Raw genomic sequence first — 56,592 nt, 5'->3', positions numbered from 1 at the left:
TCCACCCGTCCGGCGACGGAATCGTCACGGGCGGCGACGACGGCAAGGTTGTCTGGAGCCGCCGCGACGAGGACCCGGTGATCCTGGCTACGGCCAAAAATCAGTGGATCGACGCCATCGACGCCTCGCCCGCCTCGGGCCTGATCGCCTTCTCCTTCGGCCGCACCCTGTCGGTGATCGATCCCAACGATATCGGCTTCCGCCGCGACTTCCAGCACGAGCGCACCGTCTCCGGCGTGGCCTTCGAGCCCAAAGGCCGGCGCATCGCGACCTCGACCTATGGCGGGGCGGCGCTGTGGTATGCGCGGATCGAGAAACAACAACCCGTAAGACTGGCCTGGGCTGGATCGCACACCGGCGTCGCCTTCTCGCCCGACGGCGCCTTCGTCGTCACCACCATGCAGGACAACCAGATGCACGGCTGGCGCATCAAGGACGCCAAGAACCTGCGCATGGGCGGCTATCCGGGCAAGGTCCGGTCGATGGCCTTCCTGGCCAATGGTCAGCTGATGGCGACCTCCGGCGCACAGGGCGCGGTCCTGTGGCCCTTCATCGGATCGAACGGGCCTATGGGCCGCGAGGCGACGGAGATCGGTTATGACGACACCACCCTGGTCAATCTGGTCTCGGCCCGCGCCGACCAGGGGCTGCTGGCCGCCGGCCTGACCAACGGGCGGGTGTGGGTCGCGCATCCGGCCGCCCAGGGGCTGAACTTCGTCAAGGCGGAGAAGGGCCCGGCCATCGTCGCCCTGTCGCTCAGCCCCGCGGTTGATAAGGTCGCCTGGGCCGACGAGGACGGCGCCGCCGGCGTGATCATTCTCTGATGGCGAAGGGTCGCAAGAGCTGGCGTCGGGTCCTGCTGACCGCCCTTCTGGTTCTGGCTCTGATCCCGGTCGCCGGCGTGCTGATCGTCGCCGTCGCGCCGCCGCCACCGACAATCCTGATGCTGCGTCAGCTCGCTCGCGGCGAGGGGATGGATTACCAGTGGCGCGGCCTGAACCAGATCTCGCCCAACCTGGTGAACGCCGCCATCGCCGCCGAGGACGCCCGTTTCTGCAGCCACCACGGCTTCGACATGGAGGCGATCCAGAAGGCGCTGGATCATAACGCCGAGGGCGGCCGCATTCGGGGCGGTTCCACCATCAGCCAGCAGACGGCCAAGAACGTCTTCCTGTGGCCGGGCCGCGACTGGGTCCGCAAGGGGCTGGAGGCGGGCTATACGCTGATGATCGAGACGGTCTGGTCCAAGCGCCGGATCATGGAGGTCTATCTGAACGTGGTGGAGTGGGCGCCCGGCGTCTATGGCGCCCAGGCCGCCTCGCGCCACTGGTTCGGCAAGGACGCCCGCGACCTGAGCCCGCGCGAGGCCGCGCGTCTGGCCGCCATCCTGCCCGCCCCGCGCCGTTACCAGGCGGCGGCGCCCGGTCCCTATGTCCGCAGAAGGGCGTCACGCGTCCAGGCGGCCATGGGCACGGTGCGCAACGAAGGACTGAACGCCTGCGTCGTCGGCCAGGGTTGACGCCAAGGCCTGGTTAACCGTTCCCCTTGAGGCTTCCCTTAACCGCCCGATGGCACACTGCGGTCATTCGGGCGGTATATGGGCGATCTGCGCCCTCGGGGATGATCTTGGCGCAAGCTTTCACACTGATCGGCAAAGCTGTTCGAAGCCTGCGCAATCTGGCGGCGCGCCTGTCGTCCGACCGGGGCGGCAATGTCGTGATGATATTCGCTCTGGTGATGCCGGCCCTGATCATGATCACCCTGGGCGGGATCGACATCAATCGCATCACCACGGTCAAGGCCCGCGTTCAGGACGCCCTGGACGCCGCCGCCCTGGCCGCCGCACGGTCTTCCTACACCGATCCCGATGACCTGCAGGCTGTGGCCGTGGTGGCGCTGCGAGCCAATCTGCGAAACGCCTCGGTCGAGCCGTTCGCCGACGATGCCGTCAAGATCGTCCTGACCAAGGATCAGTTGATCGTCGCCGACATACGGGTTCAGGTGAAGACCCTGGTCGCCAATGTCTTCCTGCCGCCCTACGGCAAGATCCTGGACGACACCTTGCCGGTCAGCGTCCACTCCGAGGTCAATCGGTCGTCCAAGGACATCGAGGTCTCGCTGGTTCTCGACATCACCGGATCGATGGCCAGCAACAACCGCATCGGCGATCTGAAGAATGCGGCGAAGCAGTTGATTGAGCTGGTGGTCCAGCCGGTCGCCAAACAGACCCCCTACTATTCGCGCATGGCCATCGTCCCCTATTCGATCGGCGTGAATCTGGGATCCTGGGCAGACAGCGCCAGGGGCGAGTCCGTGGAAGCCACCGCCATTACTGGCGCCTCATGGGCGGCCGCAGCCTCGAAGTCGATCAGCGGCATCACCCGCGCCTCGCCCGGCGTCGTCACCGCCAACGGTCACGGGCTGGCCACCAATGATTATGTCTGGATCAGCGGCGTCAACGGCATGACCCAGATCAACAACCGTGCCTATCGCGCTGTTCGTATCGACGCCAACAAGGTCTCCTTGCAGTATCAGTCGGGCGGCAACTGGTATGCGCTGAACACGAACAGCGGCTACAGCAACTACAGCTCTGGCGGCCAAATCCGCAAATGCACGCGCTCTGACTGTTTCATCACCATCACGTCGCCTAACCACGGCTTGTCGCAAGGCGAGGGCCTTCAGATTGCTGGCGTCCGCGGGATGACCGCGTTGAACACGACAAACGATGAAGGTCTCTACGAAGTCCTTGAAAGGATATCTAAAGACGCTTTCGTCATTCCCGTGGGCGGCGCCGCATTCGCCGACTACTCCAACAGTGGATCCGTTCAGTGTGGACGTGACGGATGCGCCAAGCGCGTGTTTCGCGATGCGCAGTACAATCGCTTGACGGCCTTCCAGAACACCACCTGCGTCAGCGAGCGCACAGGGTCAGAACCCTATTCCGACGCTGCGCCGGGCAGTTTGACCTACGTCGGCCGCAACTATGCCGCCCCTGAACGCACGACACCCGTTCGGTCTGCGGGCAATCCCTGCCCTGCCGCAACCATCCAGCCCCTGACGTCCAATATCGACACGCTGACCACTCTGGTGAGCGGCCTGAACGTGACAGGGTCCACGTCCGGTCAAATCGGTCTGGCTTGGGGCTGGTATACGGTATCCGACCAGTTCAACGGCCTGTGGACATCCAACACGGCCGCCGCCTATGCGCCGAACAAGGTGCTGAAGGCCGTGATCCTGATGACGGACGGCGAGTTCAACACCCCCTACTGCGGCGGCGTCATCGCGCGCGACGCCGGATCAGGCTCCGGCAATCTCTTCGACAAGATCGCCTGCAATGCGACCAACGGCGACCCGTTTGATCAGGCGGCGCAGCTCTGCACCAACATGAAGGCCAAGGGGATCATCGTCTATACTGTCGGATTCTCGATCACCAAGGGCAGCGAGGCCGCGAGCATCCTGAGCACCTGCGCGACGGACAAGGACAAGGCCTTCCTGCCTCAGTCCGGCGCCGACCTGTCCAGCGACTTCCAGGCCATCGGTCGCGACATCACCCGACTGCGGATTTCCCGCTGACGCCTTACAGCAGGCGGATTTCCCGCAGGCGCTCGGTCAGATAGTCCTCGGCCAGGATGGTCTTGCCGGCATAGCGGTCGGGATTGTCCGGCGTGATGGCGCTGGGCAGGGTCTCGATGGGGAAGTCCGGGTTGAAGTGCAGGAAGAAGGGCGTCGAATAACGGGCGAAGCCGCGACGTTCCGGCGCCGGATTGACCACGCGGTGGGTTGTCGACGGCAGAACGTGATTGGTCAGTCGCTGCAGCATGTCCCCGATATTGACGACCAGGGCGCCGGGCGGCGGCGCGATGTCCAGCCAGCTGCCGTCCTTCTCCTTGAGCTGAAGGCCGGCCTCTTCGGCGCCCAGCAGCAGGGTGATGACGTTGATGTCTTCGTGCGCGCCGGCCCGGACGCCGGGCGCATCGGCCGGGACCGGCGGATAGTGCAGCATGCGCAGAACGCTGTTGCCCATCTCGACCTTGTCCGCAAAGAAGTCGTCGCCCAGCTTCAGATAGCGGGCGATGGCGCGCAGGATCTTGGCGCCCAGGGCGTCCAGATCCTCGAACATCCCATACAGGTGCGGCTTGAAGCCCTCGACCTCGGTCGGCCAGACGTTGTCGCGCATGTAGCGGCGATAGGGATGCCCTTCAGGCAGCTCGCGACCGACGTGCCAGAACTCCTTCAGATCTACGGCATTCGCGCCCTTGGCCGCCTCGACCCCAAACGGCGTCAGCCCGCGCGCGCCGCCCGTTCCCGGCTGATGATACTGGCGCTTCACCTCCTCAGGCAGGGCGAAGAAGGCCTTGGCGTCGTCGATGGCGGCGGTGATACGCGCCTCGTCCAGACCGTGGTCGGCCACCACCGCAAAGCCGTATCGCGAGAAGGATGCGCCCAGGGCGTCGCTGAACGCCTGGAAGTCAGCGTCATACTGGGTCATCGAAACCGGCTGGATCGCGCGGTCGGCGGCAGGGCTGTCGTTCTGGGTCGCGCTCACGGGCGTCGTCCTCGGTCTGGGGATGTGCGGCGGTTCCCATACCCCTAATCCAGCGGCTTGTCAGTTCATCGTCAAACGGGAGCACGGACACCGTTCACGCGCCATACAGCTTGGAACCTTCACAGTAAGCATACGTTTCCGCGCCAGATCATATTCACGAAGAGGACCATTCCATGCGCGCCAAGATCATCGTCGCCAGCGTTTCGATCGCCGCTCTGCTGGGCGCCGCCGCCTGCACCACGACCGACCCCTATCGCTCGGGCCCCGTTCGCAACAACACCGGGACCGGCGCCATCGCCGGCGCTCTGGGCGGCGCGCTGCTGGGCTATCTGACCAATACGTCCAACGGCGAACAGGGCCGCAAGAACGCCCTGATCGGCGCAGGCGTCGGCGCCTTGGGCGGCGCAGCCGTGGGCCAGTATATGGACCGCCAGCAACGCGCCATGGAGGCTGAACTGTCCGGCTCCGGCGTCGGCGTGGCGCGTCAGGGCGACGTCCTGGTTCTGCGTATGCCGTCGGACGTGACCTTCGCCACCAACCAGTACTCGATCGACCCGCGCTTCCTGCCCGTCCTCGACGACGTGGCGCGCGTGCTGCAGCAGTACGACCAATCGACCGTCGATGTGATCGGCCACACCGATTCTTCGGGCGGCGATGCGATCAACCAGCCCCTGTCCGAACGCCGCGCCAGCAGCGTCGCCTCCGAACTGGTGCGTCGCGGCGTGATCGCCCAGCGCCTCTATGTTGCGGGAGAGAGCGCACGCAATCCGGTGGCTTCGAACGCTACGGCGGAAGGCAAGGCTCAGAACCGTCGAGTCGAAATCCTGATCCGTCCGTTCACCGGCTGATCGACAGCGGCATTTGAAGACTAGACAGAGGGCGGCGCCACGAGGCGCCGCCCTTTCTTTGTTCAATCACAGGCTTCGTGATTTGCGCGCAATCGCACGCCATGGTTCTCGACGTCATCGGATCATGGGAACGACGCAGTGACGCCTGAGGATCGGGAGTTCGGGCACGGCCTGAAGCTGACCGCCATCGCGGTGATCAGCGCCGTCCTGACGGCGACCTTCGTCATCGGCGCTGGCCAGGCGCTTTTGAGCGCCTCCAAACCGATCATAATGCCACAAGCAACCGTCTCGCACGCATCTGCAGACTGACCCCGCTCCCGTAATCCTGAAGACTTCTACGGCACAGAAAAAACGCCGCCTCCTTTTGGAGGCGGCGTTCTGTCTTTCGACGACTTCAAAGTCCGAAGATCGACCCGGAGATAAGTCCGGGCCGACCCCTCAGAGGTCTTAGAAGTTGATGTCGATGGTTGCGCGGCGGTTGAGCGGTTCACGCACACCGTCGGCGGTCGGCTTGGCCAGGTTGGTTTCGCCCTTGCCGTCGAGGGCGATGACGCCGCCGTTGACGCCTGCAGCAACCAGCGAGTCCGCGACGGTGCGCGAACGGCGGTTGGACAGACCCAGGTTATAGGCGGCCGAACCCGAGGTATCGGTGTAGCCGACGATCACGACGCGCGTCGGACGACCCGACTTGGCGTAGTTGGCGGCTTGCGTCACGACCGAGCGGGCTTCCGCGGTCAGGTCCGAGCGATCCCAGTCGAAGTAGACGACGAACTGGCGAGGCGTCGGGGTCTGAGCGACCGGCGCCGGGGGCGGCGGGGGCGGAGGAGGCGGCGGGGGCGGGGGCGGCGGGGGCGGGGGCGGGGGAGCCATTTCTTCCGCACCGAAGCTGTAGCGCAGACCCAAGGTCACGGTGTGCGACTGATCGTAGTCGCCGTCCCATTCGCCGAACTGCGTGGCGCCGGCGCCCGTGCCGACCGTCGTCGAGGCGAACGAAGCGTCGCCCGTCAGATAGCGGTAGGTCAGGTCGATGTTGGCGCGGTCGCTGATGGCCCAAGCCAGACCGGCGATCGCCTGAGCGGCGAATTTGGTCGAGCTGTCGTCAGCGGCGAAGGTGGCGAGACGGTTGGCACGCAGAGCGCCGACCGTGTTCGTATCGACGCGGTTCACACCAGCGCCCAGGCCGACGAAGGGACGAACGCCCCAGTATTCGAAGCCGAAGTCATAGATGACGTTGGCCATCAGGGTGGCGGACTCGATGTCGCCTTCGGGCGAGAAGCAGCCACCCGTCGCCGGGGTCAGGTTGCAGAGGCCTTGCGTGCCGGAAACGGCACGGACCTTGCCGATATCGCCCGAGCGATAGCCGCCTTCGAGTTCAACACGCCAGTTGGGGTTGAAGCGATAGCCGAGACGGGCGAACGCCGCCCAGCCGTCGTTCACTTCATAGTTCCACGACGCGCCGGTCGTGGACGACTCGGCGTTGATGTCGTCGATCATGTGGTAGCCGGCGTCGATGGCGCCGTACCAGCCGTTGGGTTCTGCCGACGCAGCACCAGCCGACAGGGCCAGAGCGGCCGCTGCGCTGGACGCCAGCACGAAAGTCTTCATACGCATAGGGGGGTATCCCTCCGCCTCTGTTAAGTAGGGGGCGGGTCTACCGCCTGCGCGGGTCTTACCAGCCTTGCCTTAGAAGGTCGAGGCGGAAACGTGACCGAAGGCGCTTCAACATCTCATACCGTGGCGTTGATGATACAGGTAAATTTGGCGCTTCAGCTACAAATTGTTAACATTCGGCCGTTCACGCGTCACAATCGGCGAAGGTGCGGGCGATCACTTGTCCGAGCAATGCCAAGCCACGCGCACCGCCTTAAGCCTGCAGGATTTGCATCCCGAGCCATTCGGCGATCAAAGCCGGCTTGTCACCACCTTCGATCTCCACGTTTAGTTCGTGCTTCAACAGCCAGCGACCGCCCCCCTTGTCTTCGGCGGACAGCAGTTTGAACCGGCCTCGGATGCGTGATCCTGCCAGGACAGGGGCCAGAAACCTCAGCTTGTCGAATCCGTAGTTGACGCCCATCACGACCCCGTCCAGCGGCGCAACCGCATCGTAGCTCATGGCGGATGCCAGGCTCAAAGTCAGGAACCCATGCGCAATGGTTCCGCCGAACGGCGTGGCCTTGGCGGCCTCGGGATCGACATGGATGAACTGGTGATCCTCAGTGCAATCGGCGAAGGCGTCGATCCGGGCCTGGGTGACGTCGAACCATTTCGACACCCCGACCTCCTGGCCGATCAGTCCCTGAAGTTCGCTGGCCCTGGTCATGGCGTCCACCCTTTATTGCTTTGAGGCGAGGTTGGCCGACCGGCACGACGAAGGAAAGCCCTCAACCGCCGAAGCGCCCTTCGATGATCTCGGCGTACAGGGTCGGATCGACATTGCCGCCCGACAGGATGATCGCCGTCGTCAGCCCTTCCGTTCCGATCTTTCCGGCTAACAGAGCGGCCAGAGAAACCGCGCCTCCAGGCTCGATGACCAGCTTCAGATGGCGAAAGGCGAACCGCACAGCCTCGGCCACTTCCGCGTCGGACACGGTTATCGCGCCCGCCAGTCGCCGGTTGATCGGCCAGGTCAGAACGCCCGGCATGGGCGACATCAGCGCGTCGCAGATCGACGGCGCCCCCTGCGAATGCCCGACACGCTCGCCCGCCGCCAGCGACCGCGCCGTGTCGTCGAAGGCCTCGGGCTCGACCACGAACACCCGTGTGGAAGGGCTGCGTTCAGCCATGACCAGATTGACCCCGGCCATCAAGCCACCGCCCGAGGCGCCGCACAAGAGCTGGTCGAACAGCGTATCGGCCTGATCTAGCATTTCCAGCGCGGCCGTTCCCTGCCCCTCGATGATGAAGGCATCGTCGAACGGCGGAACCAGGATCGAGCCGCGATCGGCGGCGATGGCGGCACCGATGTCCTCGCGGCTTTCGGTCCAGCGGTCGTACAGCCGCACCTCGCCGCCGAAGCCGATCACCCCCTCGACCTTCACCTGAGGCGAGTCCGACGGCATGACGATGATCGCCGGCGTGCGGACCATGGTGGCGGCGGCGGCCACGCCCTGGGCATGGTTGCCAGACGAGAAGGCGACGACGCCGCGCGTCTTCTCCTCATCCGTCAGCCGGCTGATGCGGTTGTAAGCCCCGCGAAACTTGAAGGCCCCGGCCCGTTGGAGGTTTTCAGCCTTCATCAGAACCCGACCGCCGACGACGGCGTTCAGGGCAGGGCTTTCGAGCAGCGGCGTGCGGACGGCGACGCCGTCGATCTGACGGGCGGCGTCGAGGACGCCTTCATAGCTGGGCAGGTGCGTCGTCATATGCTCCCCTTAGCGCGAACCGCAGGCGCCGCCCAAGACGGTGCAGGGAGAGAAACGCATGAGCCTGATCCTCGCCATCGACCAGGGCACGACCTCGACGCGGGCCATCGCTTTTGAAATCCGGGACCAGGATTTGCGCCCCGTCGCCGTCAGCCAGATCGAACTGGCCCAGCATTTCCCCAAGTCCGGCTGGGTCGAGCACGACGCTGCCGAGATATGGTCCGCCACCCTCCAGACCTGCCGCGAGGTCGTGCGCAAGGCGGGGGGCGTGGCGCGCTTCGCCGCCATCGGCATCACCAACCAGCGCGAAACGGCGGTGATCTGGGATACATCGACCGGCGAGCCCCTGCATCGCGCCATCGTCTGGCAGGACCGGCGCACCGCCGACGTCACCGCCCGCCTGACCGCCGAGGGTCATGAGCCCATGGTCCAGGCGGCGACAGGCCTGATTCTGGACCCCTATTTTTCGGCGACCAAGTTCGCCTGGCTGCTGGACGCCGTGCCGGGATCACGCGAGCGGGCGGCCAAGGGCGAGGTCAAGCTGGGCACGATCGACGCCTGGCTGATCTGGAAACTGACCGGCGGCCGGGTTCACGCTACCGACGCCACCAATGCGTCGCGCACCGCCCTGATGGACTTGAAGACGGTCGAATGGCGCGACGATCTGTGCGCCTTGTTCAATGTGCCGCGCGAGGCCTTGCCCGAGATCGTGCCGTGCGCGGGCGTGATCGGCGAATGCGACCCGGCGCTGTTCGGCCGCGCCCTGCCTATCGCCGGTTCCGCAGGCGATCAGCAGGCGGCCCTGGTCGGACACGGCGCGCTGAAGGCCGGCGACGCCAAGATCACCTATGGCACCGGCGCCTTTCTGGTCGCCAATGTCGGCGCCGAGCCGGTGACCTCGACGCGGCGGCTGCTGGGCACGCTGGGATACCGGGCCGACGGCGAGACAGCCTATGCGCTGGAGGGGTCGATCTTCTCGGCCGGGTCGGTGATCCAGTGGCTGAGGGACGGGGTCGGCCTGATCTCGGAATCGCGCCAGTCCGAGGCCATGGCGCAGGAGCTGCCCGACAACGGCGGGGTCTATATGGTGCCCGGCTTCACCGGCCTGGGCGCGCCGTGGTGGGAGCCTGAGGCGCGCGGGACCGTCGTCGGGCTGACGCGCGATTCCGGCCCGGCTCATTTCGTTCGCGCGGCGCTGGAGGCCCTGGCCTATCAGACGCGCGATCTGCTGGACGCCCTGGCCCAGGACGGCGCCCCGCCGCTGAAGACGCTGAAGGTGGACGGCGGCGTCACCGCCAACAGTTTCGCCATGCAGTTCATCGCCGACATCTGCGAGGTCGAGGTCGAACGCCCGGCCTTCCAGGAGATGACCGCCCTGGGCGCCGCGCGTCTGGCGGCCCTGGGCGTCGGCCTGCTGCCCGATCTGGAGGCCCGGCCCGCCGAGGCTCCGGCCTGCTGGAAGCCGCGCATGACGACCGCGGAACGCGAGCGTCTGCTTTCCGGCTGGCGCCGCGCGGTGAAGGCCGCCATCATCGCCGCGCCGGACCGGGCCTAAGACGCGGGCGGCGCCAGGAAAACGCTACAAGAACCGACTGGGCCGCCCATGACCGACGCCTCTTCCCTCGACGCACAAAGCGCCTTTTCCGGCACGCGCGAGGTCGATCCCCGCTATCGGCTGGACGAGACGGCGCTCGACGCCTGGATGACAGCGCATGTCGCGGGCTACGCCGGCCCGCTGGCGGTGCGCCAGTTCAAGGGGGGCCAGTCGAACCCCACATATGAGCTGACGACGCCCGCCAAGAGTTATGTGCTGCGCCGCAAGCCGCCCGGCGTCCTCTTACCCAGCGCCCATGCCGTGGACCGCGAGTTTCAGGTCATCTCCGCCTTAGCCGCCCAAGGTTTCCCGGTGGCCAAACCCCACGCCCTGTGCCTGGACGAGGCTGTCATCGGCTCGATCTTCTATGTGATGGACAAGGTCGAGGGGCGGATCTTCTGGGACCTGAAACTGCCCGGACTGACGCCTGCCGAACGCCGCGCCGTCTATGAGGCCCAGACGGATACGCTGGCCCGTCTGCACGCCTTTGATCCCGCCGCCATCGGCCTGGGCGACTACGGCAAGGCCGGCAACTATTTCGCGCGCCAGGTCGGCCGCTGGACCAAGCAGTATCGCGCCTCGGAGACCGAACCCATCGCCGCCATGGATCGGCTGATCGCCTTCCTGCCCGACAGCCTGCCGCCCGAGGGGCCGAGCCGAATCGTCCACGGCGACTTCCGCCTCGACAACATGATCCTGGCGCCGGACCGGGCGGAAGTGCGCGCCGTGCTGGACTGGGAGCTGTCGACCCTGGGCGATCCGATGGCCGACTTCTCCTATCTGCTGATCGCCTGGGCCATTCCGGCTTCCCTGCGCAATGGCCTCGCCGGCGCCGATCTGGAGGCCTTGGGCATCCCGTCCGTCGAGGAGACGGTCGAACGCTACGCCGCCGCGACGGGCATGCGGCCCGCCAATCTGGACTGGCTCTACGCCTACAACCTGTTCCGCCTGGCGGCCATCTGCCAAGGCATCGCCGGTCGCGTCCGCGACGGCACCGCCGCCAGCGCCCACGCCAAGACCATGGCCGCCCAGGTCGGCCCGCTCAGCGACGCCGCCTGGGGTTTCGCGAAGAAGGCCGGAGCCTAGCGCGGCGGCTTTACGCAAACGCATTCCGTCGATACGCCGGGTGTCATCTGGTGCTTTTCACAGGACGCATGGCGATGATCGCGCTGCCGAAAAGACGTCGATGGACCTGGGCGCTCGCAGCGGCGCTGGCCTTGGTCGTCGTCAAACCCGACCCCACGACAGCGCAGTCGGTCGAAGACGGGACGTCGCCTTCCAAATTCCACTGGCGCTCCTCCGCCCAGATCATCGCACCGAGAGCCGGTGACGGAAACGGGTATTCAGCGCTCAAGGACCCCTCGATCGTCCATGTGGACGGCGAGTATCATGTCTTCATGACCTCGGTCGGGGCCGAGGGCTGGCACATGGCCTATACCCATTTCACCGACTGGTCGCAGGCGTCGACTGCCACCATCGTCGATCTGAAACAGTCGGGGATCGGGCCCGGTTACAGAGCCGCCCCGCAGGTGTTCTACTTCGCGCCGCAGAAGCTCTGGTACATGGTCTATCAGAGCGGTCCGCCCGTCTATTCCACGACCGCGACGATCGGTGATCCGTCATCCTGGAGCGCGCCGAAACCCTTCTTCGACCAGGCCCCGGACATTATCAAGGCCGCCACGGGCAAGGAGGCCTGGCTCGACTTCTGGATCATCTGCGACGAGGCGTCCTGCTATCTGTTCAACACGGACGACCACGGCAACCTGTTCCGCTCACGGACCTCGATCCAGCAGTTTCCGGTCGGGTTTGCCGACACACGCCGCGTCATGACAGGGCCGCGAGACGACATCTTCGAAGCCAGCATGCACTACCGACTGGCCGGCACGAACACCTACCTGACCCTGGTCGAGGCTATCGGACCCCAGGGACGCTACTTCAGCGCCTGGACCAGCGATCGGCTGGATGGCGACTGGCGTCTGCTGGCGGGCAGTCCATCACGTTCGTTCGCCGGGTCAGACAATGTCGTCTTCGACGGCGAGGCCTGGTCTCAGGGCGTATCGCATGGCGAGCTGGTCCGCAGCGGTTATGACCAGACCCTGACGATCGATCCCTGCCAGCCCCTTCAGTTCCTCTATCAGGGCCTGGAGCCGCATGCGACCGACACGGCCTATATCGACCTGCCCTATCGCCTCGGCCTGCTGACGGCGACCGGACCCAATCCCCTCAGCGCCCTGTGCCCTGCGTCTCCATAAGACGGCGCGCGATCTTCAGTCCCTGACGGCGGCGCCCAGGATGCGTTTGTCGGTCTTGCCCTGAACCAGCACCGCCACCGCCTCGCCGGGACGGGCCGGGGGCAGGGTGTAGAGCATGGGGCGGCCGCGCCATTCGCCCAGGCGGGTCACGCCGCGCACGACGTTCATGTGCCGCACGGCCTGGCCGCGGTTCTCGCCCTGGCGGACCTCGACCACCTGGGGACCGGGCGTATAGGTCACGGCCACCACCTCGGCGCCGCCGACGGGCGCGCGGCCGGAGCCGACGCCGACGCCGTTTCCGCTCTCGCGGAATTCGATCTGGGGCGGCCAGACCTGGCGCACGGCTTCCTGGTCGATTGCGGTTTCAAGTTCGAGGCTGCGGGCGCCGGACACCTGACGACGGCCGTCGATCACCACCTGGGGCGTCGAGACGCCGCGTTGGCGCAGGGCGGCGCGATAGGCGCGCTGGCGCTGAACGAACTCCGGGCGGGCGAAGGTGTCGGTCCAGCCCAGATAGTCCCAGTAGTCGACGCCGTAGGTCAGGGCGATGACGCCGGGCTGGGCCGCCGCCTTCTCGACCGCCGCATTGGCCTCGACACAGCCGCCGCAGCCCTGGGCGGTGAACAGTTCGACCACCACCGGCGGGCCGTCGGCTGTGGCGTGGCGCGGCGCGAGCGGCGGACGGCCGGCAGCCGGCTGGGCCGCCGAGGCGACGGACAGCAGGGCGCCCGCCATGACCGTGCCCGCGATGATCCAGCCCTTGGTGTTCATGCCGTCGTTCTTAGTCCCCGCGACTCGCCGCCGCGCCTCATAATCGCGTGACCCACGGGCTCAAGCCGCGCGCGGAGCGCGATAACCCAAGCGACGACGGTCTCAAGCAGCGCCAAGCGCGGTAGCCCAAAGGAAAAAGCTCTCAATCCATCAGTTGTTGCGACAGATAGACATAGTGACGCGCCCAGCGGCGGGCGTTGGCGACCGGGTCGGCGTCGTTGGAGTGACCGCCGGCCGTGTCCTCGTAATAGAGATGGTCGTGGCCCTGGTCGCCCAGGCGGGCGGCGAACTTGCGCGCATGACCGGGATGGACGCGGTCGTCCCGCGTGTTGGTGGTCAGATAGACGCGCGGATAGGTCACGTCGGGCCGCAGTTGCTGATAGGCGGAATATTTCGCGATCCAGGCGGCTTCTTCCGGGATGCGCGGGTCGCCGTATTCGCCGATCCACGAGGCGCCGGCCGGCAGCTCGTGATAGCGCAGCATGTCCACCAGCGGGCTCTCGATCACCGCCGCATTGAACAGTTCGGGATGCTGGGTGATCGACACGCTGGTCAGAACCCCGCCGTTCGAGCGGCCGTAGATGCCCAGGCGACGCGGGCTGGTGACGCCGCGCTGTTCTAGGTCGCGCGCCACGGCGGCGAAGTCGTCGAAGGCCTTCTGGCGGTTTCCGTCCAGCGCCGCCTGGTGCCAGTCCGGCCCGAACTCGCCGCCGCCGCGGATGTTGGCCTGGACGAAGACCCCGCCCCGCTCCAGCCACAGCTTGCCCATCTCGGGCTTGTAGGCCGGGTTCAGGCTGACCTGGAATCCACCGTAGCCCAGCATGATGGTCGGGTTCGACCCGTCCAGCTTCATGTCGCGCGGCCGGGTGATGAAATAGGGAATTTTCGTCCCGTCGGTCGATGTGGCCTCGTATTGCTCGGTCACGTCGCGCGATGCGTCGAACTTGGCCGGGGCCGACTTCAGCGTGGTCAGGGTCGCGGCGCCCGCATCGGCCAAGCTTAGGGTCGGCGGAACCAGGAAACCCTGAGTCGAGACGAAGACCTCGCCGCGCGACTTGGACGAGTCGCCCAGGCCGACAGCGAGGTTATCGGGCACGGCGATGTCCGTCCGTGGCCAGCCCCACTCGCCACGATCATGGAAAACTGCCGCACGGCCGCGAACATTGTCGGTGTAGGACACCACGACGCGATCGGAGAGGACGCGGACGTCAGCCACGGCCTGACGCGCCTCCGGCCGGAAGATCACATCGGACGCATTGGTGAAGACGAAGTCTCCCGTGGCCGTCGCCGGATGCAGCACATCCAAAACCTCGGCCAAAAGGTCGCCGGCCTTGCGATCTTTGCCACGTCGCGACCAGGCTTCTTCGGCCGTAAAGACCAGCTTGCCGTTCAGCACCCCGTGGACGGAAACACGGGCGGGCAGTTCGAGGCGCACAGGCCGACCATCCACCAACTGCCACGTCTCGGACCGGAAGGTGTCCAACGGACGCGTGATGATCACTGCGGTGACCTTACCGTCCTGGTCGCGATAGACGGCGGGGCTGACGCCGTAGCCGCCGTCGCCCTGTTCGCCGCGATAGACCTCGACCGCCTGGGCCAGTGCCTGGCCGCGCTTCAACGTCTTGACGATGAAGGGGTAGCCGGACTCGGTCATGGTCCCCGCGCCGAAATCGGTGGCGACCAGAAGCGTGTCGCGGTCCAGCCATTCGATGCGGTGTTTGCCTTCGGGCAGGCTGAAGCCGCTGTCCACGAACCGCTTGGTGGTCAGGTCGAACTCGCGCACGACCACGGCGTCCTTGCCGCCGTCGGACAGGTTGATCAGGCAGCGGGTTTCGTCCGGCGCCAGGCAGTCGGCGCCCTTGAACACCCAGTCCTTGCCCTCGGCCTTGGACAGGGCGTCGATGTCCAGCAACGTCTCCCACTGGGGCGTCGCGGTGCGGTAGCTGTCCAGCGTCGTGCGGCGCCAGACGCCCTTGGGATTGGTCGCGTCCTGCCAGAAGTTGCCGACCCCGTCGCCCAGGAAGCTGGGCGTGGGGATGCGGTCGGTGGCGGTCAGTATGGCTTCGGCCTCGGCCCGGAAGGTCTCGTAGCGCGGGTCGCCGGTCAGTACGGCGAGGGACTTGCGGTTCTCCTCGGCGACGAAGGCCATGGCCTGCGCCCCATCCACCTGCTCCAGCGCCAGATGGTCGTCGGCGGCTGCGACGCCTGCCGGGGTCAGGTCGCGGGGGAAGTGCGGCGGGGGCGCCCGCTCGGCTGTCGATGCCTGGACTGTTGCGGTCTGAGAAAGCACGGGCGTCGCGCCCAACAGAAGCGCCGGGATGGCGGCGGACAGGATCAGGTGGCGCATGGCTAGAACTCCGCAAATCTGATCCTCCCCCGCATAGCGGGGGAGGGGGACCGCCGCAGGCGGTGGAGGGGGCGGAACCAGACAGGGTGCATGGGGTCGCCCCCTCCACCACTTCGTGGTCCCCCTCCCCCGTTCGCAAGCGCTCACGGGGGAGGATTGAGTTCTATTCCTGCGCCGGCGTGTCCATCAGGCGGCGCGACAGATAGGTGTATTCCAGCGCCAGGCGGCGCGCGGTCTCGCGCAGGTTCGCCCCGGCCGCATGGCCGCCATCGACGTTCTCGTAGAACAGCACCGGATAGCCCAGCTCCTCAAGACGCGCCGCCGCCTTGCGGGCATGGCCCGGATGGACGCGGTCGTCCTTGGTCGAGGTGTGGATGAAGACTTCCGGATAGGGCTGGCCGGCGCGCAGGTTCTGATACGGCGAATATTGCTCGATCCAGGCGCGCTGCTCGGGGATGTCCGGGTTGCCGTATTCGCCGATCCACGAGGCGCCGGCCAGCAGCTTGTGGAAGCGCAGCATGTCGAACAGCGGCACCTGGATGACGGCCGCGTTGATCAGGTCCGGCCGCTGGGTCAGCATCGCCCCCATGAACAGGCCGCCTTGCGAGCCGCCCATGATGCCCAGCTTGGGCTGGCTGGTGATGTCGCGGGCGATCAGGTCCAGGGCCACGGCCTGGAAGTCCTCGTGCGCGCGCTGGCGGTTCTGCTGCAGGGCCGCCTCGTGCCAGCGGGGGCCGAACTCGCCGCCGCCGCGCGTATTGGCGATGACGTAGACCCCGCCGCGCTCAAGCCACAGCTTGCCGACCGTCGCCGAATAGCCCGGCAGCAGCGAGCTTTCGAACCCACCGTAGCCGTAGAGCAATGTGGGGTTCGAGCCGTCCAGCGGCATGTCCGCCTTATGAACCACGAAATAGGGGATCATCGTGCCGTCGGCCGAGCGGGCCTCGTGCTGGTCCACCGTCATGCCGCCGGCGTCGAACTTGGCCGGCATGGACTTGACCTGATCGACCGCGCCGGTCGCCGCATCGGCCAGCCACAGGCTGGACGGGTTCAGATAGCCGGTGACGCTGACGAAGACCTTGTCGTCCTTCTCGGAGGCCGAGCCGATGCCGACCGAGACGTTCTGCGGCAGGTCCAGGGTCGTGTGCGCCCACTCCCCGTCACCCGGCGTATAGACCCGCACCGAGCCGCGCACATTGTCATACAGGGCCACGACCAGACGGTTGCGCGTGACGTTGACGCCCTCGATCGCCTGACGCTCGGTCGGGCGCAGCACCAGCTGGGCCGGGGTCGCCTGGTCGGCCAGCCAGGCCTCCAGCGGCCAGGCGATCAGGTCGCCGGTCTTGAAATCCTGGCCCGACGGCGCGGTCCAGTCCTGTTTCAGCGACACCAACAGCCGCCCGTCCACCAGGCCGGTGATGTCGGACTTGGCCGGCAGCTGAAGCTGGGTCAGGGCGCCGTCGTCGGTCAGCCGCCAGGTCTCGGACGAATAGAAGTCCACCGAACGGTTGATCAGGGTCGCCTTCACCACCCCGTCGGCGTCGCGCAGCGTATAGCCGGACACCGAGACGTCCGTCGGCTTGCCCGTGAACAGGGTCTCGGCCTGATCCAGGCCCTGACCGCGCTTCAGGCGCTTGACCACCATCGGATAGCCTGAGTCGGTCAGGGTGCCGGGACCGAAGTCGCGCGAGATCAACAGGGTGTCCTGATCGATCCACGACGCGCCGCCCTTGGATTCCGGCAGGACGATGCCGCCCTCGACGAACTTGCGCTCGACGCTGTCGAACTCGCGCAGGGTCACCGCGTCCTTGCCGCCGTTCGACAGGCTGAGCAGGCAATAGCGTTCCTCGGGCGCCAGGCAGGTCGCGCCCTTGTAGACCCAGTTCTGGCCCTCTGCCGCCGCCAGGGCGTCGATGTCCAGGATGGTCTGCCATTCCGGCGTCGCGGTGCGATAGCTGTCCAGCGTGGTCCGGCGCCAGACGCCGCGCACGTGCTGGGCGTCCTGCCAGAAGTTGTCGACATGGCCGTCGTGGGTGAAGCCGGGCGAGGGGATGCGGTCCTGGGCCTGGACGATCTCAAGCGCCTGCTGGTGCAACGGCTCGTAGCGGGCGTCGCCCTGCAGCACGGCGAAGGTGCGGTCGTTGTGGGCCTTGACCCATTCCATCGCCCGCTCGCCCTCGACCTCCTCCAGCCACAGATAGGGGTCGGTCGCGTCGCTGGTCGCGAAAGCGCCGGAAGCGGGGGCGGGAGAAGCTGAAGGAGTCTGGGCCATGGATACCGAGGTCAGGCTGGTGGAGGCGAGAAGGGCCGCGAGCGCGACGGCGGAAGAGCGGATCATGGACAGTCCCCGGAAAACGAAGCCGGCACCTTAGCGACGCCTTCCCGCGCGGCAAGTCGAGGGACCTTACCGTTTTGTCACACCGGCCACCCTTTCGGCTCAGCCTTCGTCGGGAATGCAGAGCAGGTTTCCACAGGCCTTGCAGTGGACGGCGTCCGGGTCGTGCGTCTGGAGGCCGCAACGCTCGCACGGATAGCGGACCTTGTGCGGCTTGATCAGGGCCTGGGCCAGACGCAGGAACAGGGTGATGCCCACCAGCATGATGGCGATGGACAACAGCTTGCCCAGCGATCCGGGCAGGGTCACGTCGCCGAACCCGGTCGTCGTCAGGGTCGCCACGGTGAAATACATGGCGTCGATATAGCCCGCGATCCCGTCATGCCCCAGGAAGGTCGCATAGACGAAACCCGTCGTGACGAAGACGAAGGTGACCAGGCTGGACAGGGCGCGCACGATGCCCTCGACCCGGGTGTCGTCGAACTTGGCCCCGATGGTGCGCCAGAAGAAGTCCGAGTTCAGCAGGGTCCAAAGGCGCAGCATCCGCAGGAAGCCCAGGTTGAACAGCCAGGCGGGGAACAGCAGCGTCGCCAGGATGAACAGGTCCAGCCAGACGATGGGCCGCTTCAGCCAGTCCCTGATGTCCGAATAGGCATAGGCCCGCGCCGCCAGGTCGGCCGCCAGGGTCGCCGCCACCAGATAGTCCAGCGCATAGAAGGCCCATCCCATATTCTTCAGGATCGGCGAGGCCAGGAAGAAGGCGATGATGGCGAAGTCCACCGCGATCACCATCAGTCGGAACTTCACCGCCGCCGGCTGGCTGCCGTGATAGAGATAACGCAACCGCGCCTTCAGCCGCAGGCCGTCGTCCTTGGGGTCGGTTTCGGTATGGGACACGCTGGTTTCCGGGACGCAGGGATGCGCCTATATGGCCTGCATGACCCGTCCTTTCGTCAAGATGAACGGCGCCGGCAATGACTTCGTCGTCGTCAATGCGCTGGAACAGCCGTTCGCTCCCCGCGAAGATCAGATTCGCGCGCTGGGCGACCGTGAAACGGGCGAAGGGTTCGACCAGCTGATCGCCATCGAACCCTCCGCGACGGCCGACGCCTTCATGCGGGTGTGGAACGCCGATGGGTCGATGGTCGAGACCTGCGGCAACGCCCTGCGCTGCGTCGGCTGGCTGTTGATGCAGGCCAATGGCGGGGATCGCGTCGTCATCGATACGGCGGGCGGCCCGACCACCGCGAGCCGCGCCGGCGACCACCGCGTGACCGTGGACATGGGAAAGCCCCGGCTGGACTGGACCCAGGTACCGTTGGCCGAGGAGATGGACACGCGCGGGATCGAGCTTCAGGTCGGGCCGATCGACGCGCCGATCCTGCACACGCCCGGCGCCGTCTCCATGGGCAATCCGCACGTGGTCTTCTTCACCGACCGCCAGGACGACGGCTTCGTCACCGGATCCGGCTCGCTGATCGAGCATCACCCCCTGTTTCCGCAAGGGGTCAATGTCGGTTTCGCCAATGTGCTGGACCGCGACCACATCCGCCTGCGGGTCTGGGAGCGGGGGGCCGGCCTGACGAAGGCCTGCGGCACCGGCGCCTGCGCCGCCCTGGTCGCGACGGCCCGGCGCGGCCTGACCGACCGCAAGGCGACCGTGGTCGTGGACGGCGGCGAGATGGTCATCGACTGGGATGCGCAGACCGATCATGTGCTGATGACCGGGCCCGTGGAAATCGAGCGCCCGGGCCTGCTGTCGATCTAAAAACAGGCCGTTTGCGGAAAACCGCACGCGACTGTTCCGTCGGGTCACCTTTTTCGCACAGAGCCGGCGACGGCTGCGGGTTTGACGGCCTTCGCGTCCCGAAACTGTGGGATAAGGCGCGATAGCCCGTCTGCGGTTGTCCCTTACCGTCCGCCGCTTTAGGAACAGACGAGCCAATCAGAAACGACGCGCCCGGAAACGCCCAAAGTCATGCCCGATCAAACCGAAAAACAGACCTTCTCCGACCAAGAGGCCCTGGATTTCCACCGCATCCCCACGCCGGGAAAGATTTCCATGGCGCCGACCAAGCCGATGGCGACGCAGCGCGACCTGTCGCTGGCCTATTCGCCGGGCGTGGCCGTGCCGGTCCTGGCCATCGCCGCCGATGCGGACAAGGCCTACGACTACACCTCGAAGGGCAATCTGGTCGCCGTGATCTCGAACGGCACCGCCATCCTGGGCCTGGGCAATCTGGGCCACATGGCCTCCAAGCCGGTGATGGAAGGCAAGTCGGTCCTGTTCAAGCGGTTCGCCGACGTCGACAGCTTCGACGTCGAGGTGAAGACCACCGATCCGGACGAGTTCATCACCGTCGTCAAGAACATCGGCGACACCTGGGGCGGCATCAATCTGGAGGACATCAAGTCCCCGGAATGTTTCGTCATCGAAAGCGAGCTTCAGGACCTGCTGGACATCCCCGTCTTCCATGACGACCAGCACGGCACGGCCATCATCTCGACCGCCGGCCTGATCAACGCCTGCCACGTGGCGGGCAAGAAGCTGGACGAGGTCAAGGTCGTGCTGGCGGGCGCCGGCGCGGCGGGCCTGTCGTCCATCGCCCTGATGAAGGCCGCCGGCGTCAAGGCCGAGAACACCGTCATCTGCGACCGCGACGGCGTCGTCTATCAGGGCCGCGAACACGGCATGGACCAGTGGAAGGCCGCCCACGCGACCGACACCCCGCTGCGCACTTTGGCCGAGGCCATGGTCGGCGCCGACGTGGTGCTGGGCCTGTCGGCCAAGGGCGCGATCACCAAGGAGATGGTGGCGTCGATGGCCCCGAACCCGATCATCTTCGCCATGGCCAACCCCGATCCAGAGATCACGCCCGAGGACGTCCAGTCGGTGCGTTCGGACGCCATCATCGCCACGGGCCGCTCGGACTATGTGAACCAGGTCAACAACGTCCTGGCCTTCCCCTATCTGTTCCGGGGCGCCCTGGACGTGCGGGCGCGCCGCGTGAACCACGAGATGAAGATCGCCTGCGCCCAGGCCCTGGCGGCGCTTGCGCGCGAGGACGTGCCGGACGAGGTCGCCGCCGCCTATCGCGGGCGCAAGCTGAAGTTCGGTCCGGACTACATCATTCCGACGCCGTTCGATCCGCGCCTGATCTGGTACATCCCGCCCTTCATCGCCCAGGCGGCGATGGATACCGGCGTGGCCCGCGTCCAGATCGAGGACATGGACGCCTATCGCAACGCCCTGCGTTCGCGCGTCGATCCGTCCGCCGCCCTGATGCAGAAGATCAGCTCGGCCGTGCGCGGCGGGCCCAACAAGCGCGTCGTCTTCGCCGAGGGCGAGGAGCCGGCCGTCATCCGCGCCGCCTGGGGCTTCAAACAGGCCGACCTGGGCACGCCGCTTCTGGTCGGGCGCGAAGATCTGATCCGTCAGAACGCCGCCGAGGCGGGTCTGAACTTCGACGAACTGGGCATCGAGATCATCAACGCCCGCGTCTCGGACCACAATGTCGAGGACACCGACTGGCTGTACGAAAAGCTGCAGCGCCGGGGCTATCTGCGCCGCGACGTGCAGCGGATGATCAACCAGGACCGCAACTATTTCGCCGCCACCCTGGTCGCCAAGGGCCGGGCCGACGCCATGGTCGCGGGCGTGACCCGCAACTTCAACATGGCGCTGAAGGAGGTCCAGCGCGTGCTGGACGTCGAGGACACCCTGATCGGCCTGTCGATCCTTCTGGCCAAGGGCCGGACCCTGTTCGTCGCCGATACCACCATCCACGAACTGCCCAACGCCGAGGAACTGGCCGACATCGCCGTCAAGGCGGCCGAGACGGTGCGCAGGCTGGGCCGCAATCCGCGCGTGGCCTTCCTGTCCTATTCCACCTTCGGCAACCCGCCCGGCGACCGCGCCGAAAAGGTGCGCGAGGCGATCCGCATCCTGGACAAGAAGGGCGTCGATTTCGAATACGAGGGCGAAATGCCGCCCGAAGTCGCCCTGGATCCCAAGGGTCACTCGGCCTACGCCTTCAACCGCCTGACCAAACCCGCCAACATCCTGGTCATGCCCGCCATCCATTCGGCCGCCATCTCGACCAAACTGGTCCAGGCCCTGGGCGGCGCGACCGTGATCGGCCCGCTGCTGGTCGGGCTGGAGAAGCCGGTTCAGATCGTGTCCCTGGGCGCCTCGGTCAGCGAGATCATCACGGCCGCCACCTTCGCCGCCTATGACGCCGGTCCCGCCTTTCAGGGGTCGGGCCTGACCTCGGCGCCGCGCCCGCCGGCGGCCGTGGTCGAGCGTTGAGCGAACTTTCGCCCTTTCCACCCGCCGCCCCTCCGCCCCGGCGGGTTGAATCGGGCCTGTATCTGGTCGCCACCCCGATCGGGAACCTGCGCGACATTACGCTGAGGGCGCTGGACGTGCTGGCCGCCGCCGACCTGGTGCTGGCCGAGGACACCCGCGTCACCGCCAAACTGCTGGCGGCCTATGGGCTGAAAGCCAGGCTGGAACGCTGCGACGACCACGCGTCCGGGCGTGCCGCCGAACAGGCCATCGAACGCCTGCGCGAGGGCCAGGTCGTGGCCCTGGTTTCGGACGCGGGCACGCCCCTGGTCAGCGATCCCGGCTTCGTCGTCGCCCGTGCGGTGATCGCCGAAGGTTTGCCTGTCCACCCGATCCCCGGCCCGTCCAGCCTGCTGGCGGCCCTGTGCATCGCCGGCCTGCCCGCCGACCGGGTGCTGTTCGCCGGCTTCCTGCCGCCTAAGACGGCGGGTCGCACCGCCGCGCTGGAGGCGCTGAAGGGCCAGCGCCAGACCCTGGTCTTCTTCGAAAGCGGGCCGCGCCTGAAGGACAGCCTGACCGACATGGCCGCCGTGTTGGGGCCGCGCCCCGCCGCCGTCGCCCGCGAGCTGACCAAACTCTATGAAGAGTGCGTGCGCGGGACGCTGGACGAGTTGTCGGTCGATCCGCGCTTGGACGCTCCCAAGGGCGAGATCGTCGTGGTCGTCGGCCCCGGCGAAGAGGTTCAGGCGACCGAAGCCGACGCGGACGCCGCCCTGATCGACGCCCTGCAGACCCTGTCCACCGGCGACGCCGCCTCGGAGGTCGCCAAGGCCCTGGGGCTGAACCGCAAGACCCTCTATCGCCGCGCGCTGGAGCTGAAGGGCAAGTGAACCCGCGTTTGCCTCGGCCCGCGCCGGTCCGTCGCCCCAAGGCGGCGTGGCGTCAGGCGAAGGGCGGGGCGGCGTTCAAGGCCGGTCACGCCGCCGAATGGATCGCGGCGCTTTGGCTGATGCTGCGCGGCTATCGGGTGCTGGGCTTTCGGCTCAAGAGCCGGGCTGGCGAGATCGATTTGCTGGTCTGTCGCGGCCGTGTGCTGGCCGTGGTCGAGGTCAAGCGCCGCGCGACGATGGAGGCGGCGATGCTGGCCCTGAAACCCGACCAGCACGACCGGCTGATCGCAGCGGGCGAGGCCATCCGGCGCAATCGGCCGGGCCTGCAACGTCTTGATTTGAGAATTGATATGGTGGCGCTGGCTCCCTGGCGCGTTCCACGTCATCTTCGCGGCGTCGAAAGGCGCTGACGAAGGGATCGCATGACGCGCGAGGAGGCCGAGGCCATCCTGACCGCGGCCGGTCAGGCCGAGGACGACGCCTTCCCCCTGCTGGAGGCTGCGATCGCCTGCGCCATCCACGACCAGCCCTTGCGCGATCCCGAGCCTGTGCGCGCCCTCGCCCGCAACGCCTGCGCGCGGTTGAAGGAACGGATCGGCGGCGAAGGCCCCGACGAGGCCCTGTCCGAGACCCTGTGCGCGGACCTTCGGCTGAACGGCGACCTGATCCATTTCGATCATCCCGGAAACACCGACATCATCGCGGTGGCCGAGCGGCGGCGCGGCCTGTCCGCCGCCCTGGCCGTCTTCTACCTGCATGCGGCACGGGAGGCCGGGATCACGGCGGCGGGCGTGGACTTCCCCGGCCATTTCATGATCCGTGTGGAGACGCCGGAAGGGCCGGTGGCTCTGGACCCGTTCAGCCAGGGGCGACTGATCCTGCCCAGCGAACTGACCCGCCGCGCCCTGCGTGCGGGGCTGATGCCGCATGTCGCGGATCGGCTGGATATCCTGATGGCGCCGGTGACGGATCGCCAATCCCTGATCCGGCTGCAGAACGTGCTGTTCAGCCGCGCCATTCGCGGCCGGGACTATGAGGCCGCCGAACGCTCCGCCCTGCGCCGCGCCCTTCTGGACCCCGAAGACCACCGGCCCTGGCTCGACGTCGCCTCAGCGCGCGAGAAACAGGGGGCGCTGGCCGGCTCGCTGCAGGCCTTGTCGCGCGCCCACGGTCTGGACGGGGTCGAGGAGGCGCGGCGGTTCACGACGTTCGAACGCGTACGGATGCAGTTGAACTAGACGACCGCCTCGCCACGCAGCAGGCGGGGCAGGTCGCCCGTCGCGCCGCCGGCCTCCTGCATGAAGGCGCGGCGCAACGGCCCGATCCGGTTGACCGCCGCCATTCCGAGGTCCCGCGCCAGACGCACCGGCGCGATGTCGTTGGAAAACAGCCGCACGAAGGCGTCGAAGCCTGCCGCCAGGGCCGCATTGTCGAACCGGCGCCAACGGGCGTAGCGTTCCAGCACCGTCTCGGCGCCCAGGTCTTCGCCCAGGCGCGCAGCCTCAGCCAGCACCTGGGCCAGGGCGGCGGCGTCCTTCAGCCCCATGTTCAGCCCCTGACCCGCAACGGGGTGAACCCCGTGCGCGGCGTCTCCGATCAGGGCGATGCGCGGGGCGACCAGTTTCTCGGCCAGGCTGAGCGCCAGCGGATAGACGAAACGCGGCCCCTCGACCGTCGCGCTTGATTGCTCAGGCGTGGCCAGAAACTCTCCGAACCGGCGCATCAGATGGGCGTGGAAGGCCTCATCCGACGCGTCGCGCAGGGCCTCGCCCCGCCGCGTCGTCTCGGTCCAGACCAGGCTGGCGCGCTGATCCGTCAGGGGCAGGATGGCGAAGGGGCCGCTGGGCAGGAAATATTCGTGGGCGATATTGCCGTGGTCGCGGCCCAGCCGGACCGTGGCTACGACCCCGCTCTGACCATAGCCCCAGCCGACGGTCTCGATCCCGGCGGCGCGGCGCACGGTCGAGCCCCGGCCCTCGGCGCCGACGACCAGCGGCGTGATCAGCGTCGATCCGTCGGCCAGGATCACTGTCGCCTTGCCCGCATCGGTCTCGACCCTGGCGACGGTCGCCGGCGCACGCACCTCGATCCCCGCGCGCGTGACGGCCTCGGCTAAAGCGACGCGGATGCGGCGGTTCTCGACCATATATCCCAGCGGCTCGCCCCCGGTGCGCCCGCCGATCTCGTCGGCGTCGAAACGGAGGAAGGCCGGCGAGGCCTTGCGGCTGGCCGCGCCGGGCCGCCTGCCGTCCGTCACCAGAATATGGTCCATCCGACAGGCGTGGGGACGCAAGGTCTCTCCCAGACCCAGGGCGTCCAGCATGCGGAAGGTGGAAAAGGCCACGGCCGTCGAACGCCCGTCGAACGTCGGCGCCATCTGGGCGCTGAACGGCTGCGGATCGACCATGACGACCTTCAGCCCGCCCTGCGCCGCCGCCAGGGCGAAAGCCGCCCCGGTCAGCCCCGCGCCGGCGATGACGATGTCGTAGCGTTCGGTGTCGGCCATGACAGGCTTGTCGCCCCGTCGAGGCCAAAGGTCCAGTGGGCGGATTGTCCGCCCCAAGGCCAAGCTGGTAAACAGCCCCTTAACCCTGGGGATGCGAGAAGGGGGTGAGTATCCTTTCGTCGTCAGGGTTCGCCCTCCCATGTCCACCGCCCTCGCCATCAGCCGTCAGGCCTGGATCAGCGCCCGCATCCTGTGGGACGCGCCCTTTGTGGTGCGGTTCAGGGGGGTGTTGCAGGCCCTCCTGGCGACCCTGCTGCTGGTCGCTCTGGTGTCGTGGAATCCGGCGGATGCCAGTCTGAATGCGGCCTCCAGCCTGCCGACCACCAACTGGCTGGGGGCGAACGGCGCCCTGTTCGCCGATCTGTTCATGCAGTCGCTGGGCCTCGCCGCCTGGCCCGCCGCCCTGTTGCTGGTCGCCTTCGGCCTGGCCCGCGCCGTGGGCGATGCGATCCAGCAAAGGCTCAAGCCCTCGCCGTTGAAAGCCTTCGCCGCGACCGGCGGGGTGCTGCTGCTCTCCAGCGCCCTGGCGGCGCTGGCCGCGCCTGCCGCCTGGCCCCTGGCGGCCGGTCTCGGCGGTCTGTGGGGCGATGCGGTCACGGGTCTGGCGGCGCGCGGGATCGGCGCCCTGCATATTCCCGGCGGACGGATCATCGCCGGCGTCATCTTCCTGATCGCGGGGCTGTGGCTGGTCGGTTTCGCCATCGGTCTGCGCGCCATGGACTTCATCGACGCCCTGCATTGGGGCAAGTCTCTGCGCCCGGCCGCCGCTCCCCGCGCTGCGGCCCAGCCTGCCCGCGAAAAGGCGCCGGCCAAGGCCCGCACGCCCCGCGCTGCGCCCCCGCCCGAGGAGGCTTCGCAAGCCGCCCCCGCAGATGCGCCGCAGACCGCCTATGACGACCTGCCGCCTTGGGAGGACGACGCGGTTCAACCCGCGCCGCGCCCGTCGGCCGCCCGCCCGGTCGAGCCCCGCGTCGCCGCGGTCAAGGCGCCCAAGGCTCGCAAGGACGACGTGGACCAGCAGGCCTTCGACTTCGTGCGGCCCGAGGGCGATTTCGACCTGCCGCCGCTGGGCATACTGACCAAGCCCCCCCAGCGCGTGGGTGCGGTCGACGAGGATTCGCTGAAGCAGAACGCCAAGATGCTGGAAGGCGTGCTTCAGGAGTTCGGGGTGCGTGGCGTGATCGACCAGATCCGCCCCGGCCCGGTCGTCACCCTGTACGAACTGGTCCCCGCGCCGGGCGTGAAACACGGCCGCGTTGTCGCCCTGGCCGACGACATCGCCCGGTCGATGTCGGCTCGCGCCTGCCGCATCAGCGTGGTTCAGGGCCGCAACGCCATCGGCATCGAACTGCCCAACGCCAAGCGCGAGACCGTCTATCTGCGCGACCTGCTGTCCAGCGCCGAATACGACAAGAAGGGCCACCTGCTGCCCTTGGCCCTGGGCGAAACCATCGGCGGCGAACCCTATGTCGCCGACCTGGCGCGCATGCCCCACCTGCTGATCGCGGGCACCACCGGCTCGGGCAAGTCGGTGGGGGTCAACGCCATGATCCTGTCGATCCTGTATCGCCACAGCCCGGCCGAATGCCGCTTCATCATGATCGACCCCAAGATGCTGGAGCTGTCGGTCTATGACGGCATCCCGCACCTGCTGGCGCCGGTCGTCACCGATCCGAAAAAGGCCGTCGTCGCCCTGAAATGGACGGTGCGCGAGATGGAGGACCGTTATCGCCGCATGTCCAAGCTGGGCGTGCGCAACATCGCCTCCTACAACGAGCGCGCCCGCGAAGCTCAAGCGAAAGGCGAGCATTTCGAACGCACGGTCCAGACCGGTTTCGACGACCAGGGCCGCCCGGTTTACGAGTCCGAGAAGATCCGTCCCGAGCCCCTGCCCTTCCTGGTCGTGGTCATGGACGAGATGGCCGACCTGATGCTGGTCGCCGGCAAGGACGTCGAAGGCGCCGTCCAGCGCCTGGCACAGATGGCCCGCGCCGCCGGCATTCACCTGATCATGGCGACCCAACGCCCGTCGGTCGACGTCATCACCGGCACCATCAAGGCCAACTTCCCGACCCGGATTTCCTTCCAGGTCACGTCCAAGATCGACAGCCGCACCATTTTGGGCGAACAGGGCGGCGAACAGCTGCTGGGCCAGGGCGACATGCTCTACATGGCCGGCGGCGGTCGCATCACCCGCCTGCACGGCCCGTTCGTCGACGACAAGGAGGTCGAGGACGTCTGCAAACACCTGAAGGCCCAGGCCGAGCCCGACTATCTGGACCTGATCACCGACGAACCGGACGGCGACGGGGACGGCGCTGTGGATGAGGGCGGCGGCGGATCCGGCGACGACCTCTATGACCGCGCGGTCGCCGTCGTCACCCGCGACCGCAAGGCCTCGACCTCCTATGTCCAGCGCCGGCTCCAGATCGGCTACAACCGCGCCGCCTCCCTGATCGAGCGGATGGAGCAGGAAGGCGTGGTCAGCCCCGCCAACCACGCCGGCAAGCGCGACGTCCTGGCCGGTCCGCCGCCAATGGTGTGAAAATACCCCGTCTCCTCCCTGCTTTGCGGGGAGGTGGCGCGGCGCGCCTTCGCGCCGTGACGGAGGGGCTCTTCACCGCATCACAGTCGCCCGTGGGACTTCAAGAGCCCCTCCACCACGCTGCGCGCGGTCCCCCTCCCCATCGAGATGGGGAGGAGACGACATGCAACCGTCCTCCCCAATGTCCGTTCTCCACCCCGCTATCTCTCCCAAGCTTCAGCATTTCGATGAACAGGGCTTCATCGCAGCGCCGGAATATGGTCAGGCTCGCGTCATTCCGACGCCAAGCCGACCGGGCAAGACGGCAGGATCGACAACCATCCCGAACGGGAGACGGACTTCATGACCTCCAAGACGCTCGCCATCGCTCCGACCGACCTTCAGCGCCGCAGCCTGCTGCTGGGCGCAGGGCTTCTGACCGGGTTCGCCGCGCTGGGCGTGTTCGACGCCGCCCAGGCCCAATCGAACCTGTCGGCCGACGACCGCGCCGTGGTTCAGCAGGCGCAGGGCTATCTGCAGGCCCTGACATCGGCGCAAGGCACGTTCACCGAGACGGGACCCAACGGCCAGAGCCGTCAGGGGCGGTTCTATCTGCAACGTCCAGGCAAGATGCGTTTCGAATACACCAACCCCGCAGGTCTTCTGGTGGTGTCGGACGGCTATAACGTCAAACGCTACGACCCTCGCCTGAACACCTTCCAGCAGGTGCCGCTGGGCCGCACGCCCCTGTCCACCTTCCTGGCGCGCAACGTCCGGCTGGACCAGGGCGTCCGCATAGAGCGCGTGACGCGAATGGCGTCCGGCGCCTTCGCCATCACCGCGCGCGACGCCAATCGTCCGAACGACGGACAGGTGATCCTGGCCTTCGCCGGCAATCCGATGCGCCTGCAGGAATGGACCATCACCGATCCGCAAGGCGCGCGCACCCGCACCCAGCTGACGGCGTTGCAGCCGGCGTCGAACCTGTCGGCGCGACTGTTCCAGCTGACCGACCCGACGCGTCGTCCCGGCCGAAACTAAAAGGCCTGGGGGGCAGGTGACCATTCCTCAACCCCTGTTCCTCTAGACTGGCCGCATGAGCGCGACCGCCCCGCCATCGCTGAAATGGATCGTGGCGGTCGGCTTCGGCGCCTTCGCCCTGTTTATGCTGGGCGCGCTGGTGATGGAGCCGGCGGTGCATCGCCTGATCGAACCGGCGGATGACCCCGCGCCGCATCGCCCGTCAAGCCGGGTCGAGGTCGGGGACGCGGTGCTGGCCGGCCGATACGCCACGGCCGGATCGACGTTGGTGGTCCAGATCGAGGGCGGCGAGCTTTCAACCGGCACGGAGGGGACGCTGAAGTCCGAGCCGCATCGCCTGGTCCAGGCGGATCAGCAGGCCAGCGTCTCCACGACCTTCGCCGACGCCATGACCGTGCCGACCCAGGCGCAGATCGAGATCCGACGTGTGACGGCGGAAGAAGACACCCGGCTTTGCGCGGGGCATCCCGTCGGCTGGCTGGCGCTGGCGGTGCGGCGCGACGGCTTCGTCATGATGCCGGTCCGACAAGGGCCGCCGCCCGGCGCCCTGACGCCCGACGATCGGCTGTGCGCGGTGCTGGACCTGAGCCGATGATGCGAGGGCTGTTGCTGGCCGCCTTGGTCGGGGCGGTCGCGGCGCTTCTGACCTGGACGAAACCGGGCGATGCGAAGCCCACCGGCGCGCCGGACACCATTGTCGTTCAGGTGCTCGACAACGGGTTTCATACCGATCTGGCCGTGCCGCGCGAGGCGCTGGTGCGACGCGGCGGCCCTCTGGCGCGCGCCGTCGCGGGGCTGACGCCCGGCGACTGGATCCTGATCGGTTGGGGCGATGCGAAATTCTATGTCGATCAGAGCCCCATTTTGAATCGCCTGCCAGACGGCGCCCGCGCCTTCCTGCATCCCCGCAACCGTTCGGTCCTGATGCTGGACCCGCGGAGCATCGATCCGCGTCTGACCTATGGCGAGGACAGCGCTACCCTGACCCTGACGCGCGCCCGGTTCGACCGCCTGGCCGCCCGCGTGGAGGCGTCGCTGGACCTGTCGGACGGCGCGCCCCGCATCGCCGCAGCACGCCCCGGCGACGACGCCCGCTTCTTCGCCAGCCGCGAGACCTTCTCCATCCTGCACCTGTGCAACCACTGGACGGCGGACGTGCTGAACGCCGGCGGGGTTCCTGTCCGTCCGGTCCAGTCGATCACCTCGGTCGAGGTGATACGGTCGGTGCGGGCGGCCGAACAGGAGCGAAAACTGGACATGAGGCCGTCGCGAGACTAGACCGCCCGACTTTCGCTTATCCGGCCGGGTCCGAGCCCCGGCGGGCGAACAAGAAGGAGAGGCCGATGGCCCACAAGCAGTTTACCCGCAGTTCCTCCAGCGCCAGCCCGGCAGGAAAAGCGCCCAGCCAGCGCCAACTGCGCGCCGGCGAGCTGATCCGTCACGCCCTGGTCGACATCCTGCGCGAGGAGGATATCCGCGACGAGGCCCTGGCCGACGTGTCCATCACCGTGACCGAGGTTCGCCTGTCGCCGGACCTGAAGCACGCCACCTGTTTCGTCGAACCCCTGGGCGCCGGCGTCGAGGCCGCTGCGACCAACGGCCATGAGAGCGAGATCATCAAGGCGCTGAACGTCCACGCCAAGTTCATCCGCGGTCAGCTGGGCCGTCGCCTGGACATGAAGTTCACGCCCGACCTGAAGTTCCGCCACGACGAGAGTTTCGGCGCCGCCAACCACATGGACAAGCTGTTCGCCGATCCGCGCATCCAGGCCGACCTGGCGGCACGCGACGACGAAGGGGACGACGCTTGATTGAGCGGCCTCAAGCAGCGCGAAGCGCGGTTGGCCCAGCCTTGCGGCCTCAAGCAGCGCGAAGCGCGATAGGCTCAGCATAATGGCCCGCAAGAAGAAGGGCGACATCGTCGACGGCTGGGTCTGCCTGGACAAGCCATTTGAGATGGGATCGACCGAGGCGGTCAGCCGCATTCGCCGCCTGTTCAACGCCCAAAAGGCCGGTCACGCCGGGACGCTGGATCCGCTGGCCAGCGGCATCCTGCCCATCGCCCTGGGCGAGGCGACCAAGACCGTGCCGATGATGATGGAGGCGCAGAAGGTCTATCGCTTCACCATCAACTGGGGCGTCTCGACCGACAGCGTGGACCGCGAGGGCGAGATCATCGGCCGTTCCGACGTGCGACCCACGGTCGAGGCGGTGAAGGCGGCGCTGCCGGCCTTCGTCGGCGAGATCGACCAGACCCCGCCCCGCTTCTCGGCCATCAAGGTGGACGGCGCCCGCGCCTATGACCTGGCCCGTGACGGGGTGGAGTTCGAACTTCAGTCCCGCCGCGTGACCATCCATTCGGCCGAGGTCAGCGACGCGCCGGACGCCGATCATGTCGAACTGACGATCCGCACCGGCAAGGGCGTCTATGTCCGCTCGCTGGCGCGCGACCTGGCCGTCGTGCTGGGCGCCGAGGGTCATGTGTCGGCTCTGCGGCGCGAACTGGTCGGGCCGTTCAGCACGCAAAACGCCGTCACTCTGGATTCTCTGGAGGAAATGGTGCATAGGGGCGCCGCCTCGGAAGGCTTGCTTGCCGTTGCGACCGCTCTGGACGACATCCCGGAGCTGGCCGTGACAGAACAGGACGCCTTCTTGCTTCGGCAGGGACGCCCGATCGTTCTGCTCCCCCGTCAGGTGGAAACCCTCAAGGATCGCCTTACCGGCGGTTCGCGCACGGTTTCAGCCTTTCAGGGCCAGACCCTCGTCGCACTCTGTCAGTTGCGGGCCGGCCGGTTAGAACCCGACCGCGTTTTCAATCTTTCCTGATCGCCTGATCAGGGGACTCCAACCCGGCCTCAAGTAGCGCGAAAGCGCGGTAGGCCATCAAGGGAGACTTTCGATGTCGGTTACTGCTGAACGCAAGCACGAGATCATCGCCGATAACGCCCGCACCGCTGGCGACACCGGCTCGGCCGAGGTTCAGGTCGCAATCCTGTCGGAACGCATCGCCAACCTCACCGAACACTTCAAGACCCACAAGAAGGACAACCACTCGCGTCGTGGCCTTCTGAAAATGGTGTCGCAACGTCGCCGCCTGCTCGACCACCTCACCAAGGTCGACGCCGATCGCTACCAAGCGCTCATCGCCAAGCTGGGCCTGCGCCGCTAAGGCGTCGGATCAGTGTAGAATATGCTTTACGAGGCGCGGACGGTCACGTCCGCGCCTCGTTGTGCAACTAGACACGACCTGTGCGCCGCAGGACTTACGGCGCAGTTGCGAGGGCCATGCCGGTCCTCTCCCGGTCGATCGCGATGGCGCGGCGACCTCTGGATCGAAGGACTGAACGCCGACGCATCCGCCCCATGATGGGACCCCGCGCGGAATACGCCGCCCGGGATACGAAAGACGAAATATGTTCGATATCAAACGCAAGACGATCGACTGGGCCGGACGCCCGCTGACCCTGGAAACGGGCCGCATCGCCCGCCAGGCCGACGGCGCCGTGCTGGCGACCTACGGCGAGACCGTGGTTCTGGCCACCGTCGTCTATGGCCGCTCGCCCAAGCCCGGCCTGGATTTCTTCCCCCTGACGGTCAACTACCAGGAAAAGACCTTCGCCGCCGGCAAGATTCCGGGCGGCTATTTCAAGCGTGAAGGCCGTCCGACCGAGAAGGAAACCTTGGTTTCCCGCCTGATCGACCGTCCGATCCGCCCGCTGTTCGTCAAGGGCTTCAAGAACGAGACCCAGGTCGTCGTGACCGTGCTGCAGCACGATATGGAGAACGATCCGGACATCGTCGGCCTGGTCGCCGCCTCGGCCGCCCTGACCATCTCTGGCGTGCCCTTCATGGGCCCCATCGGCGCCGCGCGCGTCGGCCTGATCGACGGCGAGCTGGTGCTGAACCCGCACATCGACCTGATCGCGACCTCGGACCTCGACCTGGTGGTCGCCGGCACCCAGGACGCTCTGATGATGGTCGAATCCGAAGCCAAGGAGCTGTCGGAAGAGAAGATGCTGGAAGCCCTGATGTTCGCGCATGCGGGCATGCAGCCGGTGATCGACGCCATCATCGAACTGGCTGAACACGCCGCCAAGGAGCCCTTCGACTTCCAGGCCGAAGATCATTCCGACGTGGTCGCCTCGATCAAGTCGCTGGTCGGCGAGGACATCAAGGCCGCCTACACCCACCCCGGCAAGTACGACCGCCGCTCGGGCGTCGACGCGGCCAAGAAGACCGCCGCCGCCAAGCTGGTGAAGACCGACGAGAACCCCGACGGCGTCGACGGCTCCAAGTTCTCGGCCGCCTTCAAGGAATGCGAAGCCGAGGTTCTGCGTCGCGACATCATCGAGAACGCGCACCGCGTCGACGGCCGCGCCCTCGACAAGGTCCGCGCCATCGTGTCGGAAGTCGGCGTCCTGCCGCGCACCCACGGTTCGGCCCTGTTCACGCGTGGTGAAACCCAGGCCCTGGTCGTCGCCACGCTCGGCACCGGCGAGGACGAACAGTATATCGACAGCCTGTCGGGCACCTACAAAGAGAGCTTCCTGCTGCACTACAACTTCCCCCCCTATTCGGTGGGTGAAGCGGGCCGCATGGGTTCGCCCGGCCGTCGCGAAATCGGTCACGGCAAGCTGGCCTGGCGCGCGGTTCGTCCGATGCTGCCGTCGAAGGAAGACTTCCCCTACACCATCCGTCTGGTCTCCGAGATCACCGAGTCGAACGGCTCGTCCTCCATGGCCACGGTCTGCGGCGCTTCGCTGGCCCTGATGGACGCGGGCGTTCCGCTGATCCGTCCGGTCTCGGGCATCGCCATGGGCCTGATCCTGGAGCCGTCGGGCGAGTTCGCCATCCTGTCGGACATCCTGGGTGACGAAGATCACCTGGGCGACATGGACTTCAAGGTCGCCGGCACCTCGGAAGGCATCACCAGCCTTCAGATGGACATCAAGGTCGCCGGCATCACCAAGGAGATCATGAAGCAGGCTCTGACGCAGGCCTCGGCCGGTCGCCTCCACATCCTGGACGAGATGTCCAAGGCCATGGACGCGCCGCGCACCGAACTGGGCGAGCACGCGCCGAAGATCGAAACGGTCAAGATCCCGGTCGACAAGATCCGTGAAGTGATCGGTTCGGGCGGCAAGGTCATCCGCGAGATCGTCGAGAAGACCGGCGCCAAGATCGACATCGGCGATGACGGCACCATCAAGGTCGCCGCCAACGACCAAGAGAAGATCGACGCCGCCAAGGCCTGGATCCAGTCCATCGCCTCGGAACCGGAAGTCGGAACCATCTACTCCGGCAAGGTCGTGAAGGTCGTCGATTTCGGCGCCTTCGTGAACTTCTTCGGCGCCAAGGACGGCCTGGTCCACGTGTCCCAGATCGCTCTGGAACGCGTCGCCAACCCGGCCGACGTCCTGTCGGAAGGCCAAGAAGTGAAGGTCAAGTTCCTGGGCTTCGACGATCGCGGCAAGACCAAGCTGTCGATGAAGATCGTCGATCAGACCACGGGTGAAGACCTGACCGACAAGATCAACGCCGAACGCGCCGAGCGTGGCGAAGAGCCTCTGTCGGACGACACCGGCGGCCGTCCCAAGCGCGAAGGCGGCGGTGATCGCGGTGGCGATCGCGGACGTCGTCGTCGCGACTAAGCGACTGCGTATTCAAGACTGATGAGGCCCGGCGGAGCGATCCGCCGGGCCTTTTTCTTTGGCCGCACAATGCAGAGATCGGGGGCCTGTCTGGAATTTCACTTGCCGCGCCCGCGCCTGCGGTCTCCATTGCCGCATCCAATTTCGAGGGGCCGTTCCATGTTCGATCGTCGTCGTCTTCTTCAGTCCGCCGCGCTGGGCGCCGGCCTGGTCGCCGTGGGCGGTCCCGCCTTCGCCCGTAAAGCCGCCCCCCAAGGCGACGCCGCCGCCCAGCTCAAGACCTTCATGGACGCCACGTTCGAGCAGACGTTGGACAAGAGCCCCGAGGTCGTCACCATGTTCGGCCTGGACAAGGGCGACCGCGCCGCCGCCAAGTCCAAACTGACCGCGCCCACACGCGCAGAGGAAGACGACCAGCGCGCCTTCACGCGTCGCCAGCGCGCCGAACTGGCCCGGATCGACCGCACCAAACTGGATGCGCGCAACGCCAACTACTACGACAGCCTGGCGCAGAATCTGGACGGGGTGATCGCCACCTTTGACATCCCCTATGGCCAGGGCGGATGGCCCAATCCGTACCGGGTCAGCCAGCAGGGCGGCGCCTATCAATCCACGCCGGACTTCCTGGCCAATCAGCACACCATCGAGACGGCCGCCGACGCCGACGCCTATGTGGCGCGGGTCAACGCGTTCGCCGACGTGCTGCAGGCCGAGACGGACCGGGTGAAGGAGGAATATGCGCTCGGCGTCATTCCGCCGGACTTCATCCTGGCCAAGGCGATCCGCCAGCAGGACGGCTTCCTGGCGACCCCGGCGGCGACCTCGCCCCTGGTGCAGTCGGTCGTCGATCGCGCGCGCGCCAAGGGGCTGACCGGCGACTGGGGCGCCCAGGTCGAGCGGCTCGTGGCGGAGCGGGTCTATCCGGCTCTCGCCGCCCAGAACGCCGTGCTGAAGGCCGCCCAGCCGAACGCCGTGCACGAGGCCTCGGTGCGTCGCCTGCCGCAGGGGGAGCAGTATTACGCCAACAGCCTGCACTACATCACCACGACCCGGCTGACGGCGGACGAGATTCACCGCACCGGCGTCGAGCAGATGGCCGATCTGACGGCGCGCGCCGATGTGCTGCTGAAGGCGCAAGGGTTGACGCAGGGCTCGGTCGCCGAACGGATCAAGGCCCTGGGGGACGATCCGAAATACGTCTACGCCAATACCGACGCCGGCAAGGCCGAGCTGATCGACAAGCTGAACGCGCAGATGGCCGACATGCAGGCGCGGCTGCCGAACGCCTTCGGTCGGTTGCCCAAGGCCAAGGTCGAGATCAAGCGCGTCCCGCCCGAGATCGAGGCCGGCGCGCCCATGGGCTATTACAACTCGCCCAGCCTGGATGGGACGCGGCCCGGCATCTACTGGATCAATCTGAAGGACACGGCGGAATGGCCGTCCTGGACCCTGCCGACCCTGACCTATCACGAGGCTGCGCCGGGCCACCATCTGCAGATCAGCCTGCAACAGGAGAGCGAGTCCGCGCCCCTGCTGATGAACCTGTTGGGCTTCTCCAGCTATGTCGAGGGCTGGGGCCTTTACGCCGAACAGCTGGCCGACGAGATGGGCGCCTATGAGAACGATCCGGTGGGTCAGATCGGCTATCTGCAGTCGCTGATGTTCCGCGCCGCCCGCCTGGTGGTCGACACCGGCATCCATTCCAAGGGCTGGAGCCGCGAACAGGGCATCCGCTACATGATGGAGGCCTACGGCGATCAGGAGGGGGCAGCGACGTCCGAGGTCGAACGCTATTGCGGCTGGCCGGGCCAGGCCTGCGCCTACAAGGTCGGGCACAACGAATGGGTCCGCCTGCGCGAAAAGGCCAAGACGACGCTGGGGCCGAAGTTCGACATCAAGGGCTTCCACGACACGGCCCTGGCCGCCGGCGGCGTGCCGCTGTCGGTGCTGGAGCGGATCGTGGACGGCTGGGTCGCGACACAGGCCTGATGAACATCCCGGCCGCGCCGGGCCGACGTCGAAGACAAGCAGGGACCGCATCGGCGCGGCGCGGTCCCGTCACCGAGAGTTCACCGCATGATCGATCGTCGCCGCCTTCTGCTGACCGCCGCCGCCACAGCCGCAGTCGCGCCCTCTCTGGCTCAGGCCCAAGCCGCCGCGACCGATGCGGATGGGCGGCTGAACAGCCTGCTGGACGGCTGGTTCGAGGCGGACATCGAGGAGAACCCGGAGGGCGCGACGAACCTGGGCCTCGACCGGGGCGCACGGGCAGGGCTGTCGTCGAAACTCAGTGAGGCGGGACCGGACGCCATCCGCAAGGATCGTGCGAAGGCCGTGACGCGCTGGGGTCAGCTCAGCGGCTTCGATCAGTCCGGCCTGTCGCCGGCCGGATCGCTGAACTACGCCATCGCCGCCTTTGGCGCCGAAACGGCGGCCCAGACGGCGCGCTTCGACTATGGGGCAGGGCCGGGCCGGCCGTCGCCCTATATCGTGACCCAGCTGGCGGGCGCCTATTTCAGCACGCCGGACTTCCTGGACAACCAGCACAGGATCGAAGACGCGGCGGGGGCAGACGCCTTCCTCTCGCGGCTTGAGGCCTTCTCGGGCGTTCTGGAGGGCGAGACGGCCAAGGTCCAGGAAGACGCAGGCCTGGGCGTGATCCCGCCGGACTTCATCATTGATCGCATGTTGCCGCAGATCCGCACCCTGCGCGACACGCCCGCCGCCGACATGGCCATGCTGAAGTCGCTGGCGCGCAAGGCCGGCGGGCTGAACCTGACCGGATATGACGCCCGCGCCGCCGCCATCGTGGACCAGAAGATCAAACCGGCACTAAGCGCCCAGATCGCGGCGCTGGAGGCGTTACGCCCCCGCGCGACCCATGACGCCGGCGTCTGGCGCCTGCCGGACGGCGAGGCCTTCTATGCGGCCGGACTGAAGGCCAATACGACCACCACGCTGTCGGCCAAGGAGATTCACGCCCTGGGCCGCGAAAAGGTCGCCGAGATCAGCGCCGAGATCGACGCCATCCTGAAGGCCCAGGGCTATACGCAAGGGACCGTCGGCGAACGCATCCAGGCCCTGAACAAGGAGCCGGCCCAACTGTTCGCCAATACGGATGCTGGCAAGGCCGAGCTGCTGGCCTGGCTGAACCAGCTGGTCGCCGATCTGGAGCCGAAACTGCCGCAGGTGTTCGGCCGCCTGCCCAAGTCCCACGTCGAGGTCCGGCGCGTGCCCGTCTCGATCCAGTCGGGCGCGCCGGGCGGCTATTACCAGGGACCGCCGCTGGATGGGTCGCGACCGGGCGCCTATTACATCAACCTGCGCGACAGCGGGAACTGGCCACGTTTCGCCCTGCCGACCCTGACCTATCACGAGGCGTCGCCGGGGCATCACCTGCAGGTGGCGCTTCAGCGCGAGTCCGGCGAGTTGCCGCAATGGCGTCGCGCGGGCGGCTTCTCGGCCTATAACGAAGGCTGGGCCCTGTACGCCGAGGCGGTGGCGGCCAACGATCTGGACGTCTATGCGGCCGATCCGCTGGGCCGGGTCGGCTTCCTGATGTCCTATCTGTTCCGGGCCGTGCGGCTGGTGGTGGACACCGGCCTGCATTCCGAGCGCTGGAGCCGCGAACAGGCGGTCGAATATATGGCGGCCTCGGGCGCCAAGCCGCTGGACGCGTCCAACAGCGAGATCAACCGCTACTGCGTCTGGCCCGGCCAGGCCTGTTCCTACAAGGTCGGCCACACCGTCATAGCCCGCCTGCGCAAGGAGGCCGAGGCCACGCCCGGATTCGACCTCCGCGCCTTCCACGACAAGGTGCTGGCGAACGGCTCCCTGCCGCTGGCGGTGCTGGAGCGGATCGTGGGTGAAAAAGCCTAGTCGGCGACGGTCAGGCCGTCGGCCTTGCGCAGGCGGTTGTGGATGTCGGTGGCGGCGACGGCGGCCTCTGCGGTCGCCACGGCGATCTGGTTGAGGCCGCGCACCACGTCGCCGGCGGCGTAGAGACCCGGCACGCTGGTCGCCTGGTGCAGATCGACCTCCAGCCGGCCGTCGCCTGACAGGCGGGTGCCCAGCCCCTGGGCCAGTTCGGCGTTCGGCGACGTGCCCAGCGCCGAATAGACCAGGTCGAAGGCGCGGGTCTGGCCGCCCCAGGTCAGGGCGGTCACGCGGTCCTGTTCCAGCTCCACCGCCTCCAGCGGCGCCAGGATCAGTTCGACGCCCAGCCTGTCCAGCTCGTCGCGGCGCGAGAGGGCGTCGGCGGGGCCGATGTGGATCAGCGTCACCCGGTCGGAATAGGTGCGCATGAAGGCGGCTTCGCGCGCGCCCTTGTCGCTGTGGCCGATGACGGCGACCGCCTTGTCCGTGGCTTCATAGCCGTCGCAGATGGGGCAGACGCGGACCAGCGACCGTTGCACGGCGCGCTCGACGCCCGGCAGGTCGGGGTGATGATCGACGACGCCGGTCGCCAGCAGCACGGCGCGGGCGTGGATGGCGCGGCCGTCCACCTGGGCGACGAAGCCGTCGCCGTCGCGGGCCAGGGCCTCGACCCGGCCGGGCATGACGACCGCCCCATATTCCTCGGCCTGTTCGCGCATCCGCTTCAGGATGTCCGAGCCGCCGATACCGGCGGGAAAGCCCGGCATATTGTGGCTGACGGGGATCCAGCAGGCGCGCGGTTCGCCCGCGTCCACCACCAGGGTCCGCCTGCGGAAGCGGCCGAGATAGGTCGCCGCCGTCAGACCGGCCGGACCCGCGCCGATGATCAGGACCTCCGGGTCGTTCACTGCGTGCGCCAGGCGACGGGCCACAGGTCGGATCGCACGCCCGCGCATTGGCCCATCGTGCTTTCCTCCGTCAGGACGAAGCGGTCGCCGGTCCAGGCCCATGTCTGGGCCGATCCACAGTCGCCGATGCCGCGTCCCTTGGCGAAGGCCGACAGGGTGCGGGTCTTGGGATCATAGGCCCCGTTGACGGTGGAGTTGTCGGCCATGACCGGATCGGCGCCGGGTCCGGCCGTTCCGGCAAGGATCGCAGGACGGGCGTCGCGGCCGCCCGGTCCCGTCAGATACCAGTTGTGGGTGACATTATAGGCCCCTGCACCGCACGGCACGCCCCACAACTCGGTGCGGGCGTCCAGGCGGGCGGACATGACCATGTCGCTGATCGCCGGCATGGCCGATTCCTTCAGGCAGGTTCCGACCTCGGTGCGGGTGCGAAGGGCGGCGGGGACGGTCTGGTTCACGTCGCCGAAGCCCGCCTGATCCACGGCCGGGGCGCGCGTGACCGTCGGCAGGGGCGGGGCGACCGGGACGGAGGAGGCGGGACGGTCGCCCCGACGGATCAGGGCCGTGGTGGTGTTCAGGCGGCCCTGTTTCTCGTCGATCCACAACAGGGCGGCGGCGGCCCCGTGCAGGGAGACGTCCTGGGTCGAGGCGCCGCCGCGAATGGTCATGACCTTGCCCTGAGCCATGGCGTCGATCGCGGCGCGGGCGTCGGTGCGGATTTCTCCGATCGGTGCTTCCGCCTCGCCCTCCGAGCTGAGCGTGGAGTCAAAGGCGCGACCGTCGATCGTCAGCGCGATCTGGCCGGGACCCTTGGCGTCGCTGTCGGGCCAATAGCCGAACAGGATCTGGGGCTGGGCGTCCGGGCCGGTCGCCAGGGTGATGCGCACCCAGCCTGCGGCGAACTCGGGCGCGAAGCCGAAGGCCCAGCAGGTTCCGTCGTTGCCGCAGGTCGCGCTCCAGTCGCGGAACGACTTCGTCTCGCTGCGGATCTGAAGCACGGGCGCTGCGGCGGCAGAGGCGGCGGTCGCAGGCATGGCGACCTTGGGCGCAGCGGGCGCCTTGGCGGCGTCCTTGTCGCCGCAACCGGCGACGGCGAAGGCGGACAGGGCCAGGGCGGAAAGCGCGACGCCGCGAGACAGGGTCTTCATGCCTTTTTCAACTCCGACGGCTTGTGCGCCGCGCGCGCACCAGTCTTGGCGCTCTCGACGATATACTCGGGATTGTCAGGCGAAGCTGCGACCTTGTGGCCCTTGATGTGCGTTTCGGAGGTGACCTTCTTGACGACCTTGCCGGTCGTCGTGCCCTGGCTGTGGTCCCACTTTACGCGGTCGCCGGCCTTGAACGTCTTGTCGGGCATGGCTGCGCTCCCTGCTGTGTCGCTTCCTGTTCAGCGATCAGCCTGCGCATCAGTTCCGCATCGATCACGGGCGGGACTTCGCAGAAGGTGACGATCCACCGATCGACCAGATCACGTTCCTCCTTCGTCATTCCATCGTCCGTCGCCGCCCTTGGGCCAAGGAGAAGCCCAGACCCGCCAAAGGGTTCAGCGTGGCGTCGAGGTTTTCTCCGGGCGGGGTTAACGGACGGCGGGGTTTGCGTGGGCGCGCGGCCCCGCTATATCCCCGCCACGACATTCCTTCCCTACAGTCACAGGCGGACCGCACGCATGGCCAAGATCAAGGTCGAAAACCCCATCGTCGACATCGACGGCGACGAAATGACCCGCATCATCTGGCAGATGATCAAGGACAAGCTGGTCTTCCCGTTCCTGGATCTCGAACTGGACTACTACGACCTGGGCATGGAGCACCGCGACGCCACCGACGACCAGGTGACGATCGACGCCGCCCACGCGATCCAGAAGCACGGCGTCGGCGTCAAATGCGCCACCATCACGCCTGACGAAGCGCGCGTCGCCGAGTTCGGCCTGAAGAAGATGTGGAAGTCGCCCAACGGCACCATCCGCAACATCCTGGGCGGCGTGGTCTTCCGCGAGCCGATCATCTGCTCGAACGTGCCCCGCCTGGTTCCGGGCTGGACCCAGCCGATCGTCGTCGGCCGCCACGCCTTCGGCGACCAGTACAAGGCCACCGACTTCCTGATGCCCGGCCCCGGCACCCTGACGATCAAGTTCGTCGGCGAAGACGGCGCCGTGATCGAGCACGAGGTCTACAAGGCCCCCGGCGCCGGCGTGGCCATGGCCATGTACAACCAGGACGACTCGATCCGCGAATTCGCCCACGCCAGCTTCGCCTATGGCCTGCAGCGCAACTATCCGGTCTATCTGTCGACCAAGAATACGATCCTGAAAGCGTACGACGGCCGCTTCAAGGACCTGTTCCAGGAAGTGTTCGACGCCCATTACGCCGCCGAGTTCAAGGCGCGCGGCCTGACCTACGAGCACCGCCTGATCGACGACATGGTCGCGGCGGCGATGAAATGGTCGGGCGGCTTCGTCTGGGCGTGCAAGAACTATGACGGCGACGTGCAGTCCGACGTGGTGGCGCAGGGCTTCGGTTCGCTGGGCCTGATGACCTCGGTTCTGATGACGCCGGACGGCAAGGTGCTGGAAACGGAAGCCGCCCACGGCACCGTGACCCGCCACTATCGCCAGCACCAGAAGGGCGAGGCCACCTCGACCAACTCGATCGCCTCGATCTTCGCCTGGACCCGCGGCTTCAAGCACCGCGCCAAGCTGGACGACAATGCGGCCCTGGCGACCTTCGCCGACACGCTGGAGAAGGTGGTCGTGGATACCGTCGAGAGCGGCCACATGACCAAGGATCTGGCGCTGCTGGTGGGCGACCAACAGGGCTGGCTGACCACCGAGGGCTTCCTCGACAAGGTCGCCGAGAACCTGAAGACCGCCCTGCCGGACGTGGGCTGAGGCTAGGCGGCGGGCGTCCGTGCGGCGTCCGCCCCCTCCACCACGCTGCGCGTGGTCCCCCTCCCCCGCTTCGCTGGGGAGGAATGTCCTCAAGCAGCGCGGAGCGCGGTAGGACAAGCGAGATGGTCCTCAAGTAGCCCGAAGGGCGATAGGACAAACAACAATCCAGCCCCGTCGGAGCGATCCGGCGGGGCTTTTCGTTGTGTGATCGGCCGGGGCGTGCATGATCGGCGATAATGAGGAAGCGGTCTTGAAGCGTCTGTTCGGAAATCTGGTGTTGGCGGCCGTCGTGGCGGCGGTGCTGTCCTTCTTCGCCGCGCCCGCCGTGGCCTTCTTCGCCATACGCTCGGCGGCCGAAGCCAACGACGTGGCGGGTTTGGCGCGGCTGATCGACTTCAACGCCGTGCGCCAGTCGCTGCGGCCGCAGCTGGCGGGACGGCCCGAGGCGATGGCGCCCGCGCCGTCGTTCCTGGAAGATCCCATCGGCGCATTCCGGCGTCAGATCGAACAGAACCCCATCCTGCGCCAGCCGGACGTGGACGCCTATCTGACGCCGGCGGCCCTGACGGCCCTGCTGCGCGGCGAGGGCCGGTACGCTAGCCAGCGGACGACGGCGGGCGTGGCGCCCGCGTCGGCCCAGGCGCGCAAGCCCTGGCCCAGCCCGGCCTATTGGAGCGTCAACCGCACGCGGATGGCGGTGACGGACCAGGGCGGGTCGCGCACACTGTTCACATTCGAGCGGCGGGGACCGTTCGAATGGAAGCTGGTCCACATCGGCTTGCCGGACGGGACAGCGCCGGCCGTGACCGTGACGCCTCGCCCCTGAGCCCAAGCGCCGTGAGGCAACCGGGCGGTCGGGCGCCGCGTTGGCTTTTCAAGGAGACTGAATGAACCGCAAGATCGTCACCGGAGCCCTGATCGCCGTCGTCGTCGGCGTGGTCGTCGCCCTGTTCGCCTCACCCTTCATCGCCGCCCAGGCGCTGGTTCGGGCGGCGCGGACGGGTGATGCCGCGGGCCTTGAGCGGCAGGTGGATTTCCCAGCCTTTCGCGCCAGCCTGAAGAGCGAGCTGAACGCGCGGGCGGCGCTGGAAATCCGCAGCCGGGCCAAGGGGGATCGCGGTTTGGCGGCGCTGGGGATGCTGCTGGCCCCGTCGCTGGTCGAAGGCGCAGTCGACAACTTCGTCACGCCCCAGGGCATCGCCGCCATGGTGCGTTCAGGCGAGACGCCCGAGCCGGAACGGCCGGTCCCAGCCGACGACACGCCCGCCGCGCCCAAGGACAAGATCCATCAATCCTGGGCCTATCGCGGGATCAACACCTTCGCCGTGACCCTGACGCGCGACGACCGGCCGGACGACGCCCTGGTGCTGATCATGGAGCGCCGCACGCCGTTTACGTGGAAACTGGCGGGGGTCGATCTGACGTCCGATCCGATGGGGTGAGGCCGAGGTCGAAATTGCACTGCACCTCGAAAACGAGTGCAAAGTGCAAGAAGGTGCAATTTCGATCTGGATAAAAACTGAGTGCAGTTGGTGCACTTTTGCTCTGCATGACGTCCCCCATTCCGACTGTCGATTATACGCGCGATCGGAGGGGCGTCAGGGTGGCGGACGCTGCCGCGACGTAAGTCACTGAATAGCAAGCAAATTTCATCAAGAAATAGGATGGCCAGCCCCCTCTCCCAGTGGGAGAGGGCTTGAGCGCACGAGAGCGACAGCGATCGTCCTTGCGTGAAAGGGTGAGGGTCGGGTGGTGCGAACTGGCCCACCGGCCGACCCTCATCCGGCCCTACGGGCCACCTTCTCCCACTGGGAGAAGGGCGGTTTAAAGACGGCGATCAGCCCGCCAGCGCGTTCCGCACCGCCGCAAGGCCGTCCTCGGCCTTCGACCCATCCGGGGCGCCGCCCTGAGCGAAGTCGGGTTTGCCGCCGGCGCCCTGGCCGCCCATGGCGATGACGGCGGCGCGGGCCAGGTCGGCGGCGTTGACGCGGTCGGTGAGGTCGGAGGTGACGGCGACGGTGACGGCCGCCTTGCCCTCGGTCACGCCGATCAGGGCGACGACGCCGGTTCCGACCTGTTTGCGGAAGTCCTCGGCGACGCCGCGCAGACCCTTGCCGTCCACGCCGTCCAGCACGCGGGCCATCAGCTTGATCCCGCTAATCTCTTCCGGCGCGGACGACGCGCCCGAGCCGCCGCCCAGGGCCAGTTGCTTCTTCAGCTCGGCGACCTGTTTCTCCAGCGCCTTGACCGAGGCGGTCAGGCTGTCGACGCGGGCGGGGACGTCGGCGGTCTGGACCTTGAAGCTCTGGGCCAGCGAGCGGGCGACGCCGGCCTGGGCCAGCAGATACTGGCGCGCGGCCTCGCCGGTCAGGGCCTCAATGCGGCGCACGCCGGCGGCGACGCCGGTTTCCTGGACGATCTTGAACAGGGCGATGTCGCCGGTGCGGGCGACGTGGGTGCCGCCGCACAGCTCGACCGAATAGGGGGCGTTGTTGTCGCCGGTGAGGGCGCGGCCCAGGGTCAGGACGCGGACCTCGTCGCCGTATTTCTCGCCAAACAGGGCGATCGCGCCGGCCTCGATGGCCTCTTGCGGGGCCATCAGCTTCATCTCGGTGGGGACGTTCTGACGGATGACCGCATTGACCTCGGTCTCGATGGCCGAAAGCTCGGCCTCGGTCAGAGGGGCGCCGTGGCTGAAGTCGAAACGGGCGCGCTCAGAATCGACCAGCTGGCCCTTCTGGGCGACTGCGGGGCCGAGCACATTCTTCAGCGCCGTGTGCAGCAGGTGGGCGGCGGAGTGGTTGGCGCGGGTGGTGCGGCGTTTCTCGGCGTCCACCAGCTGGGCCGCGCGTGTTCCGATCTCCAGCTTGCCGGCCGTGACCTGGGCCACCAGGACATGCAGGTCGCCGGCGTGTTTGCGCACGTCGATGACCTCGGCGGCGCCTGCGGGCCATTCCAGGGTTCCGTGATCGCCGGCCTGGCCGCCGCTTTCGGCGTAGAAGGGGGTGGTATCGAACAGGACCTCGACGATGTCGCCGGCCTCGGCCGTCTCGACGGGGGCGCCGGCTTTCATGATGGCCAGGACCTCGCCCGAACCCTCGATAGTGTCATAGCCGTTGAAGACCGTCGGCCCCATGCGGTCGCGGATCGCCAGCCATTCGTTGGTGTTGGCGGTCTGGCCCGAGCCCTTCCAGTGTTCGCGCGAACGCTGGCGCTGTTCGGCCATGGCAGACTCGAAGCCGTCCACATTGACCGAGAAGCCGCGACGACGCGCCTCGTCCTGGGTCAGGTCCAGCGGGAAGCCATAGGTGTCGGACAGGGTGAAGGCGGTCTGGCCGTCCAGCATGTCGCCGGGCTTGAAGCCCTGAACCGCCGTGTCGAACAGAGCCATGCCCCGGCCCAGGGTGGTGCGGAAGCGGACCTCTTCCTGCTTCAGCGTGTCCTCGATGAAGGGCTGGGCGCGGGCCAGTTCGGGATAGGCGTCGCCCATCTGGGCCACCAGGGTCGGGACCAGGCGGTGCATCAGCGGGTCGGCGGCGCCCAGCAGGTGGGCGTGGCGCATGGCGCGGCGCATGATCCGGCGCAGCACATAGCCCCGGCCTTCGTTCGACGGCGTGACCCCGTCGGCGATCAGGAAGGAGGACGAACGCAGGTGGTCGGCGATGACCCGGTGGCTGGCGGCCTGGTCGCCGGCGGCCTTGGTCGAGGTGGCGTCTTCCGAGGCGGCGATCAGGGTCTTGAACAGGTCGGTCTCGAACACCGAATGCACGCCCTGAAGCACGGTGGTCATCCGCTCCAGCCCCATGCCGGTGTCCACGCTGGGCTTGGGAAGGTTGCGAACGATCTGATCGTTCTCCTTCTCATACTGCATGAAGACGTTGTTCCAGATTTCGACGTAGCGATCACCGTCCTCGTCCGGCGAGCCGGGAGGGCCGCCGGGGATCTTGTCGCCGTGGTCCCAGAAAATTTCGGTGCAGGGGCCGCACGGGCCGCTGTCGCCCATGGCCCAGAAATTGTCCGACCCGGCGATGCGGATGATCTTGTCGTCGGAAAAGCCGGTGATCTTCTTCCAGATCGCGGCGGCCTCCTCGTCGTCGATATAGACGGTGACCAGCAGGCGTTTGGCGTCCAGGCCGAAGTCCTGGGTGACCAGGTTCCACGCCTTCTCGATGGCGTGTTCCTTGAAATAGTCTCCGAAGGAGAAGTTGCCCAGCATCTCGAAGAAGGTCAGGTGGCGTGCGGTGTAGCCGACATTGTCCAGGTCGTTGTGCTTGCCCCCGGCGCGGACGCATTTCTGCGACGACGTGGCGCGCGGATAGGGCGGCTTGGACGCGCCGGTGAAATAGTCCTTGAACGGCACCATGCCGGCGTTGACGAAGAGCAGGGACGGATCGTTCTGCGGCACCAGCGGCGCCGAGTGGACCTTGGCATGGCCGTCCGCCGCGAAATAATCGAGGTAGGTGGCGCGGATCTCGTTCAGGCTGGGCATGGGCGTGTCTTCGGCTCGGCGGTCGCTAAGGAACCGGCGTCTTATAGGGTTTTGTCGGGGAACGCATCACCCGCCCCCTCCTGCCGTCATCCTGGGCCTTGTGCCCAGGATCCATACGCCCGGTATCGGACATCGGGCCTTGTCATCGACCGCGCCTTCACGGCGCGCACCGGGCGTATGGATCCTCGGGACAAGCCCGAGGATGACGAGGTGAGGGTGAAACTAAACCCGCGGCGGCGGGCCGAACTTGCCGGCCTGATAGTCCTGGACGGCCTGGATGATCTCTTCGCGGGTGTTCATGACGAAGGGGCCGTGGCTGAAGACCGGCTCGCCGATGGGCTGGGCATGGCCCAGGAGGACGACGGCGTCGGTCTGGGCCGTGATCTCGACCATGTCGCCGTCGCCCAGGGCGGCGAGATTCCATTCGGGCACGGGGGTTCCGGCGACGGAGACCTGGCCCTTGATCGCATAGAAGAAGACGTTGCGGCCAGGGGCGACTGGGGCCTGGAACCGGGCGCCGGCGGGCAGGCGGACGACGGCCAGATGGATGTCGATCAGCGACTTGATCGGGGCTGCGACGCCCAACCATTCGCCGGAGACCGGCTCGATGGTGACGCCGTCGGTGACGAAGGTCGGGATGTCGGCGGCTTGAAGCCCCACATAGTCGGGCTTGGTCATCTTCAGCCGCGACGGCAGGTTCACCCACAGCTGCAGGATTTCCATCGGCCCGCCGTCTCGCTTGAAGGCGGCGGGCGACAGTTCGGCGTGGATCAGGCCCGAGCCGGCGGTCATCCACTGGATCCCGCCCGCCTTGATGATGCTCTCGCCGCCGCCGGAATCGTTGTGGGCCAGCTCGCCGTCGAGGATGAAGGTGACGGTCTCGAACCCCCGGTGCGGGTGGGGGCCGAACGGCAGGCCGGCGTTGCCCGGCGCATAAGTCTGGGGCCCGTGGTGGTTCAGGAACAGGAAGGGATCGACCTGTTCCAGGCCCGGACCGGGCACGGGACGACGGGTCGTCAGATCGCCGATGTCGTCGCGATGGGCGGGATGCAGGCGAAGGACGGGACGGAGCTGGGTCATTCGCCACATATAGGGTGGCGGATCGGCTCTGGCGAGCCTCAGCCTGCGCGAGACACTGTCACAGGGCGGGCGCGACCGTTCTCGATCAGTTCGCCGGTCCAGCCCCTGGCGTCGGGTCGCAGGTGCAGCTCGCCGCCGGACAGGGGGATGACGGCGATGTCGCCGGTCCTGGAGGCCGGGCCGGCTGGACCAGCCTGGTCGGTTCCGGCCGGAAGGTCCAGCCGACGCCAGGCGCCTTCGATCATCCGCCCGCCGCCGAGGTCGGTCAGAGCCAGGGACAGCAGGGGCTTTCCATCGGAACTCGTCACGCGCCAGCGGCCGTCCAGAGGACCGCTGCGGGCGTCCGCGTCGATCTGGGCTTGGGCCACGCCCTGGTCATAGGCGATCTCTGCATCGGTGGGGCTGACCTCGTAGTCGCCGACATAGGCGTTCACCTCGACGGGGGCGGTCAGGGGACGGCGATGTCGATCCGTCGCGGCGTCGCCCTGGGCCTCTTCACGGCCAAAATTGGAGGGCGGTTCGAACGGACGGACGACCGGCGCCTGGTAGGTCTCGGGCGTCGCGTCCAGCAGACGCGTGGTCTGGATGGCGGGCTCCATGGCGACGGCGGCGATCAGGGCGAACAGGATCATGGGGCCTACCGTGCCAAATGCCGACCTGCATCGGCTAGCCGCCGATCAGCCTTCGAACGCAAACGTGATCCGTCGTGATGGAACCTGCGTAAGAGCGGCAATGCGTAGATGTTCGCCGCTGTGCGTTGACACCGGCCCCCCAGGGTCACAAAAGCCTTCGCAACCGCACACGGCGATTGAATTCATTCGCTTTTGAGAACCATTCGCATGACCCAGCCCAGCCCGACGCCGGGTGGCACCTCTAGAGACCGGACCGGTCGCTTCGTCACCCAACCGAACGGTCACATCGCGCCGCTTTCGCCGCACATGAGCATCTGGCGCTGGCACGTCACCATGACGGCCTCGATCCTGTTCCGGGCCACCATCATCGCCTCGACCGTCGGCGTCCTGTTCTTCGTCGCCTGGCTGGGCGCCATGGCCTTCGGGCCGGACGCCTATGACACGGCGCTGGCCGTTGCAGGTTCGCCGGTCGGTCTGTTCATCGGCTTCGGCCTTACGGTGGTGCTGTTCTCCTTCATCCTGAACGGCGCGCGTCACACCTATAACGACACCGGCAACGGGCTGACGGTGAAGTCCGCGACCCTGCTGTCGAACATCGCGGTGTGGGGGCCGGTCCCGCTGGCCGTGCTGTTCTGGGTCGTCCTGTTCTCCGTCGGGAGGGTCTCGCTGTGAGCGGCGCCGCCAAGTTCAAGAATAACGTCAAGGTCTCCGAGCGCCACGGCGCCGGCGAATGGCTGATCGAGCGGGTTCTGCTGGTCGCCCTGATCCCGCTGGGCCTGTGGGTCGCCTCAACCGGCTTCACCCTGGCGGGCGCCGGCTATGACGCCGTGCTGGCCTGGTTCGCCAATCCGCTGAACGCGGGCCTGCTGGCCATCACCGTCGTGGTCTTCTTCGGCTATGTCAGCCTGGTCTGGAAGGTGATCCTCGAAGACTATGTGCCCAGCGCAGGAACGCGCGGCGCGCTGGTGGGCCTGCTCAACATCGTCTTCCTCGTGCTGGCCGCCGCCAGCGTCTTCTTCATCGTGCGGCTGGCGCTGGGTTCGGCGCCGCTGCCCGCTGGTTTCGGAGCCTGATTAGCTGATGGCCGCTTACGAACTGATCGATCACGAATACGACGTCGTCGTCGTCGGCGCCGGGGGCTCGGGCCTTCGCGCCGCGCTCGGCGCCGCCCAGCAGGGGCTGAAGGTCGCCTGCGTGACCAAGGTCTTCCCGACCCGCTCCCACACTGTCGCGGCGCAGGGCGGCATCTCCGCCTCGCTGGGCAATATGGGCGAGGACAGCTGGCAGTGGCACATGTACGACACCGTCAAGGGGTCGGACTGGCTGGGCGATCAGGACTCGATCGAATATCTGGTCCGTAACGCGCCCAAGGCCGTCTACGAGCTGGAACACTGGGGCGTCCCCTTCAGCCGCACCGAAGAAGGCAAGATCTATCAGCGCGCCTTCGGCGGCATGACGCGCAACTTCGGTGAAGGCCCGGTGCAGCGCACCTGCGCCGCCGCAGACCGCACCGGCCACGCCATCCTGCACACCCTGTACGGCCAGTCGGTGCGTCGGGAAGTGAAGTTCTTCGTCGAATATTTCGCGCTCGACCTGATCATGCAGGACGGGACCTGCACCGGGGTGACCGCGCTTCAGCTCGACAACGGCCAGCTTCACCAGTTCCGCGCCAAGATGGTGGTTCTGGCCACCGGCGGATACGGCCGCGCCTATTTCAGCGCCACCAGCGCCCACACCTGCACCGGCGACGGCAACGCCATGGTGCTGCGCGCCGGCCTGCCGCTGCAGGATATGGAGTTCGTCCAGTTCCACCCCACCGGCATCTATGGCGCCGGCTGCCTGATCACCGAGGGCGCGCGCGGCGAGGGCGGATATCTGACCAACTCGGAAGGCGAGCGTTTCATGGAGCGCTACGCGCCGACCGTGAAGGACCTGGCGCCGCGCGACATGGTTTCGCGCTCCATGACCATCGAAATCCGTGAAGGTCGCGGCGTGGGTCCGAACACGGACCACATCTTCCTGCACCTGGACCACCTGGATCCCAAGATCCTGCACCAGCGCCTGCCGGGCATTTCGGAAAGCGCCAAAATCTTCGCCGGCGTGGACGTGACCAAGGCGCCGATCCCGGTCCTGCCGACCGTCCACTACAATATGGGCGGCATACCGACCAACTATCACGGCGAGGTGCTGACCCTGCGCGACGGCAACCCCGACAGCGTGGTGCCCGGCCTGATGGCTGTGGGCGAGGCCGCATGCGTCTCGGTGCACGGTGCCAACCGCCTGGGCTCCAACTCCCTGACCGACCTGGTGGTGTTCGGCCGCGCCGTCGGCCTGCGTTGCGGCGAGGTGGTGGACAAGGCGTCCGCCGTGCCGTCGGCCTCCAAGACCCAGACCGACGCCCACCTGGCCCGTCTGGACCGCTTCCGCTTCGCCGACGGCTCGACCCCGACATCCGAGCTGCGGCTGGCCATGCAGAAGGCCATGCAGGCCGACGCGGCGGTGTTCCGCACCGGCGAGACCCTGCAACAGGGCACCGACAAGCTGCGGGCCATCGACGCCGCCGGCGCCGACATCAAGACCACGGATCGCGGCCTGATCTGGAACACCGACCTGATGGAGACGCTGGAATACGACAACCTGATCGCCCAGGCCGTCGTCACCATCGAGAGCGGTCTGAACCGCACGGAATCGCGCGGCGCCCACGCCCGCGAAGACTATCCTGACCGCGACGACGCCAACTGGATGAAACACACCCTGGCGTGGAAGCGTCCGGGCGAACAGGTCCAGATCGATTATCGTCCGGTCCACAACTACACCATGTCCGACGACATCGCGTATATCGAACCGAAGGCGCGGGTTTACTAAGATGGTCCAGCTCACTCTCCCCAGAGGCTCCAAGCCGACGACGGGCAAGGTTCACAAGGCCGCGCCCGGCTCCAAGGACGTCAAGACCTACAAGGTCTATCGCTACGATCCGGAAACGGACGCCGATCCGCGCTGGGACACCTATGAGGTGCCGACCGGCGACCACGGCCCGATGTTGCTGGACGCCCTGATCCACATCAAGAACACCATCGATCCGACCCTGTCGTTCCGGCGCTCGTGCCGCGAAGGCATCTGCGGGTCCTGCTCGATGAACATCGACGGGCGCAACGCCCTGGCCTGCACCAAGGGCTGGGACGAGTGCGCGTCGCATAACATCACCATCGCCCCCCTGCCCCACCAGCCGGTGGTCAAGGACCTGGTGACGGACCTGAGCCTGTTCTACGCCCAGTACGACTCGATCCAGCCCTACCTCCAGTCGGACGAGCCGGACCCGGAGAAGGAACGGCTGCAGACCCCGGCCGAGCGCGAGAAGCTGGACGGCCTGTACGAATGCATCCTGTGCGCCTGCTGCTCGACCTCCTGCCCCAGCTACTGGTGGAACCAGGAAGAATACCTCGGCCCGGCAGCCCTGCTGCAATCCTATCGCTGGATTTCCGACAGCCGCGACGACGCCACGGACAAGCGTCTGGACGACCTGGAAGACCCGTTCAAACTGTATCGCTGCCACACCATCATGAACTGCGCCCAGGTCTGCCCCAAGGGCCTGAACCCGGCCAAGGCCATCGCCGAGACCAAGAAGCTGATGGTCGCGCCGAGCCGCAAGAAACAGGCGGCCTGATCGCCGGCGCGCCGTTCCCATGACCGCTGAGGTCCTGCTGTTCGCCTATGGCACGCTGCAGGACCCGGCGGTCCAGACGGCCGTCTTCGGCCACGTCCTGAGGCCGGACGCCCCGGACCGACTGAGCGGTTTTCGCCTGTCGCACATCCCCGTCGACGACCCCCAGGTCAGGGCCGAGACCGGCCTGACCCACTATCCGATCCTGATCCCGACGACGGCCGAAGCCCCGCCCTTCCCCGGCCGCCTCTACCCCTGACCCCCGCCGACCTGACCGCCGCCGACGCCTATGAGGGTGAGGCCTATCGTCGGGTGCGCGTGACCACGGAGGCGTGTGTGTATGTGGCGGCGGAGGTGTGAGGGGCGGGATTGCGCGGCAGAGAAATGCTGACGTGCCCGGCAAAGCTAGCGAAAATGCACCCCTCGGTCCTTATGTGTATTCGTGTGTATTGCGCTTGTTTATGCGATGTGCGTGCGTATTGATACACACATGAAAAGCGCGGACGCGATCGCCATGTTGAGAGCTGCGAGTTGGATGGTCGTGGGCCAAAAGGGCTCTCACATTCAACTGAAGCATCCGTCCGTGCCAGGGCGGGTCACCGTCCCGCACCCCAAGAGGGACCTCAAGGTGGGAACCCTCAAGAGTATCGAGCGTCAGAGCGGTGTCCGCCTTCGCTGACATCGTGGCCCAAAAGACTAGGGCCAGAAAGAATAGGAATGTCGACCGTCATTTATGTGGCCATTGTCGAAGGCGATCAGGACCGCGGTTACAGCGCCTTCTTCCCCGATCTTCCGGGATGCGTCTCCGCGTCGGACACCATGCTGGAGCTACCGGCCGAGGCGCGCGACGCACTGACTCTTCACCTCGCCGGCATGGCCGAGGACGGTCAGGCTTTCCCCGAACCGACCCCGCTTGAGCTGATCAAGGCCGATCCTGAGGTGCGTGAGGTCGGGCGACTCTTGGTCGATGCTGAGATTGAGGACACGCCTGTCCGCGTGAACATCTCCATAGGTGCCCAATTTCTCCGGCGGGTTGACGTGGCTGCCGAGGCGCGGGGTATGTCGCGGTCCGCGTTCCTGATCGAATCCGCTCGGGCTGCTATGGCCAAAGAACGCGTTGCCGACCTCAGCCTTCAAAGCGCGGCACCTGTGTCGCCGGTTGATTCTAGGGAACTTGGTCGGGTTATCGACCTGATGGAATCGCTTCACGCGCGCTTGGCGTCTCGCATCGAGCAGGACGGTGGACTCTTGGACCTGAACGCAGGGCGTGGGGCTGAGCTATTCTCTATGGGACACCTCCGCGACGGGCTTTACTGCCCTACCGCAGCGAGCAGTGCCGCACTCGCCGCCGCCAGCAGCGGCTTTTGGGCCAGTAGGCCCCGGCAGGGATGGAGCTTGTTCAAACGCTCGGCTCCTGAACAGCAAGCTTTCCGATATCTGCTCGTGCCCTGTGGCGAGAAACTGACGGCGATTTGGGACCGTATCGAAGAGCAGGTTGTCGATGTGATTTCGGACGGAACCACCTCGGCCCATGCGAAGCATCGGGGCTCCGACCGCCCAGTCCCTGATGACGCGATGGTGGCGGAGGTCAGACGACTCCTCGCGGAGAAACGTGCTCAGCGCGATGCAGGCAATGAACTCCCCGCGGCCCGGACCGGGTAAGGTGCTCATAAGGCGCTCGACGTCATGTTCAACCAGCAGACTGCCGCGCGTTTCGAGTTCGACGCCATCGAGGGCGTGGCCGATGACGACCGCGTCGAGGCGCTCTACTTCAACACCGTGGAATTCGCGGGCGATGGCCTGTCGTTTGCGACCCGGGTCACGCTGGAGCGTATTACGGGATCGACAGAGTTCCGCTCAACCCGGTTAGAACTCCTCGATCTGCGGGCGGCTGTGGATCGAGACGCCTACGGCGTTCAAATGGCGGGCGACCACGACATCGTCGTGGTCATCCATCCGGACAATGTGACCATGACCAATCCCGTCACTACGGAGAGCTGAGCGGGCGACCGCGTTCTACCGCCATACTTAGCCTTCCTACCATCCGCCCTTGCGCCCGCGCCCCGGCTTGATATGAGCGGCGCATGGCCAGCATCACCTATATCGAGCATGACGGAACCGAGCACGTCGTCGACGTGAAGCCGGGGCTCAGCGTCATGGAAGGCGCGATTCGCAACAATGTGCCGGGGATCGACGCGGACTGCGGCGGGGCGTGCGCCTGCGCCACCTGCCATGTCTATGTCGACGAGGCCTGGCGCGAAGTGACGGGCAAGCCCAGCGCCATGGAAGAGTCGATGCTGGACTTCGCCGAAGAGGTCGAGCCGAACAGCCGCCTGTCGTGCCAGATCCGGGTCTCGGACGCCCTGAGCGGCCTGGTCGTGCGGTTGCCGCAGAACCAGCACTGAATGGACGAGCCGGGGCTGATCGAGAGGATCGGCCGCTGGGTCCAACAGGCCGACCCGGCCGGACCGCCGCCGATCCTGGGGATCGCGGGGTCGCAAGGTTCTGGAAAGTCCACCCTGGCGCAGGACGTCGCCGAACGGTTCGACGGGGCGACCCTGTCGCTGGACGACGTCTATCTGACCAAGGCGGAGCGGGCCGATCTGGCGGGGCGGGTGCATCCGCTGTTCGCCACGCGCGGGCCGCCGGGGACGCATGACCTGGGTTTGCTGCATCGGCTTTTGGACCGGCTTTCGAGTGCGGGTCCGGGCGACCGGACGCCGCTGCCCCGGTTCGACAAGCTGACCGACGACCGGGCGCCCGAGGCGGACTGGACCGTCGTACGGGGGCGGCCGAGCGTGATCGTGCTGGAGGGGTGGTGCCTGGGGGCGACGGCGCAGCCGGCGACGGCCCTGGTCGCGCCGATCAATGGGCTGGAAGCCGGGCAGGACGCGGATGGCCTGTGGCGGGGCGCGATCAACGATGTCTTGGCCAGGGACTATGGGCCGCTGCGCGGGCGGCTGGACGCCCTGATCTTCCTGAAGGCGCCGTCGTTCGATGTCGTGCTGGATTGGCGCAGCGAGCAGGAGGCGGGACTGATGAAGCGCGACGCCGTGCCGCCTGAGCGGCGCGCGGCTCTGGCGGTCTTCGTCCAGCACTATGAGCGACTGACCCGGCACATGATCGAAGGCGGCGTCGCCGCCGACCTGATCGTCGATCTGGACCGGGATCGCCAGGTCGTGGGCCTGGAGGGCGCAAAATTCCTTGCGGCGACACGGGGCGTGGCGCCGCAGCCGGCCTCGCGCGTTATCCAACCATGAGCCTGTTTGGATCCAAACCCGCCGCCACGGAAGACAGACGGTCGGCGACGCGTCGGCCGGCCAATGCACGCGGCGTCGTCTGCGCGCCCGGCGTGGAGACGGCCTGCCTGATCGTGGATCTTTCGGACGGCGGCATGAAGGTGCGGCTGGACCGCGGGGCCGCCCTGCCGCGCGAGGTGGTGGTGGTCGATGTCGAGCAAGCCGTGGCCTATCCCGCGACCGTCGTGTGGCAAAGGACGAACGAGGCAGGTCTGAAACAGACCGGCGCCAAATCCCTGCGCGGCCTGGCGCCCGCCCGGCTGATCGGCGCGCGCGAGGCCTGGCTGAGGGCCGGGGGCCGCTAGAGCCCGGCAGGCATGGAGCCGGCGTTGATGGCGATCCGCCCCACCAGACCCTTGACGATCAGATCCAGAGCCGAACCCTCGCGGTAGTCGGCGGCGGCGACGAAGTTGACCCGGTCTTCCGAGATCAGGGAATAGACCTTCTTCTGGTCCCGCTCGTTCGAGCGCGGATCATAGACGGCGATGGAGAAGCCGCCCTTGGTGTGCATCATCTTCATGGTCGGCACGTCGGTGTCGCCGTCGCCGATGAAGATCATCCGGTCGAAGGGCACGGCGCGCTCGTCGTCGGGGATGAAGTGGTTGATCCGCTCATGCTCCCAGTGGTTCTTCACGCCCTTGTTGATGCGGAACAGATACTGGGTCTTGGTGGTGTAGTTGACGCCGACGGCCGGCCAGGCCGCCTCGCCCTTTTCGTCATAGACATAGTGGGAGGCGAAGACGTGGTTCAGGGCGGGGCGGATCGGGGTGCCGTCGATCATCTCCTCCAGCCCGGCCGAGATGAT

At 67.1% G+C, this 56,592-nt stretch carries 53 protein-coding genes (2 of these 53 running past the window's edge); 37 read left to right on the top strand and 16 right to left on the bottom strand.

Going from position 1 to position 56,592, the window contains the following annotated elements; translation table 11 throughout:
* The 3 genes from ACP693_RS01975 to ACP693_RS01965 all read left to right on the top strand — a co-directional run.
* A protein-coding gene (locus tag ACP693_RS01975; RefSeq protein ID WP_426019329.1) for a WD40 repeat domain-containing protein crosses the window boundary here: on the top strand, positions 1–824 show its 3' portion. The gene continues 142 nt to the left of window position 1, outside the view; 824 of the gene's 966 nt are visible here — the last part of the coding sequence; its start codon lies off the left edge, out of view; its stop codon occupies positions 822–824.
* Positions 824–1,519: a monofunctional biosynthetic peptidoglycan transglycosylase gene (gene mtgA, locus ACP693_RS01970; protein WP_426019331.1), complete on the top strand. Its 696-nt coding sequence runs from the start codon at positions 824–826 to the stop codon at positions 1,517–1,519. Before ACP693_RS01975 ends, mtgA begins: the two co-directional genes overlap by 1 nt.
* 107 nt (positions 1,520–1,626) lie before the next feature.
* Positions 1,627–3,573 carry a ubiquitin-activating E1 FCCH domain-containing protein gene (locus ACP693_RS01965; RefSeq protein WP_426019334.1) on the top strand — a complete coding sequence of 649 codons (1,947 nt, stop codon included), beginning with the start codon at positions 1,627–1,629 and terminating at the stop codon, positions 3,571–3,573.
* Between the two features lie 4 nt (positions 3,574–3,577).
* Here the strand turns inward: ACP693_RS01965 and ACP693_RS01960 are convergent, their stop codons facing one another.
* Positions 3,578–4,489 carry an isopenicillin N synthase family dioxygenase gene (locus ACP693_RS01960; protein WP_426019643.1) on the bottom strand — a complete coding sequence of 304 codons (912 nt, stop codon included), beginning with the start codon at positions 4,487–4,489 and terminating at the stop codon, positions 3,578–3,580.
* Positions 4,490–4,719: 230 nt separating this feature from the next.
* On the opposite strand from ACP693_RS01960, the gene ACP693_RS01955 reads away from it, so the two are divergent.
* Positions 4,720–5,394, top strand: a complete 675-nt coding sequence (locus ACP693_RS01955) for an OmpA family protein (protein WP_426019336.1) — start codon at positions 4,720–4,722, stop codon at positions 5,392–5,394.
* Positions 5,395–5,532: 138 nt separating this feature from the next.
* On the top strand, positions 5,533–5,703 hold the full coding sequence (locus tag ACP693_RS01950) for a hypothetical protein (RefSeq protein ID WP_425986923.1): 171 nt from the start codon (positions 5,533–5,535) through the stop codon (positions 5,701–5,703).
* A gap of 138 nt (positions 5,704–5,841) precedes the next feature.
* Here the strand turns inward: ACP693_RS01950 and ACP693_RS01945 are convergent, their stop codons facing one another.
* The 3 genes from ACP693_RS01945 to ACP693_RS01935 form a co-directional block, all read right to left on the bottom strand.
* Entirely contained in the window at positions 5,842–6,999 is a 1,158-nt protein-coding gene (locus ACP693_RS01945) for an OmpA family protein (RefSeq protein ID WP_425987091.1), read from the bottom strand.
* Between the two features lie 259 nt (positions 7,000–7,258).
* On the bottom strand, positions 7,259–7,714 hold the full coding sequence (locus tag ACP693_RS01940; RefSeq protein ID WP_425986924.1) for a MaoC family dehydratase: 456 nt from the start codon (positions 7,712–7,714) through the stop codon (positions 7,259–7,261).
* A gap of 61 nt (positions 7,715–7,775) precedes the next feature.
* Positions 7,776–8,756: a threonine ammonia-lyase gene (locus tag ACP693_RS01935; protein WP_426019339.1), complete on the bottom strand. Its 981-nt coding sequence runs from the start codon at positions 8,754–8,756 to the stop codon at positions 7,776–7,778.
* Positions 8,757–8,814: 58 nt separating this feature from the next.
* Here ACP693_RS01935 and glpK point away from each other — a divergent pair, with 58 nt between their 5' ends.
* The 3 genes from glpK to ACP693_RS01920 all read left to right on the top strand — a co-directional run bounded on the left by glpK (position 8,815) and on the right by ACP693_RS01920 (position 12,602).
* Positions 8,815–10,311: a glycerol kinase GlpK gene (gene glpK / locus ACP693_RS01930; protein WP_426019342.1), complete on the top strand. Its 1,497-nt coding sequence runs from the start codon at positions 8,815–8,817 to the stop codon at positions 10,309–10,311.
* A 48-nt stretch (positions 10,312–10,359) separates the two neighbouring features.
* Positions 10,360–11,436, top strand: a complete 1,077-nt coding sequence (locus ACP693_RS01925; RefSeq protein WP_426019345.1) for a phosphotransferase family protein — start codon at positions 10,360–10,362, stop codon at positions 11,434–11,436.
* A 68-nt stretch (positions 11,437–11,504) separates the two neighbouring features.
* Positions 11,505–12,602, top strand: a complete 1,098-nt coding sequence (locus tag ACP693_RS01920; protein WP_426019348.1) for a non-reducing end alpha-L-arabinofuranosidase family hydrolase — start codon at positions 11,505–11,507, stop codon at positions 12,600–12,602.
* A 15-nt stretch (positions 12,603–12,617) separates the two neighbouring features.
* Here the strand turns inward: ACP693_RS01920 and ACP693_RS01915 are convergent, their stop codons facing one another.
* From ACP693_RS01915 to ACP693_RS01900, 4 genes are all read right to left on the bottom strand, one after another.
* The gene (locus ACP693_RS01915) at positions 12,618–13,373 is read right to left on the bottom strand and encodes a DUF1223 domain-containing protein (protein WP_426019350.1); all 756 of its coding nucleotides are present in this window, start codon (positions 13,371–13,373) and stop codon (positions 12,618–12,620) included.
* 142 nt (positions 13,374–13,515) lie between these two features.
* On the bottom strand, positions 13,516–15,720 hold the full coding sequence (locus ACP693_RS01910) for a prolyl oligopeptidase family serine peptidase (RefSeq protein WP_426019353.1): 2,205 nt from the start codon (positions 15,718–15,720) through the stop codon (positions 13,516–13,518).
* 163 nt (positions 15,721–15,883) lie between these two features.
* Positions 15,884–18,058 carry a prolyl oligopeptidase family serine peptidase gene (locus ACP693_RS01905; protein ID WP_426019356.1) on the bottom strand — a complete coding sequence of 725 codons (2,175 nt, stop codon included), beginning with the start codon at positions 18,056–18,058 and terminating at the stop codon, positions 15,884–15,886.
* Positions 18,059–18,157: 99 nt separating this feature from the next.
* Positions 18,158–18,952 carry a potassium channel family protein gene (locus ACP693_RS01900; protein WP_426019359.1) on the bottom strand — a complete coding sequence of 265 codons (795 nt, stop codon included), beginning with the start codon at positions 18,950–18,952 and terminating at the stop codon, positions 18,158–18,160.
* A gap of 40 nt (positions 18,953–18,992) precedes the next feature.
* Here ACP693_RS01900 and dapF point away from each other — a divergent pair, with 40 nt between their 5' ends.
* The 5 genes from dapF to ACP693_RS01875 all read left to right on the top strand — a co-directional run bounded on the left by dapF (position 18,993) and on the right by ACP693_RS01875 (position 24,471).
* Positions 18,993–19,823 carry a diaminopimelate epimerase gene (gene dapF / locus ACP693_RS01895; RefSeq protein ID WP_426019362.1) on the top strand — a complete coding sequence of 277 codons (831 nt, stop codon included), beginning with the start codon at positions 18,993–18,995 and terminating at the stop codon, positions 19,821–19,823.
* A 210-nt stretch (positions 19,824–20,033) separates the two neighbouring features.
* Positions 20,034–22,364 carry an NADP-dependent malic enzyme gene (locus ACP693_RS01890; protein WP_426019364.1) on the top strand — a complete coding sequence of 777 codons (2,331 nt, stop codon included), beginning with the start codon at positions 20,034–20,036 and terminating at the stop codon, positions 22,362–22,364.
* Complete coding sequence (gene rsmI, locus ACP693_RS01885) at positions 22,361–23,233, top strand: 16S rRNA (cytidine(1402)-2'-O)-methyltransferase (protein WP_426019367.1); 873 nt, start codon at positions 22,361–22,363, stop codon at positions 23,231–23,233. Before ACP693_RS01890 ends, rsmI begins: the two co-directional genes overlap by 4 nt.
* Positions 23,230–23,643, top strand: coding sequence for a YraN family protein (locus ACP693_RS01880; protein WP_426019370.1), 414 nt, complete (start codon positions 23,230–23,232; stop codon positions 23,641–23,643). Before rsmI ends, ACP693_RS01880 begins: the two co-directional genes overlap by 4 nt.
* 12 nt (positions 23,644–23,655) lie before the next feature.
* On the top strand, positions 23,656–24,471 hold the full coding sequence (locus ACP693_RS01875; RefSeq protein WP_426019372.1) for a SirB1 family protein: 816 nt from the start codon (positions 23,656–23,658) through the stop codon (positions 24,469–24,471).
* On the opposite strand, the gene ACP693_RS01870 is transcribed toward ACP693_RS01875, so the two are convergent.
* On the bottom strand, positions 24,468–25,739 hold the full coding sequence (locus ACP693_RS01870; RefSeq protein WP_426019374.1) for a UbiH/UbiF/VisC/COQ6 family ubiquinone biosynthesis hydroxylase: 1,272 nt from the start codon (positions 25,737–25,739) through the stop codon (positions 24,468–24,470). The two genes, ACP693_RS01875 and ACP693_RS01870, sit on opposite strands and share 4 nt — an antisense overlap.
* Before the next feature lie 139 nt (positions 25,740–25,878).
* Between ACP693_RS01870 and ACP693_RS01865 the strand changes: the two genes are divergently transcribed.
* From ACP693_RS01865 to ACP693_RS01820, 10 genes are all read left to right on the top strand, one after another.
* Positions 25,879–28,284, top strand: a complete 2,406-nt coding sequence (locus ACP693_RS01865; RefSeq protein ID WP_426019377.1) for a DNA translocase FtsK 4TM domain-containing protein — start codon at positions 25,879–25,881, stop codon at positions 28,282–28,284.
* Between the two features lie 342 nt (positions 28,285–28,626).
* Entirely contained in the window at positions 28,627–29,304 is a 678-nt protein-coding gene (locus ACP693_RS01860; protein WP_135194253.1) for a LolA family protein, read from the top strand.
* A 55-nt stretch (positions 29,305–29,359) separates the two neighbouring features.
* Positions 29,360–29,899 (top strand): hypothetical protein, encoded by a 540-nt coding sequence (locus tag ACP693_RS01855; protein WP_426019380.1) that lies wholly within the window; start codon positions 29,360–29,362, stop codon positions 29,897–29,899.
* Positions 29,896–30,582 (top strand): DUF2459 domain-containing protein, encoded by a 687-nt coding sequence (locus tag ACP693_RS01850; protein ID WP_426019383.1) that lies wholly within the window; start codon positions 29,896–29,898, stop codon positions 30,580–30,582. Before ACP693_RS01855 ends, ACP693_RS01850 begins: the two co-directional genes overlap by 4 nt.
* Before the next feature lie 65 nt (positions 30,583–30,647).
* Complete coding sequence (gene rbfA / locus ACP693_RS01845; RefSeq protein ID WP_426019386.1) at positions 30,648–31,115, top strand: 30S ribosome-binding factor RbfA; 468 nt, start codon at positions 30,648–30,650, stop codon at positions 31,113–31,115.
* Between the two features lie 82 nt (positions 31,116–31,197).
* Complete coding sequence (truB, locus tag ACP693_RS01840; RefSeq protein WP_426019388.1) at positions 31,198–32,130, top strand: tRNA pseudouridine(55) synthase TruB; 933 nt, start codon at positions 31,198–31,200, stop codon at positions 32,128–32,130.
* A gap of 73 nt (positions 32,131–32,203) precedes the next feature.
* On the top strand, positions 32,204–32,473 hold the full coding sequence (rpsO, locus tag ACP693_RS01835) for a 30S ribosomal protein S15 (protein WP_135194257.1): 270 nt from the start codon (positions 32,204–32,206) through the stop codon (positions 32,471–32,473).
* 244 nt (positions 32,474–32,717) lie between these two features.
* The gene (gene pnp, locus ACP693_RS01830) at positions 32,718–34,955 is read left to right on the top strand and encodes a polyribonucleotide nucleotidyltransferase (protein WP_426019391.1); all 2,238 of its coding nucleotides are present in this window, start codon (positions 32,718–32,720) and stop codon (positions 34,953–34,955) included.
* 159 nt (positions 34,956–35,114) lie between these two features.
* Positions 35,115–36,944: a DUF885 domain-containing protein gene (locus ACP693_RS01825; protein ID WP_426019393.1), complete on the top strand. Its 1,830-nt coding sequence runs from the start codon at positions 35,115–35,117 to the stop codon at positions 36,942–36,944.
* An 87-nt stretch (positions 36,945–37,031) separates the two neighbouring features.
* Entirely contained in the window at positions 37,032–38,834 is a 1,803-nt protein-coding gene (locus ACP693_RS01820) for a DUF885 domain-containing protein (RefSeq protein WP_426019396.1), read from the top strand.
* On the opposite strand, the gene ACP693_RS01815 is transcribed toward ACP693_RS01820, so the two are convergent.
* Genes ACP693_RS01815 through ACP693_RS01805 form a run of 3 tightly spaced genes read right to left on the bottom strand, consistent with a single transcriptional unit; the run spans position 38,831 to position 41,096 of the window.
* Positions 38,831–39,739 (bottom strand): NAD(P)/FAD-dependent oxidoreductase, encoded by a 909-nt coding sequence (locus tag ACP693_RS01815; RefSeq protein ID WP_426019398.1) that lies wholly within the window; start codon positions 39,737–39,739, stop codon positions 38,831–38,833. The two genes, ACP693_RS01820 and ACP693_RS01815, sit on opposite strands and share 4 nt — an antisense overlap.
* Positions 39,736–40,887, bottom strand: coding sequence for a DUF1176 domain-containing protein (locus tag ACP693_RS01810; RefSeq protein ID WP_426019401.1), 1,152 nt, complete (start codon positions 40,885–40,887; stop codon positions 39,736–39,738). The genes ACP693_RS01815 and ACP693_RS01810 overlap by 4 nt, the downstream gene beginning before the upstream one ends.
* Entirely contained in the window at positions 40,884–41,096 is a 213-nt protein-coding gene (locus tag ACP693_RS01805) for a DUF2945 domain-containing protein (RefSeq protein ID WP_426019403.1), read from the bottom strand. Before ACP693_RS01805 ends, ACP693_RS01810 begins: the two co-directional genes overlap by 4 nt.
* Before the next feature lie 309 nt (positions 41,097–41,405).
* Here ACP693_RS01805 and ACP693_RS01800 point away from each other — a divergent pair, with 309 nt between their 5' ends.
* From ACP693_RS01800 to ACP693_RS01790, 3 genes are all read left to right on the top strand, one after another.
* Positions 41,406–42,626, top strand: coding sequence for an NADP-dependent isocitrate dehydrogenase (locus ACP693_RS01800; RefSeq protein WP_135194264.1), 1,221 nt, complete (start codon positions 41,406–41,408; stop codon positions 42,624–42,626).
* A 250-nt stretch (positions 42,627–42,876) separates the two neighbouring features.
* Positions 42,877–43,452 carry a DUF2939 domain-containing protein gene (locus ACP693_RS01795; protein ID WP_426019406.1) on the top strand — a complete coding sequence of 192 codons (576 nt, stop codon included), beginning with the start codon at positions 42,877–42,879 and terminating at the stop codon, positions 43,450–43,452.
* Between the two features lie 61 nt (positions 43,453–43,513).
* The gene (locus ACP693_RS01790; protein WP_426019408.1) at positions 43,514–44,068 is read left to right on the top strand and encodes a DUF2939 domain-containing protein; all 555 of its coding nucleotides are present in this window, start codon (positions 43,514–43,516) and stop codon (positions 44,066–44,068) included.
* A gap of 395 nt (positions 44,069–44,463) precedes the next feature.
* Here ACP693_RS01790 and alaS read toward each other — a convergent pair whose 3' ends face one another.
* From alaS to ACP693_RS01775, 3 genes are all read right to left on the bottom strand, one after another.
* On the bottom strand, positions 44,464–47,115 hold the full coding sequence (gene alaS, locus ACP693_RS01785) for an alanine--tRNA ligase (protein WP_426019409.1): 2,652 nt from the start codon (positions 47,113–47,115) through the stop codon (positions 44,464–44,466).
* 222 nt (positions 47,116–47,337) lie between these two features.
* Complete coding sequence (locus ACP693_RS01780) at positions 47,338–48,195, bottom strand: pirin family protein (protein ID WP_426019410.1); 858 nt, start codon at positions 48,193–48,195, stop codon at positions 47,338–47,340.
* Between the two features lie 38 nt (positions 48,196–48,233).
* Positions 48,234–48,827 carry a hypothetical protein gene (locus ACP693_RS01775; RefSeq protein WP_426019412.1) on the bottom strand — a complete coding sequence of 198 codons (594 nt, stop codon included), beginning with the start codon at positions 48,825–48,827 and terminating at the stop codon, positions 48,234–48,236.
* A 207-nt stretch (positions 48,828–49,034) separates the two neighbouring features.
* On the opposite strand from ACP693_RS01775, the gene sdhC reads away from it, so the two are divergent.
* The 11 genes from sdhC to ACP693_RS01720 all read left to right on the top strand — a co-directional run bounded on the left by sdhC (position 49,035) and on the right by ACP693_RS01720 (position 56,092).
* Positions 49,035–49,499, top strand: a complete 465-nt coding sequence (gene sdhC, locus ACP693_RS01770) for a succinate dehydrogenase, cytochrome b556 subunit (RefSeq protein WP_426019414.1) — start codon at positions 49,035–49,037, stop codon at positions 49,497–49,499.
* The gene (gene sdhD / locus ACP693_RS01765) at positions 49,496–49,900 is read left to right on the top strand and encodes a succinate dehydrogenase, hydrophobic membrane anchor protein (protein WP_426019415.1); all 405 of its coding nucleotides are present in this window, start codon (positions 49,496–49,498) and stop codon (positions 49,898–49,900) included. The genes sdhC and sdhD overlap by 4 nt, the downstream gene beginning before the upstream one ends.
* Positions 49,901–49,907: 7 nt before the next feature.
* Positions 49,908–51,692, top strand: coding sequence for a succinate dehydrogenase flavoprotein subunit (sdhA, locus tag ACP693_RS01760; protein ID WP_426019416.1), 1,785 nt, complete (start codon positions 49,908–49,910; stop codon positions 51,690–51,692).
* A 1-nt stretch (position 51,693) separates the two neighbouring features.
* Entirely contained in the window at positions 51,694–52,491 is a 798-nt protein-coding gene (locus tag ACP693_RS01755) for a succinate dehydrogenase iron-sulfur subunit (RefSeq protein WP_426019418.1), read from the top strand.
* A 19-nt stretch (positions 52,492–52,510) separates the two neighbouring features.
* Positions 52,511–52,747, top strand: coding sequence for a hypothetical protein (locus ACP693_RS01750; protein ID WP_426019419.1), 237 nt, complete (start codon positions 52,511–52,513; stop codon positions 52,745–52,747).
* 207 nt (positions 52,748–52,954) lie between these two features.
* Positions 52,955–53,167, top strand: coding sequence for a type II toxin-antitoxin system HicA family toxin (locus ACP693_RS01745; protein WP_426029322.1), 213 nt, complete (start codon positions 52,955–52,957; stop codon positions 53,165–53,167).
* 38 nt (positions 53,168–53,205) lie between these two features.
* The gene (locus tag ACP693_RS01740) at positions 53,206–54,150 is read left to right on the top strand and encodes a type II toxin-antitoxin system HicB family antitoxin (RefSeq protein WP_426019421.1); all 945 of its coding nucleotides are present in this window, start codon (positions 53,206–53,208) and stop codon (positions 54,148–54,150) included.
* A 24-nt stretch (positions 54,151–54,174) separates the two neighbouring features.
* The gene (locus tag ACP693_RS01735) at positions 54,175–54,489 is read left to right on the top strand and encodes a hypothetical protein (RefSeq protein WP_426019423.1); all 315 of its coding nucleotides are present in this window, start codon (positions 54,175–54,177) and stop codon (positions 54,487–54,489) included.
* 83 nt (positions 54,490–54,572) lie between these two features.
* Entirely contained in the window at positions 54,573–54,893 is a 321-nt protein-coding gene (locus tag ACP693_RS01730; protein WP_426019425.1) for a 2Fe-2S iron-sulfur cluster-binding protein, read from the top strand.
* On the top strand, positions 54,894–55,748 hold the full coding sequence (locus tag ACP693_RS01725; RefSeq protein WP_426019427.1) for a kinase: 855 nt from the start codon (positions 54,894–54,896) through the stop codon (positions 55,746–55,748).
* On the top strand, positions 55,745–56,092 hold the full coding sequence (locus ACP693_RS01720) for a PilZ domain-containing protein (protein WP_426019428.1): 348 nt from the start codon (positions 55,745–55,747) through the stop codon (positions 56,090–56,092). Before ACP693_RS01725 ends, ACP693_RS01720 begins: the two co-directional genes overlap by 4 nt.
* Here the strand turns inward: ACP693_RS01720 and ACP693_RS01715 are convergent.
* Positions 56,089–56,592, bottom strand: partial view of a haloacid dehalogenase-like hydrolase gene (locus ACP693_RS01715; RefSeq protein WP_426019430.1) — the 3' portion only. Its footprint extends 351 nt past the window's final position; only the last 504 of its 855 coding nucleotides appear in the window; its start codon lies off the right edge, out of view; the stop codon is at positions 56,089–56,091. The two genes, ACP693_RS01720 and ACP693_RS01715, sit on opposite strands and share 4 nt — an antisense overlap.

The organism is Brevundimonas sp. TWP1-3, from assembly GCF_049896085.1.
GTDB lineage: Bacteria > Pseudomonadota > Alphaproteobacteria > Caulobacterales > Caulobacteraceae > Brevundimonas.
The sequence above is the reverse complement of the archived record's forward strand: the minus strand, read 5'-3'. Positions and strand labels throughout refer to the sequence as shown.

What these genes read in the sequence shown, in the direction of transcription:
- ACP693_RS01945 (WP_425987091.1), bottom strand. Translation starts at nt 6,999, where the DNA reads ATGAAGACTTTCGTGCTGGCGTCCAGCGCAGCGGCCGCTCTGGCCCTG.
- mtgA (WP_426019331.1), top strand. Translation starts at nt 824, where the DNA reads ATGGCGAAGGGTCGCAAGAGCTGGCGTCGGGTCCTGCTGACCGCCCTT.
- glpK (WP_426019342.1), top strand. Translation starts at nt 8,815, where the DNA reads ATGAGCCTGATCCTCGCCATCGACCAGGGCACGACCTCGACGCGGGCC.
- ACP693_RS01910 (WP_426019353.1), bottom strand. Translation starts at nt 15,720, where the DNA reads ATGCGCCACCTGATCCTGTCCGCCGCCATCCCGGCGCTTCTGTTGGGC.
- sdhA (WP_426019416.1), top strand. Translation starts at nt 49,908, where the DNA reads ATGGCCGCTTACGAACTGATCGATCACGAATACGACGTCGTCGTCGTC.
- ACP693_RS01870 (WP_426019374.1), bottom strand. Translation starts at nt 25,739, where the DNA reads ATGGCCGACACCGAACGCTACGACATCGTCATCGCCGGCGCGGGGCTG.
- ACP693_RS01905 (WP_426019356.1), bottom strand. Translation starts at nt 18,058, where the DNA reads ATGATCCGCTCTTCCGCCGTCGCGCTCGCGGCCCTTCTCGCCTCCACC.
- ACP693_RS01775 (WP_426019412.1), bottom strand. Translation starts at nt 48,827, where the DNA reads ATGATCCTGTTCGCCCTGATCGCCGCCGTCGCCATGGAGCCCGCCATC.
- ACP693_RS01745 (WP_426029322.1), top strand. Translation starts at nt 52,955, where the DNA reads ATGTGCGTGCGTATTGATACACACATGAAAAGCGCGGACGCGATCGCC.
- ACP693_RS01865 (WP_426019377.1), top strand. Translation starts at nt 25,879, where the DNA reads ATGTCCACCGCCCTCGCCATCAGCCGTCAGGCCTGGATCAGCGCCCGC.
- ACP693_RS01800 (WP_135194264.1), top strand. Translation starts at nt 41,406, where the DNA reads ATGGCCAAGATCAAGGTCGAAAACCCCATCGTCGACATCGACGGCGAC.
- ACP693_RS01725 (WP_426019427.1), top strand. Translation starts at nt 54,894, where the DNA reads ATGGACGAGCCGGGGCTGATCGAGAGGATCGGCCGCTGGGTCCAACAG.
- ACP693_RS01790 (WP_426019408.1), top strand. Translation starts at nt 43,514, where the DNA reads ATGAACCGCAAGATCGTCACCGGAGCCCTGATCGCCGTCGTCGTCGGC.
- ACP693_RS01805 (WP_426019403.1), bottom strand. Translation starts at nt 41,096, where the DNA reads ATGCCCGACAAGACGTTCAAGGCCGGCGACCGCGTAAAGTGGGACCAC.
- ACP693_RS01780 (WP_426019410.1), bottom strand. Translation starts at nt 48,195, where the DNA reads ATGACCCAGCTCCGTCCCGTCCTTCGCCTGCATCCCGCCCATCGCGAC.
- ACP693_RS01810 (WP_426019401.1), bottom strand. Translation starts at nt 40,887, where the DNA reads ATGAAGACCCTGTCTCGCGGCGTCGCGCTTTCCGCCCTGGCCCTGTCC.
- ACP693_RS01875 (WP_426019372.1), top strand. Translation starts at nt 23,656, where the DNA reads ATGACGCGCGAGGAGGCCGAGGCCATCCTGACCGCGGCCGGTCAGGCC.
- ACP693_RS01820 (WP_426019396.1), top strand. Translation starts at nt 37,032, where the DNA reads ATGATCGATCGTCGCCGCCTTCTGCTGACCGCCGCCGCCACAGCCGCA.
- ACP693_RS01720 (WP_426019428.1), top strand. Translation starts at nt 55,745, where the DNA reads ATGAGCCTGTTTGGATCCAAACCCGCCGCCACGGAAGACAGACGGTCG.
- ACP693_RS01925 (WP_426019345.1), top strand. Translation starts at nt 10,360, where the DNA reads ATGACCGACGCCTCTTCCCTCGACGCACAAAGCGCCTTTTCCGGCACG.
- ACP693_RS01860 (WP_135194253.1), top strand. Translation starts at nt 28,627, where the DNA reads ATGACCTCCAAGACGCTCGCCATCGCTCCGACCGACCTTCAGCGCCGC.
- ACP693_RS01730 (WP_426019425.1), top strand. Translation starts at nt 54,573, where the DNA reads ATGGCCAGCATCACCTATATCGAGCATGACGGAACCGAGCACGTCGTC.
- ACP693_RS01825 (WP_426019393.1), top strand. Translation starts at nt 35,115, where the DNA reads ATGTTCGATCGTCGTCGTCTTCTTCAGTCCGCCGCGCTGGGCGCCGGC.
- ACP693_RS01940 (WP_425986924.1), bottom strand. Translation starts at nt 7,714, where the DNA reads ATGACCAGGGCCAGCGAACTTCAGGGACTGATCGGCCAGGAGGTCGGG.
- ACP693_RS01955 (WP_426019336.1), top strand. Translation starts at nt 4,720, where the DNA reads ATGCGCGCCAAGATCATCGTCGCCAGCGTTTCGATCGCCGCTCTGCTG.
- ACP693_RS01915 (WP_426019350.1), bottom strand. Translation starts at nt 13,373, where the DNA reads ATGAACACCAAGGGCTGGATCATCGCGGGCACGGTCATGGCGGGCGCC.
- sdhC (WP_426019414.1), top strand. Translation starts at nt 49,035, where the DNA reads ATGACCCAGCCCAGCCCGACGCCGGGTGGCACCTCTAGAGACCGGACC.
- ACP693_RS01960 (WP_426019643.1), bottom strand. Translation starts at nt 4,489, where the DNA reads ATGACCCAGTATGACGCTGACTTCCAGGCGTTCAGCGACGCCCTGGGC.
- ACP693_RS01755 (WP_426019418.1), top strand. Translation starts at nt 51,694, where the DNA reads ATGGTCCAGCTCACTCTCCCCAGAGGCTCCAAGCCGACGACGGGCAAG.
- rpsO (WP_135194257.1), top strand. Translation starts at nt 32,204, where the DNA reads ATGTCGGTTACTGCTGAACGCAAGCACGAGATCATCGCCGATAACGCC.
- ACP693_RS01855 (WP_426019380.1), top strand. Translation starts at nt 29,360, where the DNA reads ATGAGCGCGACCGCCCCGCCATCGCTGAAATGGATCGTGGCGGTCGGC.
- ACP693_RS01740 (WP_426019421.1), top strand. Translation starts at nt 53,206, where the DNA reads ATGTCGACCGTCATTTATGTGGCCATTGTCGAAGGCGATCAGGACCGC.
- truB (WP_426019388.1), top strand. Translation starts at nt 31,198, where the DNA reads ATGGCCCGCAAGAAGAAGGGCGACATCGTCGACGGCTGGGTCTGCCTG.
- ACP693_RS01935 (WP_426019339.1), bottom strand. Translation starts at nt 8,756, where the DNA reads ATGACGACGCACCTGCCCAGCTATGAAGGCGTCCTCGACGCCGCCCGT.
- alaS (WP_426019409.1), bottom strand. Translation starts at nt 47,115, where the DNA reads ATGCCCAGCCTGAACGAGATCCGCGCCACCTACCTCGATTATTTCGCG.
- dapF (WP_426019362.1), top strand. Translation starts at nt 18,993, where the DNA reads ATGACCCGTCCTTTCGTCAAGATGAACGGCGCCGGCAATGACTTCGTC.
- ACP693_RS01750 (WP_426019419.1), top strand. Translation starts at nt 52,511, where the DNA reads ATGACCGCTGAGGTCCTGCTGTTCGCCTATGGCACGCTGCAGGACCCG.
- ACP693_RS01890 (WP_426019364.1), top strand. Translation starts at nt 20,034, where the DNA reads ATGCCCGATCAAACCGAAAAACAGACCTTCTCCGACCAAGAGGCCCTG.
- ACP693_RS01920 (WP_426019348.1), top strand. Translation starts at nt 11,505, where the DNA reads ATGGCGATGATCGCGCTGCCGAAAAGACGTCGATGGACCTGGGCGCTC.
- ACP693_RS01850 (WP_426019383.1), top strand. Translation starts at nt 29,896, where the DNA reads ATGATGCGAGGGCTGTTGCTGGCCGCCTTGGTCGGGGCGGTCGCGGCG.
- rbfA (WP_426019386.1), top strand. Translation starts at nt 30,648, where the DNA reads ATGGCCCACAAGCAGTTTACCCGCAGTTCCTCCAGCGCCAGCCCGGCA.
- pnp (WP_426019391.1), top strand. Translation starts at nt 32,718, where the DNA reads ATGTTCGATATCAAACGCAAGACGATCGACTGGGCCGGACGCCCGCTG.
- ACP693_RS01735 (WP_426019423.1), top strand. Translation starts at nt 54,175, where the DNA reads ATGTTCAACCAGCAGACTGCCGCGCGTTTCGAGTTCGACGCCATCGAG.